Here is a 57,671-nt window from a genome sequence, read left to right as displayed (position 1 = left end):
CAATTGGTGACCGGCGATGGCGTGCAGTCCAACCAGTTCCTGATCATCGATCATGATCAGCATGCATTGCTCGATCCGGGCGGTGACCTGACCTATATGCCACTGTCCCTGGCGCTGAGCCGGCATATCGTGGTGCGCGACCTGACTTACGTGTTCGCCTCGCACCAGGACCCGGACATTATCGCTTCGTTGGACAAGTGGTTTCTCCATACCGGCTGCAAGGTCGTCTGTTCCAAATTGTGGGCACGCTTTCTGCCGCACCTGTCCGCGGCCTTTTTGGCTAAAGCGTCGGGCATGAGTACCACGGAACGCATGATCGCAGTGCCCGACCGGGGGCAGAATATTCCCCTGGGCCAATGTGTGATCAAGGCGCTGCCCGCGCACTTTCTGCATTCGGTGGGTAACCTGCAGTTCTATGACCCGGTCAGTGGCATCCTGTTTTCCGGCGACATGGGCGCATCGCTGGTGGATGACGCGGAGCCGGTCAGCGATTTCACCGCCCACATTCCCACCATGGAAAGCTTCCATCGGCGTTACATGGCCGGCAACAAGGCTTGTCGGCTCTGGGCCAACATGATCCTGCGACTGCAGCCGCAGATGATCGTGCCGCAACATGGTCGGCCGTTTATCGGGGCTGCTATGATCAGGGAGTTTCTCGATTGGATCAGCCAGCTTGAATGTGGCATGGATCTGATGGAACAGGACGACTACCAGATACCCTGAGACCTGACGCATGGCGAACCCGATCTATCCCTGGCGTGAAGGCAATACCTTCGAACTCATGATGGATGGGGACTGCTTCTTTCCGAAGATGTTGCAGGCCATGGAGCAGGCGCGCACCAGTATCGATATTCAGCTCTACCTTGTGGAATCCGGTCACAGTACCGATAAGGTGACTGAAATACTGGTACGGGCGGCGGCGCGTGGTGTGCGGGTCCGCTGCCGCTTCGACAGTCTCGGCAGCCGCGAGTTGGCGGAAGCCGATCGCGAACGGCTGATTCAGGGTGGGGTGGAGTTGCGTTTCTATAACCCGCTCAACCTGCTGGGTGGTCGATCCAATTTGCACCGTGATCATCGCAAGTTGCTCATCGTCGACCAGCGCATCGTGTTCATTGGTGGCGCCGGCTTTACCGATGAGTTCTGCATTCCCGATCCTGGAGGGCGCTGTCTCTGGCATGAGCAGATGCTGGAGGTAGGCGGCCCGGTGGTGGCCGACTGGCTGGAGGTATTCGAACAGCAATGGTTGGCAACCGAACGGCGCAGTGGTCGGCAACCGGCGCGCCTGCGCCGTGTACGCCTGCCGCCGCACCCGCCGACAGGGCAGGGGTGGGCGCGGGTGTCGCTGACCGACGGCCGCACCCACCGAGAGCTGGTGCAGGCGCTGCTGGCCAGTATCGCCCGGGCGCAGCGGCAGGTATGGCTGGCCACTCCGTATTTCGCGCCGACCCGGCGTATTCGCCGGGCCTTGATGGACGCTGCCCGACGGGGCGTGGATGTGCGTTTGCTGTTGTGCGGCGAAGTCACTGACCACCCGGCGGTGCGCTACGCCGGCCAGCGTTATTACAAGCGGCTGTTGGCTGCGGGTATCCGCATCTTTGAATATCAGCCGCGGTTTCTGCATCTCAAGACCGTGTTGGTGGACGATTGGGTCAGCCTGGGTTCGTCGAACTTTGATCACTGGACGCTGCACTGGAACCTGGAAGCCAACCAGAACATCGTCGACAGCGGCATGACTCGAGCGGTGGAAGAAAGCTTCGCCGTCGATTTCGCCGAATCGCGAGAGTGGACCCTGGCCGACTGGCAGGCGCTGCCGTGGTATCACCGATTGAAGATCCGGCTGTGGGGCACTATCAACCGCGCGGTGGCATCCGGGCTGGATGTCAGGCGCTAAATCGGTGGGCGTCAGGCATAGGCGTCCTGGTGCGTCTGTGAGCAGTTGCGACCGCCGGCTTTGGCCCGATAGAGTGCTTCGTCGGCCTGGCTGATCCGCAGTTCGAGACTGTCTTCAGGTTGAATCAGGCAGAGCCCGGCAGACAAGGTGCAATACACTTCATCAGGCAGGGAAGGAAAAGAGGTGCGCGCCAGGTTCAGACGGATGCGCTCCACGCAATGCTGCAGGGACGACAGATCGCAGTTGCTCAACAGCAGTACGAACTCCTCGCCACCAAAACGTGCCACCATATCTTCGCCCCGCAGATTGGCCCGGGCGATCCGGGCAAAGCCCTGAAGCACCTCATCCCCGGCTGAGTGGCCATACAGATCATTGATACGCTTGAAATGATCCAGATCGATCAATGCCAGCCCGAGCGTCTGGCCGTCGCGCTGCAACGTCATGCGGCGCTGCGCCTCGTCAAGAAAATGCCGGCGGTTGGGCAGGCCGGTGAGCACGTCGGTGGTCGCCAGGTTCTGTAGTTCGTCCATCATGCTGCGCAGCGATTGCTGGTGTTGCTGCAGGGTGCTGTGGCGGCGCTGCAAACGCTCGCCCAGCTCCCGGATGTAACTACCGAGAATGGTCAGCCACAACATGAAGCAGGCCAGCACGAACCATTCGAGCAGAGCAATGGACAGCGTCTGCGGATAGATATCCAACTGCTGGTTGAGAATGATCAGGCCGCCATAGCAGGCCAGGGCGAACGCCGCGTGGGCCAGATAGGCAATGCGTGACAGCTGAAACACGCCGAACAGCAGGATCAGGCAATAAGCGGCCAATATGATGCCGCGGATCGGACCGACCATCGCCAGCAGGTAGGTCTGCAGCAGCAAGGCGACGATGATCTGCGGACTGGTCAGGCTGGGGTCCTTGAAGCGCAGGTTGAAGTTTGTGCGGAACATGACGAAGAAGACCGCCTGGGTAGCTACGCCGAATCCATAATGACTCAGGGCCATGCCCAGACTGCCAATATAGGCACCGGTGGCCCAGGTCACTGCGATCACGACATAGGTGATGCCATAAACCCACTGGGCCAGAAAGAAGCGCTGCAGGCGGAGCGCCTGGTCCCGGGCCTGACGGTCAAATTCCCTTTCAATCATTGCGTCTTCTTGTATGGTGGCTTACTGATATCACTTTAGCGGCCCCCGCATCGTTTGCCTAGGGCTTGCTCCTGTTATAGCGCAAAGCTATCAGCTGAACGGCTGACCCGGATTCGCAAGCTCGGGTATACTTTGTCGCCTGCTTTCACTCAGCCGGGGGTTGTCGGCCCGGCCCAAGCATTCCGTGAATCTGGTCGCACTGCCTCGATTGGCACGTCTGCGGCCAGCAAGCCTATAGAGGAGCCTGTCCGAGAATGGCCGTAATCAAGCAAGATGATCTGATCCAGAGCGTTGCCGATGCGCTGCAATACATCTCCTATTACCACCCCGTAGACTTCATCCAGGCCGTACACGAAGCCTACCAGCGTGAAGAGTCTCCGGCGGCGCGCGATGCCATGGCGCAGATCCTGATCAACTCGCGCATGTGCGCCACCGGCCATCGGCCGATCTGCCAGGACACCGGCATCGTGACCGTGTTCGTCAAGGTGGGCATGAACGTCCGTTGGGACGGTGCCACCATGGGTATCGATGACATGATCAACGAAGGCGTGCGGCGTGCCTATCAGCTGCCGGAAAACGTGCTGCGTGCCTCGATTCTCGCCGACCCGGCGGGCAAACGCACCAACACCAAGGACAATACGCCGGCGGTAATCCACTATCAACTGGTACCCGGCGATACCGTCGAATTCCATGTTGCGGCCAAGGGCGGCGGCTCCGAGAACAAGTCGAAGATGGTCATGCTCAACCCCTCCGACTCGATCGTTGATTGGGTCGTCAACACGGTACCGACCATGGGCGCCGGCTGGTGCCCGCCAGGTATGCTCGGCATCGGTATTGGCGGTACTGCGGAAAAAGCTGCGGTGCTGGCCAAGGAATCATTGATGGACCCGATCGATATTCACGAGCTGCGCAAGCGTGGCCCGCAGAATCGCGTCGAGGAGCTGCGCCTGGAAATCATGGACAAGGTCAACGCGCTGGGCATCGGTGCCCAGGGCCTCGGCGGCCTGACCACGGTGCTGGACATCAAGATCATGGATTATCCAACGCATGCTGCCAGCCTGCCGGTGTGCATGATCCCCAACTGTGCTGCCACCCGCCATGCGCATTTCGTGCTGGACGGCAGCGGTCCGGCCGAACTCGCGCCGCCGCCCATGGACGCCTACCCGGACATCACCTGGGAAGTGGGCACCGGCGTACGCCGCGCCAATCTGGACACCCTGACCCCGGAAGAAGTACAGACCTGGAAGACCGGTGAAACCGTGCTGCTGTCGGGCAAGATGCTGACCGGTCGCGATGCCGCACACAAGCGCATGGTCGACATGCTGAACAAGGGCGAAGAGCTGCCGGTAGATCTGAAGGGCCGCTTTATCTACTACGTCGGTCCGGTAGACCCGGTACGTGATGAGGTCGTTGGACCGGCTGGCCCGACCACCGCAACGCGCATGGACAAGTTCACCCGCCAGATCCTGGAGCAGACCGGTCTGCTGGGCATGATCGGCAAGTCCGAGCGTGGCCCCATCGCCATCGAGGCGATCAGGGACAACAAGGCGGTGTATCTGATGGCCGTCGGTGGCGCTGCCTACCTGGTCTCCCAGGCGGTCAAGAAAGCCAAGGTGCTGGCCTTCCCGGAGCTGGGCATGGAAGCGATCTACGAGTTCGACGTGCAGGACATGCCGGTCACCGTAGCGGTGGACAGCAGCGGTGAGTCAGTGCATATCACCGGCCCGCAGATCTGGAAGCAGAAGATCGCCGACAGCCTGGCGGTGGAAGTGCAGTAAGCATCAGAAGTAAGTATGGTCTGCCCCCTGTGGGGCAGGCCAGTTGTAGGAGCGGCCTTGGCCGCCCCCACAGAAATCATGCCGAGAGCGCTCTGCTCTCAGCTGAAACAGCTCGTCATCAGACGAGCTGTTCTCCCACATGCAGCAGCTTCATCGAGTTGGTGCCACCGCGCGAGTTGTAGACGTCGCCCTTGGTCAGTACTACCCAATCCCCCGGTTTGACATGTCCCAGCTCCAGCAACTTGTTCACCGCATGCTGATTCACTTCAGTGGCCGGGACTTCGGCCGGGTTGAAGGCAATACTCTGCACGCCGCGCATTAGTGCCACCCGCCCCAGGGTCTGGGCGTGGGGTGACAGAGCGTAGATCGGCAGGTGCGAGCGGATCCGCGACATGATCAGCGGGGTATAGCCGCTGTCGGTCAGGGTGATCACCGCAGTGACCGCCGGGAAGTGGTTGGCTGCGTACATTGCGGCCAGGGCAATGGTTTCGTCGCAGCGGTCGAATTCCATATGCAGACGGTGACCCGACAGCTGGTTGGTCGGATTCTTCTCCGCGCCGCGGCAGATACGATCCATGGCTGCGACCGTTTCCACCGGGAAGTCGCCGGCGGCGGTCTCGCCCGACAGCATCACTGCATCGGTGTAATCCAGTGCGGCGTTGGCCACGTCGGAGACTTCCGCACGGGTCGGTAGCGGGCTGCTGATCATCGATTCCATCATCTGGGTGGCGGTGATCACGGTCTTGTTCTTGCGCCGGGCACGGGCAATGATGATCTTCTGGATACCCACCAGCTCAGCATCACCGATCTCCACACCCAGGTCACCACGGGCGACCATCACACTGTCACTGGCGTCGATCAGGCCATCCAGCGCGGCTTCGTCAGCCACCGCTTCGGCGCGTTCGATCTTGGCCACCAGCCAGGCATGGGAGCCCGCGTCGGTCAGCAATGCACGGGCCTGATCCATGTCCTTGGCATCACGGGGGAAGGAGACGGCGACGTATTCCATCTGCAGCTCGGCGGCCAGCACGATGTCGGCGCGGTCCTTGTCGGTGAGCGCGGCGGCGGACAGGCCACCACCGCGGCGGTTGATGCCCTTGTGGTTGGACAGGGCGCCACCAGCGGTCACGGTGCACTGGGCCTCGTCCGCGGTAATGCTATCCACCTGCAGAACGATACGGCCATCATCGAGCAGCAACTCGTCCCCGGCGCGGCAATCCGACACCAGTTGGGGGTAGTCGATGCCCACCACGTCCTGGTTGCCCTCATCCAGCGGATGGCTGGTGGACAGGCGGAACTTGTCGCCGACGTTCAGGTGAATCTTGCCGTCCTTGAAACGGGCAATCCGAATCTTCGGTCCCTGCAGGTCGCCCAGCAAAGCAACGTGGGTGCCCTGTTGCGCGGCGATATCGCGTACCAGTTGCGCCCGGGCGCGGTGCTCGTCATGGGTGCCGTGGGAGAAGTTCAGGCGGGCGACGTTCATGCCGGCCTTGATCAGGGCTTCGATACGTTCCGGAGTGCTGCTGGCAGGTCCGAGGGTGGCGACAATCTTGGTACGGCGCAGGGTCATGAATGTTTTCCCTTCAGTTACATTTCAGTGGCTTACAATAGATCATACGCTCTATGTATGACAGGCAGAAGCCGCTATGACACTGGTCTGACAGGAGAAATGCATGCACCCGCGAGTTATCGAGGTTACCGAGCAGCTGGTTGAACGCAGTCGGCTGTCTAGGACGGCCTATCTGCAGCAGATGGCTACTGCGGCAGCCCGACCCCGCGGGCGCCGTGATCTGTCCTGCAGCAACTTCGCCCACGGTATGGCCGGGTGTCCGGCGGGGGACAAGGACCGCCTGCGGATGGTCGACGAGGTCAATATCGGCATGGTAACGGCCTATAACGACATGCTCTCCGCCCACCAGCCCTATGAGACTTTTCCTGCGCAGATCCGCGCCGCGCTGCGCGCCTTCGGCGCCACCGGACAGGTCGCTGGTGGGGTGCCGGCCATGTGTGACGGCATCACCCAGGGCGAGCCGGGGATGGAGTTGTCTCTGGTCAGCCGCGATGTGATCGCCATGGGCACGGCTATCGCCCTGTCGCACAACATGTTCGATGCCGCCTTGTGCCTGGGCATCTGCGACAAGATAGTGCCGGGGCTGTTGATGGGCGCGCTGCGCTTTGGTCATCTGCCGATCCTGTTCGTACCCGCCGGGCCGATGCCTTCCGGGCTGCCCAACAGCGAGAAGGCCAAGGTGCGACAGCGCTATGCCGAAGGGCTGGCGACTCGCGAAGAGTTGCTGGACGCGGAAAGCAAGGCTTACCACGCGCCCGGCACCTGCACCTTCTACGGCACCGCCAATACTAATCAGATGCTGCTGGAGGCCATGGGGTTGCAGCTACCGGGCGCGTCCTTCATCAATCCCGGCACGCCGCTGCGCGACGCCCTGACGGTTCATGTGGCGGAGCAGGCGGCCCGGCTGGCGCGGGCGGGCGAGGGCAGCATGGCCTCGATTCTGGATGAGCGCGCGCTGGTCAACGCGTTGGTCATGCTGCTGGCCACCGGCGGTTCGACCAACCTGACGCTGCATCTGATTGCCATCGGCCAGTGCGCCGGGCTGCAGCTGAACTGGACCGACATGGCGCTGCTGTCGGAAGTCGTACCGACCCTGGCGCGTATTTACCCCAACGGCCAAGCCGATGTTAACCACTTCCAGGCCGCTGGTGGCAGCGCCTACCTGTTTGCCCAACTGCTCGACGGCGGCTTGCTGCATGCCGATGTAAATACTATTGCCGGCCCGGGACTGCAGCGCTATACCCGCGAGCCGGTATTGACGGACGGGCGCCTGAGCTGGCGCGACGGCCCAGCAGCCAGCCTGGATGAAAGTGTCTTGCGCAGCCGCCAGACGCCGTTCAGCGCTGACGGCGGTCTGCGACTGCTGGAAGGTAATCTGGGGCGCAGCGTGATCAAAGTCTCCGCAGTGCAACCCGAGTATTGGCGGGTCAGTGCATCGTGCCGGATCTTCGATAGCCAGGAGGCTTTCGTCGACGCTTTTCAGCGGGATGAATTCCAGAGTGATGTGATCGTGGTCGCACGTTTCCAGGGGCCGGCGGCCAATGGCATGCCGGAGCTGCACAAGCTCACGCCCTATCTGGGAGTGTTGCAGGATCGCGGCCTGCAGGTGGCGCTGGTGACCGACGGGCGTATGTCTGGTGCATCCGGCAAGGTGCCGGCGGCGATTCACCTGACGCCCGAGGCCCATAACGGTGGACCTATCGCCTACCTGCGCGACGGTGATCTGCTGGAACTTGATGCCGTCAATGGGACCCTACAAGTACAGGTTGATCAAGCCGAATGGCAGGCCCGTACGCCGGCCGTGCATGCCGAGCCGGTCCGCCGCGGCTGGGGCCGAGAGCTCTTTGCCTTCGCCCGCACAACTGCCAGCGCGGCAGAGCAGGGGGCGAGCTGCTTTACTGACAGTCTGATTCAGGCTGATGGAGGTGCAACATGACCGCAGAACAACAGGCAGTATCACGGAGCCTCGATTGGCACGCTGCCGATGGGCCCGAGCAGCAGGCCGAGGCGGTCGCCAAGCGCATCCTGGCGTTGTTAGGCGACGCCATTGAGCAGCGCGGGCAAGCCAGTCTGGCGCTGTCCGGCGGGCGTGGCCCGGAGCGCTTTCTGCGGCGCCTGGAGCAGGCCGATTTCGATTGGGAAAAGGTTACCATCACGCAGGTCGATGAGCGCTGGGTGCCCGCGGAACATGAACAGAGCAATGCGGGTCTGATCCAGCGCTGCATGCCACAGGTATTGCAGCGGGCCACCTGGCTGCCGACGTATCAGGGACAATCACTGCAAAGCGATGCGCAGTACTGTCACAATATGCTCGTTAACCTGCTGCCGCTGGATGTGATCGTGCTGGGCATGGGCCCGGACGGGCATACCGCCTCACTTTTTCCGCATATGCCAAAGCTGGGTGATTATCTGTCTGAACAGCACCCGGAGTTATGCATTGCCGTGCCGGAGGCGGGTGAACGCCTGCCGCGCCTGAGCATGACGGCGGCGGTTATCAACCGTGCGCGCAACAAGATGCTGGTGGTCAGTGGCGAGGATAAGCATCAGCAATTGGCTAGCGCGCTGGGCGCGGCAAACCCGTTGGCGCTACCGATCGCTGCCTTCCTGTCGCCACCCATGGATATTTTCTACAGCCCCTGAGGCTTCCGGAACCTTGAATGAGATTGACTGAAAACACTCAAACCCTTGAGCGGATCTTTACCGGACAACGCATCCTGCCGGTACTCAGCATCCAGCGCGAGGAGGATGTATTGCCGCTGGCTGATGCCCTTGCCGCCGGTGGCGTGACCAACCTTGAAATCACCCTGCGTACGCCCCTGGCGCTGGCCGCCATTCGCCTGCTCACGGCGCAGCGTCCGGAGTTATGCGTGGGCGCCGGTACCGTACTGGATGGGCGGCAGTTCCAGTCGGTGCTGGATGCGGGAGCGCAGTTTGTGGTCAGCCCAGGGTCGACACAGGAGCTGCTGACCCTGGGGCTCGACAGCCCCGTGCCGCTGCTGCCGGGCATTGCCACCGCGTCGGAAATCATGATGGGATACCGCCTGGGTTATCGCCATTTCAAGGTGTTTCCGGCGGCAGTCTGTGGCGGCGTCGCGTTATTGCGCGCCTTCGCCGGCCCCTTCCACGATGTGCAATTCTGCCCCACCGGCGGCATCACCCCGGCAACCCTGCCGGACTATCTGGCGTTGGGCAATGTCATGGCCACCGGCGGCACCTGGATGGCACCCGCGGAGATGGTGAAGGCGGGGGATTGGGATGGGATTACGCGATTGTGCAGGGAGTTTACCGGGGTTGCTTGAGGGGAGGTAATGAAGAGGCTGAGCGGGAAGCGTTGATCAGAGAGGATTCATGAGTTCGCGCATTCGGGTACCGCCTACAGCGGACACGCAGCAAGTACGTCCCTGTATGCTCGCGGTTGCCATCCCTGGCAACCGACGGTCCGCTGTAGGCGGTACCCGAACGCGCCTGCGAGTTTTTGCAATGATCAACGCTTCCCAGGCACCGAGTTCAAACCGGCTTTGACGGATCCACAAAACCATTCGGCTTGACGATCAGTACATCGCAGGGCACCTCATCCAACAACCGCTCGGCGGTATGCCCGACCAATGCGCTCTCTATGCGTGAACGGGAAATGGCACCCATCACCAGGAGGTCGATAGCCTGCTGAGCGATGAAGTCCGGGATCGCCTGTTCTGGATAGCCCCGCAGCAGATGCTGTTCGTTCTCACCCATGCCCGTCTGGGCGGAAAATTCGCGGAAGGCTTCCATATGGTGCTGTTGCACCTGAGTGGCGTAACCGTCGTAATCCGCGACCAACCCGGTATCGAACGCCAGGGTGTGAGGCAAGGGGTTATAACAATGGATAGCGTGTACCTGGGCGCCCGTATTCGCCGCCAGCGCCCGGCCCGTGGTCAGTAGCTTGTAATCAAGGGCGGCGGGCTTGTCGGCTTCATGCAGAGGATCGACACTGACACCAATGGCTTTCAGTCCGTTTTCCGGCTGCTTCACCAGCCACAGCGGCGCCGGGCAATGGCGGATCAGATACCAGTCGGCATTGGTCAATACCAGACGCTTGAGGAGATTGTGGTGATGGGTCGTCTTGAGCACCAGGTCCGGCTGTTGTTCGTGAATGGCGCGCAGAATGTGCCTTTCATAGCGCTTACCCCAGACCACTGTGGTGTTGACGGTACAGCCCTTGTTACGCAGGGGCTCGGCTAGCCGGGCGAGACTCTGCTCCCGGTGGCCGAGCAACGTACTGCGCGCTTTGGCCAGGGCATCGGTATCGAACAGCATGCCGCCATTCAGCGCGGGAATGTAATCACTCATGAACAGGGTGAAGCGGACCGCGGGATAGTATTCGGCCAACTGCTCGGCCCGTCGCAGACAGGGTTGGTCTGTATCACTGGTCGGGTCGATGACTACCAATATGTGCTGAATATTCATGTTGCGCACCCCTGTTGATTCTGGTGGGTTCAGCCTAAGCCACTCTTAGCAGTATAGTGCTGATTCAGATCAATCCTCCGCCGGACAGCCATGGCGTTTTCAGCCGGTGCTTGGCCTACGGTCGCGGCTGGTCTATTCTGTACTCACCTTTCCCAGGAACGAGCCGGCGCAGGAAGCCACATGACGCGCTCAACTATTCTGAACTCAGCTTTACTCTCTTCGAAATGCCTGCTCGAGCGGATATTCATCGTCCGGTTGTTGCGTGATTGGCTGCACTTCCAGTGGTCGAAGTGCATACGGGAACGCTGCAAGAGCACCAATGGGCTGAAGAACCCATTCTTGGGCTGATCAAGAACAGGAGCATTATTGACTATGCAGGGTATGTTTCAGCACGGAGCGTTGCCTGATTCATCCGACCGGTTCAACCATCGGATTGCACGGCATCAGCTGCCTGCTTATCTGAGCGTGTATAACAGCCATACCGGGAATTTCATGGGCTCGATGGGCAATCTGTCATGTAATGGCTTCATGTTGATCAGCCCCTTGCCGGTTATGCTGGGGGTGCAATATGACATGGAGCTGCATCTGCCTTCTGTCACCGGGGAAGGGCTGCAACGAGAGAGATTCCGCGCCATCAGCCGTTGGTGTCGGCCGGACCTGACGCCGGGTCACCATGATGCCGGATTCAGCATTGTTGACAACCTGCCTCTGTTCACCAGCCTGGCTGGCGCGCTGCAGCATTATTTCACGTTCATGCACGCCGAAGATGCCTGACCCGGCGGTACAGGTTACCCTGCCGGCATCAAGAGCAGGGGAGTTGCAATGAGCAAGAGCATATTCTGGTACGACTTCGAGGCAACCGGCATCGATCCACGGCGCGATCGACCGTTGCAGGTTGCGGGTGTCCGCACGGATGAAGAGCTGAACGAGATCGGCGAGCCGCTGTGCATCGATTGCCGCATCGCCGATGACATATTGCCCCATCCCATGGCCTGCCTGGTTACCGGCATCGACCCCGCCCGGGCATTGCGTGGGCTGCCGGAAGCGCAATTCATGCATCTGCTGCATGAGCAGATGGCGCAGCCGGGGACCTGCACCGCCGGTTACAACAACCTGCGTTATGACGATGAAATGACGCGGTTCTCCCTGTACCGCAACTATTTCGATCCTTACGCTCGGGAGTGGCAAGGTGGTAACAGCCGTTGGGACCTGCTGGATGCGCTGCGTACCGCCCACGCGCTGCGCCCCGAGGGTATCAATTGGCCGCAGCAGGACGGCTTCACCAGCCTGCGGCTGGAACTGCTGACCGCAGCGAATGGCATCGACCATGGCCAGGCGCATGACGCGCTGGCGGATGTGCGGGCAACCATCGCCATGGCCCGGCTGCTGAAGCAGGCGCAGCCACGGCTGTATGCCTACCTCTATGCGCTGCGCAGCAAGCACCGGGTCGGTGACTTGATTGATCTGCAGCAGCTGCGACCGCTGGTTCATGTTTCTGGCCGCTTTGGCCGGGAGCGCAGTGGTCTGGGGTTGGTCATGCCGCTGGGCTGGCATCCACGCAACCGCAATGCCTTGATTGTCTGGGACCTGGCAATGGAACCGCAGCTGCTGCAGGAGTTGTCCGCCGATGAACTGTGCCGGCGACTCTATACGCGGACTGACGAGTTGGCTGCCGGCGAACAGCGGCCCGGCCTCAAGCTGGTACATGTCAATAAGTGCCCGGTACTGGCCGATGCCAAGGTGCTTCGCGCGCAGGACGTCGAACGGCTGCAACTGGATATGGATACGCAGTGGGAGCGCGCCCGGTGGCTGGCACAATGGCGGGTGGCAGGGCAGCAGAAGCTGGCGGCGATCTATGCCGAGCGACCACAGTCGGGCAAGCCGGGAGAGACTGAAAACGATCCCGAGACGCAGCTATACGATGGTTTTACAGCGGACGATGATCGCCGGTTACTTGCGGCTATACGCGAAGCCGATGCCGCCGCACTGACTGCGGCCCAGTGGCCACTGAAAGATCAGCGTCTGGTGGATATGCTCAAACGCTATCGCGCGCGTAACTTCCCCGACTCACTGAGCGTGACTGAAACCGGAGAATGGTTGAATTTCTGTCAGCAGAAACTCAGTGGCCAGCTCGCGGGCGCACCCCTGACGTTCGAGGAGTTCATGCGGGATCTGGAGTTGGCATTGGCGCAAACGGATGATGCGGGGCGGGAGCTGCTCGGGCAATGGCGTCAACATGCCCTGACACTGGCTGAAAAACTCAAGGCTGGTTGAAATCACTCATTGAAAAGCCCCGGCACTGGAATAATGCCTGGGCTTTCTTTATCTGACACTACCTTCCGGGGGAATTAGCCCAGAATAGTAGCCCAGCTTTCCACTTTCTCTGCGCCGTACTGCTCTTTCCAGGCTTTCAGAGTTTTATGATTGCCGCCCTTGGTTTCAATGGTTTCACCCGTGTTCGGGTTCTTGTATTGCTTAACCTTGCGTGCGCGCTTGGCAACTGCCGGAGCCTTTGCCGTTTTGCTGGCTGCTGGCTTGCTCTGCGGGTTGAGAAGAGCAACAACATCTGCTGATTCCTTGCCGTACTGCTTCATCAGATCCTGCAGCTTTTTCTCGAACTCAAGTTCTTTCTTGAGTTTTTCATCGTTGGACAGCGAGTTCAGACGTGCGGTCAGGTCGCGAATGGTATCTTCAATCTGGCGGTATTCGTGAAGCATGGACATTTAGTGTCTCCCGGTGAATATTGAAAGTGAAGTAATGATAGTTTATCGCTGGCGGGATGCACAAGAAGTTGCAGGTATTAAAGACGGGTTAACGGCAACTTTTTGTTAATGGATCAAGCAAATTATTATGTATCGAGAGGAACTCATTGAATCTGATTGCGAACATGCAGAGATAAAGCGCGGTGTCGGCTGAAATTTCCGCATGTCAGGAGTAGAATGTCTCGCTTTTGGGGCCCTGCCTCGGGGTCTGCTTTCACGCCATCCTCGCCTTGTCGAGACAGTCGGAGCGACAACGCGGCGCGGAGCGCAGTGAAACAGAGCTTTATGATATCTGGAGTTGATTAGATGCGTACCTTTCGACTGGTAATCGCCTGCCCCGACCGGGTAGGGATTGTGGCCAAGGTCAGCAACCTGCTGGCGACTTATAACGGCTGGATTACCGAAGCCAATCACCATTCGGACAACCTGTCCGGCTGGTTCTTCATGCGCCATGAGATTCGCGCCGACTCATTGCCTTTCGATGTCGATGGCCTGCGTACTGTGTTCGCACCCATTGCTGCGGAATATCAGATGGAATGGCAGGTGAGTGATTCGGCTGAGCGCAAGAAAGTGGTGTTGATGGCCAGCCGCGAGTCCCATTGTCTGGCGGATCTGTTGCACCGCTTCCACAGTGGTGAGCTGGATTGTGAAATAACCAGTGTGATTTCCAATCATGACGATCTGCGCAGCATGGTCGAATGGCATGATATTCCCTTTCATCATGTTCCAGTCGATCCGAAGGACAAGAAGCCGGCATTTGATGAAGTTACCCGGTTGGTGAATGAGCAACAGGCCGACTGTATTGTATTGGCGCGTTATATGCAGATTCTTCCGGCTGAGCTCTGTGAGCAATACGCCCGGCGGGTAATCAATATCCACCACAGTTTCTTGCCTTCCTTTGTCGGCGCACGACCTTATCACCAGGCAGCGCAGCGGGGGGTGAAACTCATCGGTGCAACTTGCCACTATGTAACCGAAGAGTTGGATGCCGGTCCGATCATCGAGCAGGACGTCGTACGTATCAGTCATCGGCACAATGCGGAAGATATGGTTCGGCTCGGTAAAGACGTGGAAAAAATGGTACTTTCCCGCGGTTTGCGCTATCACTTGGAAGACCGAGTACTGGTTCACGATAACAAGACCGTGGTGTTTGGCTGATATTGATATGCCATGCACCGCGCCTCGCGGGAGTACATGGCATGCTCAAGTCAATGAAGGTACGTGACTATATGAACACCGAACCGGTGACTTTTTCACCGGATACCGATCTGTTCAAAGCCGTCGATATGTTGCTGACCTACCGGATATCCGGAGCATCTGTAGTGGATGCCCAGGGGTATCTGGTAGGAGTGCTGTCGGAAAGCGACTGTCTGCGGGCGATCCTCGGCGGCAGCTATTTCGAGGAGGCGGGCGGTACTGTCGGTTCGTTCATGAGTGAGGTGGTCGAGACCATTGATGCCGATGCGAATATCCTCAAGGCGGCGGAACACTTTATCGAGCGGAACCGGCGGCGCCTGCCGGTCATGGAACATGGTCGCTTGGTGGGACAGATCAGTCGGCGGGATTTGTTGCTGGCGTTGAAATCATTCAACGACCATGGAGTACCGAAAAAGAACTGATAAACGGGATTTTACCTTTCACATAAAAGCCGCACCTTGTAAGGGAGCGGCTTTTATCACTGCCAGTTATCTGTTGATCGCTACCTCAGGCGCTTTCAGCGACAGCCTCCGGGGCCGAGGTACGGATCAGGTGGTCAAAGGCAGCCAGTGACGCGGTGGCGCCTGCGCCCATGGAGATGACGATCTGCTTGAATGGCACGGTTGTCACGTCGCCAGCGGCAAACACGCCGGGAAGCGAAGTGGCGCCGCGTGCATCGATCTCGATCTCGCCGAAGCGGGTCAGGTTGATACCGCTGTCCTTCAGCCAGTCGGTGTTGGGCACCAAGCCGATCTGTACGAAGATACCAGCCACATCAACATCGGCGCTCTCGCCGGATACCCGGTCGGTGTAGGTCAGGCCGACGACCTTGTTACCGTCCCCACGAACTTCAGTGGTAGCGGCGTTCTTGATGATCTTCACGTTCGGCAGCGAGCGGGCCTTGCGTTGCAGAACTTCGTCGGCACGCAGGGTGTCGCTGAATTCCAGTACGGTCACATGCTCGACGATGCCGGCCAGGTCGATAGCGGCTTCGATACCGGAGTTGCCCCCGCCGATCACCGCAACACGCTTGCCCTTGAACAGCGGACCGTCACAGTGCGGGCAGTAGGCGACGCCCTTGCCGCGGTATTCCTGTTCGCCGGGAACGTTCATTTCTCTCCAGCGGGCGCCGGTGGCCAGGATGACCGAGCGGCTGGACAGGGTGGCACCGCTTTCCAGGGTGATCTCGATCATGTCGTCTGTGGTCAGCTTGGCAGCAGTCTGCTCGGTGATCACGTCGATATCGTATTCCTTGACGTGCTGCTCCAGGCTGGCAACCAGCTTCGGGCCTTCGGTGTAGGGCACGGAAATGAAGTTCTCGATACCCACGGTGTCCATCACCTGGCCACCGAAACGCTCGGCTACCAGACCGGTGCGGATGCCTTTGCGGGCAGCATAGATAGCTGCTGCTGCACCAGCCGGGCCACCACCCACGATCAGTACTTCGTAGGGCTCTTTCTCGTTCAGTTCAGCGGCCTTGCGCTTGGCGGCGCCGCTGTCGACCTTGTTGACGATCTCGGCCAGCGTCATCCGGCCCTGGCCGAAGTGTTCGCCATTCAGGAAGACGGTGGGTACGGCCATGATCTGGCGGCTCTCGACCTCGTCCTGGAACAGCGCACCGTCGATCATCACATGGCTGATGTTCGGGTTCAGGGTAGCCATCAGGTTCAGCGCTTGAACCACATCCGGGCAGTTCTGGCAGGACAGGGAGATATAGGTCTCGAAGTGATATTCGCCTTCGAGGTTGCGGATCTGGTCGAGCAGTGCCGGGTCAGCCTTGGAGGGGTGACCGCCGGCCTGCAGCAGGGCCAGAACCAGGGAAGTGAACTCGTGGCCCATCGGGATGCCGGCAAAACGTACGCGCGGGCTCTGGCCGGCTTCCGCCACGCCCATGCTCGGGGTACGTTTGTTGTCCACGGCAACCAGCCCGATCTTGCTGGACACTTCAGCAATCTCGACCGCGAGTTCATGCAATTCTTTGCCCTTGGGGCTGTCATCTACGGACACGCTGATTTCAATCGGCTTGGCGATGTTCTGCAGGTACGTGTCCAGTTGCTTCTTCAGATTGGCGTCCAACATAGGTGCGTGTCCTGTAAAAGTGGTGAATTTTGGGTAAAGAAAACCCGGCCCACCAACCGCGCGCAGTGCGCCGCGGTGGGCCGGGTTGTCAGTCAGCTATTAGATCTTGCCAACCAGGTCCAGCGAGGGAGCCAGAGTGGCATCGCCTTCTTCCCACTTGGCCGGGCAGACTTCGCCGGGGTGGGCGGCAACGTACTGGGCAGCCTTGACCTTGCGCAGCAGGTCGGCAGCGTTACGGCCGATACCTTCAGCAGTGATTTCAACAGCCTGGATGATGCCTTCCGGGTCGATAATGAAAGTACCGCGGTCGGCCAGACCCATGTCTTCACGCATGTTTTCGAAGTTGCGAGTCACTACGCCAGTCGGGTCGCCGATCATGGTGTACTTGATCTTGCCGATGGTTTCGGAGCTGTCGTGCCATGCTTTGTGGGTGAAGTGGGTGTCGGTGGAGACGGAGTAGACTTCCACGCCCAGCTTCTGCAGCTCTTCATAATGGTCGGCAACGTCACCCAGCTCAGTCGGGCAAACGAAGGTGAAGTCAGCCGGATAGAAGAAGAATACAGCCCACTTGCCTTTCACGTCAGTGTCGGAAACGGTGATGAATTCGCCGTTCTTGAACGCCTGAGCGGTAAACGGCTTGATTTCGGTATTGATAACGGACATTGAAGACTCCTTGTTGAGCTTTTGTCGATGGGTTGGAAACGATGTCTATAGTAGGGCTGTTCGACGGATACTTAAAATAAATTCAATCTAAGCACCGGATAGCTTTTCTCTATGTGGGGATAGGGTGACGCTATTTCAACGTAGATCAATTAAATTGATCTAGATCAATTAATAGAATTCACCGCATGAATCATGGTGATTCAGCCCCTGATACAAGATAGCCAGAATTTCATCCAACTCCTAGCCTTGAGAGTAAGCCCCTCGCATGTCGGTTCAATGAATGCGGGATTCACTTCACGAGGAGATAACGGGATGGATTTTGCCTACAGCGCTGAAACCGAAGCGCTTCGCCAACAGGTTCGTGGTTTTCTGGACCAGCACATTGTACCGCGTCTTGCGCAGTGGCACAGGGATGTTGCTGCCGGACAGTTTCCGGTGTCCTTCATGGCGGATCTGAAGGCCCTGGCCAGGGAAGAGGGCCTGTGGAATCTGTTTCTCCCGTCGCTGCACGCTGACGAGCCCGGCAGGGGCCTGAGCAATCTCGAATACGCACCTCTGGCGGAAATCATGGGCCGGGTCAGTTGGGCCTCGGAGGTGTTCAACTGCAATGCTCCGGATACCGGCAACATGGAGCTGTTGCATATGTTTGCCACGCCCGAGCAGAACGAGCGCTGGTTGCAGCCGCTGCTCAATGGCGAAATCCGCTCGGCCTTTGCCATGACCGAGCCGGATGTGGCCTCGTCCGACGCCAGCAATATCCAGACGCTGATTCGCCGCGAGGGCGACGAATATGTGATCAACGGCCGCAAGTGGTTCATTACCAATGCCTCGCATCCTGACTGTGCCTTCCTCATTGTCATGGGCAAGACTGACCCGGAGGGCGAGCCGCGACGCCAACAGAGCATGGTCATCGTGCCGTTCGATACCCCCGGTGTGGAGCTGGTGCGCAACATCCCGGTCATGCATCACCTCGCGCCGGAGGGGCACAGTGAGTTGGTGTTCCGTAATGTGCGGGTGCCGGTGACAAACCTGCTGGGCGGCGAGGGTGACGGTTTCATGATGGCCCAGGCACGCCTCGGGCCGGGCCGGGTGCATCACTGCATGCGTGCCATCGGCATGGCCGAACTCGCATTGGAGTTAATGGTGGACCGTGCCCAGGAGCGCAAGACTTTCGGCCGTTACCTGCACCAGCATGGCAGCATTTCCGAATGGATCGCCCGCTCGCGGATGGAAATCGAACAGGCGCGGCTCCTGGTATTGAAGACTGCCTGGATGATCGACAATGTCGGCGCCCGGGGCGCACGCAAGGAAATCGCCATGATCAAGGCGGTGGTGCCCGGCATGCTGAACCAGGTGGTGGACCGTGCCATGCAGGTTTTCGGCGCCATGGGGCTGACGCCGGACACGCCGCTGGCCGATCTGTGGATCAGCTCGCGCTGCCTGCGCATTGCCGATGGCCCTGATGAGGTGCATTTGCGCAGCATCGCCCGCCTGGAAATCGACGACGGGCAGGACCGTCGGGGTAGCAGCAGTGATTATCTGACGCCGGCGGATGTGCTGCGGGCCAGATAAGCCGTCGCATCGAGCTCCTGGGAACGTCAAGCACCAGCTTGATGAGCGGAGTTAGCCGTCACCCAAAGTACTCCGGTTGGCCTCGCATGGACGAGCTGGTGCTCGTCCCTCCCAGAGAGCCGTTGCCTTGACCTTGATCAAAGACCTTTAACGCCATCCGGCGCACAGTCTCGGGCTGACTTTGATCACAGGGAGTTCCCATGCAACTGGTCTGTCCCGCAGGCAGCCTGCCCGCCCTCAAAGCGGCGGTGCGACAGGGTGCCGATGCTGTCTATACCGGGTTTCGCGATGATACCAACGCCCGCCACTTCGCCGGTCTCAACTTCACCGACAAGCAACTGCAACAGGGGCTTGAACTGGTTCGCAAGGAAGGCCGGCAGCTCTACATCGCAGTCAATACCTATGCGCTGCCGGATGGCTGGCGGCGTTGGCAACGGGCGGTGGACCAGGCCGCAGATCTGGGCGTCGATGCGCTGATCGTCGGCGATCCCGGCGTCATGGCCTATGCCAGCAAGCATTACCCCAAGCTGAACTTGCATCTGTCGGTGCAGGGTTCGGCTACCAATGCCGGAGCGCTGAGCTTTTATCACGAGCAGTACGGGATTCGCCGTACGGTTCTGCCGCGGGTGCTTTCACTGAATCAGGTGAAGCAGGTAGCGGCCTCCAGCCCGGTGCCGGTGGAAGTCTTCGCCTTCGGCAGTTTGTGCATCATGGCCGAGGGGCGCTGTCATCTGTCGTCCTATGTCACTGGCGAGTCGCCGAACCTGTGCGGGGTCTGCTCACCTGCCAGTGCGGTGCGCTGGCAGGAGGAGCCCGACGGGCTCACATCTCGGCTCAGCGGAGTACTGATCGACCGTTATCAGCCGGAGGACGCTGCCGGTTACCCGACGCTGTGCAAGGGCCGCTTCATGGTTCATGGCAAGCGTTTCCATGCGCTGGAAGAGCCGACCAGCCTGAACACCATGGATCTGATTCCCGAGTTGGCCGCCATCGGCGTCACGGCGGTCAAGATCGAAGGTCGCCAGCGCAGCCCTGCCTATGTGGAGCAGGTGGCCGGCGTCTGGCGCAAGGCACTGGACAGCTATCAGGCCAACCCGCAGCGTTTTGCCGTGGAAGCCAGCTGGCGCCGGGTACTCGATGGCGTATCCGAAGGTAGCCAGACCACCCTGGGCGCCTATCACCGCGCCTGGCAGTAGGAGTGAACAACATGAAACTGACCCTGGGACCGATCCTGTTCTACTGGACGCGCCAGCAGATCATGGATTTCTACGCCGATATGAGCGAGCAACCGCTGGATGTGATCTATCTGGGCGAAACCGTCTGTTCCAAGCGCCGGGCCTTGTCGCTGGATGACTGGATCGGTCTGGCCCGCGATGTGCGCGAGGCCAGTGGCGCCGAGGTGGTGCTGTCGGGACTGGCACTGATCGAGGCGGCGTCCGAACTGTCGAGCCTGCGCCGGTTGTGCGACAACGGCGAGATCAAGGTCGAGGCCAACGATATGGCCGCGGTGCATTATCTGAGCCGCAAGGGCGCCGAGTTCGTCGGCGGTCCGTCGCTGAACGTATATAACGCCTTCGCCCTGGAAGAACTGACCCGTAACGGCCTGACCCGCTGGGTGCCGCCGGTGGAGTGTTCCGCGGACCTGCTGGCGGCCCTGATGCAGCAGGCGCAGCAGAATCAACTGGCGTTGCCGGAAATCGAAGTGTTCGCCTGGGGGCATCTGCCGCTGGCCTATTCCGCGCGCTGCTTCACTGCCCGGGCCGAGAATCTGCCCAAGGATGATTGCGGTTTCATCTGCCAGAACTACCCCGAAGGCGTGCCGCTGACCAGTCAGGAAGGGCAGCTGGTATTTACCCTCAATGGTATCCAGACCATGTCCGCGACCCCGACCAATCTGCTGGCCGAGTACCCGCGCATGCAGCGCATGGGCATTGAGGCCTTGCGTCTGAGCCCCCGCGCCCAGGACATGGCGCAGGTGGTGGAGATGTTCGATGCGGTGCGCCAGGGTGTTCAACCACCCTTGGCATTGGATGGTTGCAATGGTTACTGGCATGGCCAGGCAGGTATGTTACGGGTTGAGGAGGTGGGGTTATGTTGAACGCTGCACAATTGTTGTTGCGCGCCGGTGAGCCAGTGTTGCCCTTGAGTCGGCATGTGCCGTTCTTCATGCAGCGACTGGTGATCGAGAAAGCCATGGCGCGGCTGTTCTCCCAGCCGCTGGCGGTGGGGGAGTTCGATGTGCTGCAGGGCCGCTGGATGCGTATCGAGGTCACTGATCTGGGGTTGGCCTGGAGCCTGACACGGGCCGGGAAGGGGTTGCGCCTGGCACAACACTCACCGGTGGATGTGTGCATCCGCGGCAACTGGAAGGAGTTTCTGCTGCTGGCCAGCCGGCAGGAAGATCCGGATACCCTGTTCTTCCGCCGCCGGTTGATCATCGAGGGCGATACCGACCTGGGGCTGGCGATCAAGAACCTGGTCGACAGCCTGGACTCGGACCTGATGCCGCCCCGGTTGTGGCAGTTGATTGGCTGGTTGGGGGCAGCAGCGAAGGCGGAGCAGGACGGCCTCCATACCTCTGTCAGTCGGGCCTAGAAGCCCGGCGTTGCGAAGGTGGCTCATCGCTCGGCGCAATATATGCCCGAGCTGCTTGTCGAAATGCAGCGCCCTGATCCACCAGGCGCTACGCCTTCGAGATCACCGCCTCCCCACCCTTGTCGTCGAGCAGGTGCTCGCCAACCCGAAAGGCCGTTGCGCGGGCTCAGATATTGAATAGCGCCGCAGCACCCAGCACCAACACCAACCAACCACTGACCGTCCAGCGGAGCCACTGCGGCGCAGTGCGCAAGTCCATGAACTGATCGATCAGCCACTGGCCCTTGACCAAGGTCAGTGCCAGCACGCAGACGACCACCCAGGTGCCATCGAAGCTGTGACCGAGCCACCAGCCGATCAGGGTGAGCAGCAACAGGCCGGCGAGGGCGAATTTCAGCAGGTGTTTCATGACGTACCTCATCAGGGCAGGACGTACAGCAGGGGAAACAGCACCAGCCAGACCAGGTCGACCATATGCCAGTAGCTGGCCGCCGACTCGCCGGCCATGCGCACTTTCTCCTGGTTGGCATAGTGGCCTGCGCGGCTGCGCTGGGCGACCACCAGCAGGATGGCCATGCCGATCAACACATGGGCCATATGAAAGAAGGTGGTGAAGAAATAGAAGAAGTAGAAGGTATCGGTGCGCAGGTTGTAGCCGTCGCCGAACAGGATGCCGTATTCGGTGATCTTGATAGCCACATAGGCCAGCCCGCAGAGCGCCGCCAACACGAACCCCCGACTCAGCGCGCGCTGGTCGCCAGCTGCGGTGCGCTTGACCGCGTTGGCGGCGAAGTAGCTGCCGGTCAACAGGATCAGCGTATTCACCAGCCCGGCCTCCGGGTGCAGGGTGGCGATGCCGGCGCTGAACATCTCGCTCCAGTGGCCACGGGCGAAGGCCATGCTGCCCAGTAACAACAGGAATGCCAGCAGCTCGGCGAGAATGAAGCACCACATTGCCAGGTCCCCCGGCAGGTGGCGGGTTTGTACCTGCTTGTCGGCTTCAATGACAGTGGATTCGGCACTGGACATCAGTTGGCCCTCCCGGTCAGCAAGAGATAGAGTTTCGGCAGCAGGCTCGGCAGTTCCGCAGCCTGGTGAATCAACTGGTAGCGCTGCTGGCCGAACAGGTAGGGCAGGTAGTCGGCGGCCTGCTGGTCGATGGTCACGCAGAAGGGCTGGATGCCGGCCTGCCGTGCTTCCAGCAAGGCCTGCCGGGTATCTTCCATGCCGTAGCGCCCCTCATATACATCCAGATCATTGGGTTTGCCATCGGTCAGCAGCAACAACAACCGCTGCTCGGCAGGCTTGTCCTTGAGGATGTCGGTGGCCTGGCGGATAGCCGCCCCCATACGGGTGTAATAGCCCGGTTTCAGCGCCTTGATGCGGCCATGAATGGCCTCGCTCCAGGGCTCGGCAAAGTTCTTGATCAGGTTGAAGCGCACGTGATCGCGGCGGCGGGATGAGAAGCCGTACATGGCAAAATCATCCTGGCCGGCGTCCAGCGCCTCACCCAGCAGATGCAGGCTGTCGCGAATCACTTCGATCACCTGATGGGTATTGTCTGCCCAGGCTTCGGTGGACAGCGAAAGGTCGGCCAGCACCAGGCAGGACAGGTCGCGATGACGGGCGGTTTCCCGACGCCACAGCGCCGGGTGTGAACTGGCCCGGCCACGGCGCACTTGCGCTGCGTGATGCAGACAGGCGTCCAGGTCGAGCAGGGCGCCGCTGGGCTGGCGCTTTTCCCAGACGCGCTGGGGCCGCAGCCCTTCGAAGCGTTGCCGCAGGCTGTTGGCCAGCGCGCCCAGGCGTTCCGGCATGGGCGCGGGCTCGGCGTTACGGGGCAACATGGGAATCACCCGGCAATGATTGTCCTTGAGCTGCTGCTGCTTCCAGTCCCATTCGGGAAACAGACAGCCGTCGGTCAGCGGAATGTCATCTTCCGAGGCGGACGGGAGGTCCATGTCGAGCTTGATGCGCGAGGCGCTGGTGCTGGGGTTGCGCGACAGGGTCAGATAATCCAGGTCCTCGGCAATGCGCTCGGCATCGTCATCATCCTGGTCATCCTCGCAGCGATCGACGGGCACGAACTCGGACCAGGAAAACAGACTTTCCAGACGGAAGATCATCAAGCCATTGCGCTTGTTCGGATCGTCGATATAACGGCCCTGCTTGCGCTGTTTGCTCTGACGGACCTTGCCGTTGCCGTTGGATTCGCCGTCCTTGCCGTCATCGTTTGCGGCGGACGGAATCGATCGGACTTCTTCGGCGCGTGGATAAAGCCACAAGGGTACCGGCCAGGGTTCGCCCGGGGCGGCGGGCAGCCGGGACAGATTGTCCGGCGTCAGCAATGCTGCCTGCAGCACGGCTTCCCGCGCAGCCTGGATGGCGGGTAGCTTGCGCTGGGCACGGCGGATATCGACCAGGCATTCGGCGAGGCGCTGGTACAGACCGGTCAGTCCGGGGTAGGCAGCCAGCGTCTTGAGAACCAGCTGCTGGTTGGCCTGCAGCCAGTCGTCGCTGGTATCGCTTTCGGCCAGACTGGCCATGGCGGTCAGCCACAGATAGAGGTCGCGGTTCATGCGCTTGTCGGGGAATACCGCCAGGCTTTCCGGTACGCGCAAGGCGTCGGCTTCACGCCAGGCCAGCGCATGGCGGCGGCCGGTACCGGCCAATCGATGGGCCAGGGGGCGCCAGGTATTGATACTGCGTTCGGTGCTGGCCTTGATGGTCAGCCCCGGGTCGCCACTGAGAGCGCGAAAGACCATGGCCAGGCGCGGACCCTCGTCATCGAGGTGGATCTGCGCGGCGGGAAAGCCATTGCCGGCCAATCGGGTGATCAGCTTGTGCCAGCGGATACCTACGGCTTCTTCCATTGCATTTCTCCCTGTGGTCGAAGTCGATCCCGGCCGTGGCCGGTATCGAAGAATGGGGCGCTGCGGTGAGCAGCGCGGTACTGCAGCCGGCATCGGGCGGGTGCCCGACGCCGGTATTTCAGATCAGGCGGCGCTCATCAGTGCAGGGGCATCCTCACGGGTGGAGCGGGCCACGAGGAAGCTGTACAGGTACATGCCCAGGCCGACGGCAAAGCCGAGGCCAGCGAACAGGCGTAGCCAGTACACGGTCATGATGGCGTCCTGGGTCTGCATGTAACCGAGGGCTCCAGCTGATTCGGGCAGGCGCTGCAGTTCGATCTGGATCCAGCCGGCCCAGGTCAGCAGCAGGGTGATGGCCAGCATGCTCAGACTCATTACCCAGCAAGACATGATCTCCAGACGCTGGGCCTGCGGGCTGCTGCATTCATTGCCGTGCAGTTTCGGCCAGGCGTAGGAGATGATGGCCATGGCAATCATCGCGTAGGCGCCGAAGAAAGCCAGGTGACCGTGGGCTGCCGTGAGCTGGGTACCGTGGGTGTAGTAGTTGACCGGAGCCAGAGTATGCAGGAAGCCCCATACGCCGGCGCCGAGGAACGCCATGATGGTGCAGCCGACAGCCCAGGTGACCGCGGCCTTGTTCGGATGCTCGCGACGACGCTGTTTCAGCATGCTGAAGGCGAACACCATCATCATGAAGAAGGGCAGCGGTTCGATGGCGGAGAAGATCGAGCCGATCCACAGCCAGTACGCTGGCGCACCGATGAAGAAGTAGTGGTGACCGGTCCCCAAGATGCCGGAGATCAGGGCCATGGCGATGATCAGGTACAGCCATTTTTCCACGACTTCACGGTCGACACCGGTGGTCTTGATCAGAATGAAGGCCAGGATCGCACCCAGGATCAGTTCCCAGACGCCTTCCACCCACAGGTGCACGACCCACCACCAGAAATACTTGTCCATCACCAGCGAGGTCGGGTTGTAGAAGGAGAACATCCAGAACACCGCCAGACCGATCAGCCCGGTGAGCAACACCATGTTCACTACGGTTTTGCGGCCCTTGAGCACGGTCATCAGGATATTGATGATGAAACCCACGCAGACCACCGCGATGCCGATCTTGGTAATGGTCGGTTGTTCGAGGAACTCGCGTCCCATGGTCGGGAAGTATTTGTTCCCGGTGATTTCCGCCAGGGTCGAGTAGGGCACCAGCAGATAGCCGAGAATGGTCAGCACCCCGGCCGCGGCGAAGATCCAGAACAGCGCGTAGCCGAGCTTGGGACTCCAGAGTTCAGTCTGGGTTTCCTCCGGTACCAGATAGTAGGTGGCACCCATGAAGGCGAACAGCAACCAGACGATCAGCAGGTTGGTGTGCACCATGCGGGCCACGTTGAAGGGGATTTCCGGAAACAGGAAATCGCCGATGATGTACTGCGTGCCGAGGATCAAGCCGAACACGATCTGACCGACGAACAAGAGCATGGCAAAGGCAAAATAGGGTTTTGCCACCGCCTGTGAAGCGTATTTCATGATGTGATTCCTTATGCTGTCAGAGTGTGGTCAGGGGTGTCAGCCTTCCTTGTTCGGCGGCCAGCCGTTGGTATCGATGCGCGATGACCAGATCAGGAACTCGGCCATGGCATTGAGCTCCTCATCGCTGAGATGGAACTGGGGCATCTGCCGACGGCCTTCCACACCGGTGGGCATGGCCTTCATCCAGGCACCGAAGTAGGCCTTGAACGCTGCCTCGTTATCCATGCCGCGCCGCTGGAACACGTTGCCCAGCTCCGGCGCGAAGTACGCTCCTTCGCCCATCAACGAGTGGCAACCGACGCAGTTGTTCTGCTCCCACAGCTCCTTGCCATGGGCGACTTCGGCGGTCAGTTGGTCACGGTTCTCCCGTTCCGGGATCGCCGTGACGGTATCTACCGTCAGGCCAATGAACAGCAGCATGAAAAACATGCCGCCACCGTAGTAGATGTTGCGGGCCATGCCCTTGGTAAAGCGCTCCGACATGTTGATCTCCTCGGGTTATGCGGATTGCATGCTCGCCGGTCAGGCGGTTCTTCTGGTTGGTTGTTGTCCGGTTTCGGCAAAGTGCACGCGGACGATGTCCATGATCGCCGCCTGGGCGGTGGGCTCATCGGTGAGCGGCTGTGCCATGCAGGCCTCACAGGCCTGGCGCGGGTCCATGCCGGCGGCGATCAGGCGGCCGGTATGGATCAGCAAACGGGTCGAGGGGGCTTCCTCCAGATCATGCTGGCCGAGGTGGCGCAGGGCATTGCCCAGGGCGACCAACTGATTGGCCTGGGCCGGATCGAGGCCGGACTCGTGCTGCAGGATGCGGCTTTCCGCCACCGCCTCGGGGTAATCGAAGGCCATCGCCACGAAGCGCTGTCGGGTACTGGGCTTGAGACCCTTGAGCAGGTTGCGGTAGCCGGGGTTGTAGGAGACCACCAACATGAAGCCGGGTGCGGCCTGCAGTTCTTCACCGGTGGCTTCCAGCGGCAGGATGCGCCGGTCATCTGCCAGCGGATGCAGTACTACGGTGATGTCCTTGCGCGCCTCGATGACTTCATCCAGATAGCAGATGGCGCCTTCGCGCACGGCGCGGGTGAGCGGGCCGTCCTGCCAGAAAGTGCCGTTGGCGCCGATCAGGTGGCGCCCGACCAGGTCGGCGGTAGTCAGGTCGTCATGGCAGGCAACGGTATACAGCTTGCGGCCCAGGCGGTCGGCCATATGTTGGATGAAGCGGGTCTTGCCACAGCCGGTCGGGCCTTTTATCAGCACCGGCATGCCGAAACGGTCGGCCTGCTCAAAGAGCTCAACCTCTGCACCACTGGCGTGGTAGTACAGCCCCGACTGCTGCTGCGGATGGAGGTCTAACCGGGTTGCGTCCATTGATGAGTCCTTGGATAGATGCGTTCGCTATTACTCCATCAAGGATCATGCCAGTGTCTAACATGCTGAAAATGCTGGGTTATTTTTATTTGTGGTTTTTATAACCTAGATTGAATTGGGTTTGATAAACCATTTGTGGTTTAAATTACCTGATTTTGCCTGCGATGGTATGTCGCACCCTGTTGTGTGCGTCAGCTTGACGCATAAACACTTGACAGAGGTCAAACGTTCCGTTTCACGGATCCTCCATGATGCACTCACGTCGACACTGACCAACCGCTGTACCTGATTAGCCAACTATGTTTTCCAGGAAAGGACTGCACATGAGAATGACCAAACCGTTGACCACTGCAATCAGTGTATTGGCACTGACGATAACCGCCGCTGCATTCGCCCAGGGCTCGGACCCGGAAAAGGCAGCTGCAGCCTACCAGGGCGAAGCTTCCGCCGTTGATCCGGCCCTGGCCAGAGTGGTACATACCCCTGGGGCGCCGGATCTGAGCGAAGCCGATTTCGACATGGCCAAGGAGATCTACTTCCAGCGCTGCGCCGGTTGCCATGGCGTACTGCGCAAAGGCGCCACCGGCAAGCCGCTGACCCCGGATATCACCCAGCAGCGCGGCCAGGCCTACCTTGAGGCGCTGATCTCCTACGGCTCACCCGCCGGCATGCCAAACTGGGGCACCTCCGGCGAGTTGACCCCCGAAGAGATCACCCTGATGGCCAACTACATCCAGCACGAGCCGCCGACTCCGCCGGAGTGGGGTATGGCCGCCATGCGTGACAGCTGGAAGGTGCTGGTCAAGCCGGAAGATCGCCCGACCAGGCAGCTGAACAAGCTGGACCTGCCGAACCTGTTCTCGGTGACCCTGCGTGACGACGGCAAGATTGCCCTGATCGACGGTAACAGCAAGAAAATCGTCAAGACCATCGACACCGGTTACGCGGTCCACATCTCGCGCATGTCCGCCTCGGGGCGCTACCTGCTGGTGATCGGCCGCGACGCCAAGATCGACATGATCGACCTCTGGGCCAAGGAGCCGACCAAGGTGGCGGAAATCAAGGTGGGCATCGAGGCCCGCTCGGTGGAAACCTCCAAGTTCGAGGGCTTCGAGGACAAGTACGTGATCGCCGGTGATTACTGGCCGCCGCAATTCACCATCATGGACGGTGAAACCCTGGAACCGCTGAAAATCGTCTCCACCCGTGGCATGACGGTGGACACCCAGGAATACCACCCGGAACCGCGCGTGGCAGCGATCATCGCTTCCCATGAGCATCCCGAGTTCATCGTCAACGTCAAGGAGACCGGGCAGGTCATGCTGGTCAACTACGAAGACCTGGACAACATGAGCATCACCAATATCGGCACCGCGCAGTTCCTGCATGATGGCGGTTGGGACAGCAGCCACCGCTACTTCATGACCGCAGCGAACAACTCCGACAAGGTGGTGGTGATCGACTCCAAGGACCGCAAGCTGGCAGCCATCGTGGACGTGGGCAAGATCCCGCACCCCGGCCGGGGGGCCAACTTCGTGCATCCGGAATTCGGTCCGGTGTGGGGCACCAGTCACCTGGGTGATGACACCATCTCGCTGATCGGCACCGATCCCGAGAACCACCCCGAGCAGGCCTGGAAGGTGGTGGATACGCTGAAGGGGCAGGGTGGTGGTTCGTTGTTCATCAAGACTCACCCGAAATCCACCAACCTGTACGTGGATACCACCTTCAACCCGACCGCGGCGGTTGCGCAGTCGGCTGCGGTATTCGACATCAATAACCTCGAAGCTGGCTTCAAGGTGCTGCCGATTGCCGAATGGTCGGGTATCGAAAGCGGCTCGCGCCGTGTGGTGCAGCCCGAATACAACGAGGCAGGGGATGAGGTCTGGTTCTCGGTGTGGAGCGGCCAGGATGAGGAGTCGGCTATCGTGGTGGTCGACGACAAGACCCTGGAGTTGAAGAAGGTGATCCGTGACAAGCGGTTGATCACGCCGACCGGCAAGTTCAACGTGCACAACACTCAGCACGACGTGTACTGAGCCCTATGCCCTGGCCGGGTTCCCCGGCCAGGGCATGTCATGTACGCGGCAATTTCAACTCTCCCGCCGCGTCCATAACCACAAAGCCACACAAGGCAGAAACAGGCTGAGAAACCAGCGCAGAATCATCGGTGCTGGCAACAGCCAGATCATCAGGATACTGCTGAGCATCAATCCGCTGGCCAACCATTTGGCCCGGCGGGGCACAGCGCGGTGATCCCGCCAATTGCGAATCAGCGGTCCGTACTTCTCATGCTTGAGCAAACGTGCTTCCAGCTCCGGCCAGCCCCGCGAGCCGGCCCAGGCCGCCACCAGCAGAAAGGGCGTGGTCGGCAAACCCGGCAGCAACACCCCCAGAGCACCGAGTCCCAGCGCCAGCGAAGCGACACTGCGCCATAGCAATTTCATCAGCATCTAGTTGTTGTCGGTTGCGATTAAACCTGCCTTGTACTCGATATGCTGCTGGCCGCCGGCAAACTCATTCAGCAGATTGGTAATGCTGGGGATGCTGATATGCCGGGCGCGGCTGTCAATCAGCCCCCGCTCGCGCAGATTGGCGATGGCACGGGAAAAGGTCTCTGGCTTGATCGACAATCGCGCGGCGATCAGGCTCTTGGGCAGCACCAGCTCGATCTCGGCACTGTCCTTGGCGCGATCGCGGACCTGGCTGACCAGATACAACGCCAGCCGCTGGGTGGCGTTCTGCAAGGTCAGGTTTTCCAGCTCATCCAGACGCTGATGCAGGCGCACGCTCATGTGGCCGAGCAGGTGCAGGCAGGTGTGCGGGTTCTGTTCCAGATGCCGGAGCATCAGGCGATTGGAGAAGCCGATCAGCTTCACCGGCTCCAGTGCCTCGGCGCACACCGGGAATACCGATTTCTGCATGAACATCACCGCCTCGGCAAAGGTGTTGCCGGGGGTAATGATCTCGACCACCTTCTCCTTGCCGTCGGCGGAAATGCGGAACAGTTTCACCTTGCCGGAGTGCACCAGATAGAAGCGCTCGGCGGGATCACCCTGGCGCTGGATCAACGCTTGCGGGGCGTGGTCGCGTACCTGGGCGTCGGCCAACAGCTCTTCCTGAGCCTGGGGGTTGAAATGAGAAAACAGCGAATGATTCAGAATCATCTGCCGTTGTTCCTGAGTCAGAGCCATATCTGCCGCCTTTGAGTGATTTGTTGCAGGTTAAGCATTTCCGATTGTACAGGCCAGACCTCCCGGAAGTATTTTCCTGCAAAGATTGATCCCCGGTCTTCTTGATATGCGTCAACGTGGCGCACCCCGGAAGGGCGTAGTCTCGCGGCCATAAAGAAAGCCTCGCACCGGAGCACCCATCCATGTCCGATTCAGTCAGTTGGGACGCCGGCCTGATCCGCCGTTATGACAAGGCAGGCTCGCGTTATACCGCCTATCCCTCGCCTGTCCATTATGCCGAAGGCGTGCTGCCGGCTGATCTGATTGCAGCGTTGCAGGAGAGCCGTACTGCCGGCCGACCGCTGTCGTTGTATGTGCACATCCCGTTCTGCGCCAATATTTGCTATTACTGCGCCTGCACCAAGATCATCACCAAGGACCGCAGCCGGGCGCAACCTTACCTGCAATCCCTGGAGCGCGAGATCAGACTGACCAGCCGCCATCTGAGTCCTGGCCAGCGGGTTGAGCGGCTGCATGTGGGCGGCGGTACGCCGACCTTTCTCGGTCATGACGACCTGCGCCGGCTGATGGAGTGTCTGCGTAATGCCTTCACGCTGCATGAAGACGATACTGCTGACTACAGTATCGAGATCGACCCGCGGGAGGCGGACTGGGCAACCATCGGCCTGCTGCGGGAGTTGGGCTTCAACCGCATCAGTTTTGGGGTGCAGGATCTTGATCCGGATGTGCAGCGAGCGATCAACCGCCTGCAAAGTCTGGAGCAGACCCAGGCCGTGGTGGACGCAGCGCGGGCATTGGCCTTCCGCTCGGTCAACATCGACCTGATCTACGGCCTGCCGGGTCAGACGCCCGACTCCTTTGCCCGTACCGTGACCAAGGTCATCGAGATGCATCCGGACCGGCTGACCTTGTATAACTATGCCCACCTGCCGGACCTGTTTCTGCCCCAGCGCAAGATCAGCCTGGCGGAGTTGCCCGATTCGGACAGTCGGCTGGAGATCTGCCGCAGAAGCTTCGCCCAGTTACTTGCGGCGGGCTATCGGCATATCGGTATGGGTCAGTTCGCGCTGCCGGATGACAGTCTCAGCAACGCCCAGGAGATCGGCCGGCTGGCGCGCGGCCTGCAGGGTTATATGTCGGGAGAGCAGGGCGACCTGATCGGGCTGGGCGTCTCGGCCATCAGTCAGGTGGGAGATCTTCACTGTCGCAATACCGGCGACATCAAGCTGTACCAGGAAAGCCTGGGGCAACACCGGTTGGCATTGCACCGCGGCCTGAAGTGTTCCGCCGATGATCGGCTACGGCGGGTAGTGATCAACCGCCTGCTCTGCACTTATCAGTTGCGCTATGCGGATATCGAACAGCGCTTCGGCATCGACTTCGCGACCTATTTCGCCGATTGCCAGGGGATGCTGGGGCAACTGCACCGCGACGGCGTCATTCGCCTGGACGTGACGGGTATCGAGGTCTTGCCGGCAGGCCGGCCATTGATAGCCAGCGTATGCATGGTGTTCGATGCCTATCAGCATGTCACTGATCGGAGTCGGTACGCCCAGATAATCTGAGCAAACGGAGTGTTGCGTCACCCTTCGGCACCTCTTGCGTTTACAATCCGGACATCAGCCCCGGACGAGGAGAGGACATGCCCCGCTTTCTGCATACCGCCGACTGGCAGATCGGCCGCCAGTACGACCGCTTCGGCCCGGAAGACGGCCCCGCGCTGGCCCAGGCGCGGTTGACCACTGTGGAGAGGATTGCCGCCCTGGCCACCGAGCTGGCCGTGGATGCGGTATTGGTGGCAGGCGATGTGTTCGATGCCCAGACCATCTCCGACCGAACGGTACGGCGCCTGTTCATGGCGCTGCAGGGGTTTGGCGGGCCCTGGGTCATGCTGCCCGGCAACCATGATGCCGCGTTGGCGGAAAGCATCTGGAGCCGCGCCCGGCGACTGAATGCCATTCCCGATAATGTCCATGTGCTGCTGACCGCCGAGCCGCTGCTGCTGGCCGAGCAGGGGTTGGCGATTCTCCCGGCACCGCTGACCCAGCGCCAGACCTTCAGTGATCTGACCGATTGGTTCGACCATGCGCCGACACCGCTGCATTTGCTGCGAATCGGCCTGGCCCACGGCAGCGTGCAGGGCATTCTCGCCGAGGATATCGACTCGCCCAACCCCATCGACCCGCAGCGCGCCGCGCACGCACGCCTGGATTATCTGGCCCTGGGTGATTGGCATGGCTGCCGGCAGATCGACGATCGCACCTGGTACAGCGGCACGCCGGAGCAGGACCGCTTCAAGAGCAATGGCGCCGGGCAGGTGCTGGATGTGCAGATCGATGCACCCGGCGCCGCACCGCAGGTAAAACCTGTCGCCATGGGCGAGTTCACCTGGCTGCAATGGCAGCGGCGGCTACAGGTGGCCTCGGACCTGGATGCCTTGATCGAGGAGCTGGAGCAGATCGAGCGCAGCAGTGTTATCAGCCTGACCCTGGAAGGGGAGCTGGATCTGGCGGGCGAGCAGCGGCTGCAAGCGGCCCTGGGCCGCGCAGAAGCGCGGCACCGGGTGCTGGAATGCCAGCTGGATGGCATGCGCCTGCTGCCTACCGAGGCGGATATCGCGGCGCTGCAGGTCGATGGCTACCTGGACGAGGTAGTCGGTCAGTTGCGCGATATGCAGCAGGCCGACGAGCCGGAAGTCGCCCGGGAGGCGCTCGCGATCCTGGCGGGGCTGCTGCGCGAACGGCAGGCCGGAGGGGCAGCGGTATGAAGCTGGAACAGTTGCGTATCAGTCAGTTCCGGCAGTTTCGCGAGCCGCTGGTCATCGACGGTTTCGGCCCGGGGCTGAACCTGATCTGCGGACCCAATGAATCCGGCAAGAGCACCCTGGTGCGTGCCATCCGCGCGGCGTTCTTCGAGCGGCACAGCTCCGGCACGCTTACCGACCTGCGGCCCTGGGGCGATTCCGGCGCGGCGCCCGAGGTGGAGCTGCGCTTTTCCCACGCCGACCGGCAATGGCAACTGAGCAAGCGTTTCCTGCAGCGCAAGCGCTGTGACCTGACCATCGATGGCCAGCGGTTCAATGGTGATGAGGCGGAAGAACAGCTCGCCGCCATGCTTGGTTTCAACGTCGCGAGCCGCGGCGCGAGCAAGGCCGAGCACTGGGGCATCCCCGGGCTGCTGTGGATCGAGCAGGGCATGGGTCAGGAGCTGGACGAGGCAGTCAGCCATGCGGGTGATCATCTTAAATCGGTATTGGGCGCGAGCCTTGGGGAAGTCACCAGCAGCGGAGGCGACGAGGTTATCAGGCAGGCCCGCGTCCAACTGGATGAACTGCTCACCGGCACCGGCAAACCCCGTGGCGATTACAAACTCAGCGGTGAGCGCATCGCGGTGCTGGATGAAGAGTTGCAGGCGCTGGATCAGCGCATCGGCGCCTATCGCCAGCAGGTCGACCGCCTGGGTGAACTGCGCCAGCAACAAGCCGGTGATGAAGCTGACAAGCCCTGGGAGGCGCTGCGCGTGCAGCAGCAGGAGGCTGAGCGCAAGTATGCCGAAGTCCAGCGCCAGACCGAGGAACAGCAGCGCGACTTGCAAGCCTTGGAGCAGGTACGCGGCCATCGGCAGATAGTGCTGGAGCAACTGCGCAGCCATGAGGAGCAGGCCAAGGACCTGCAGCAACGCCAGGGCAAATGCCAGCAGCTGCAGCAACAACTGGAACAACTCGCCGGACAGCAGGCCGAGTTGGTGGCTGCGCAGGATGCTGCGCTGGCCGCCTATCAGCAGGCCCAGCAGCAGGAGCGTCAGGCGCGCCAGTGGGCCCGCCGGGAGACCCTGGAGCGGGAGCGGCAGCGGTTGCTGAAGCAACAGCAACAGTTGCAGCTCAGTCTGGAGCAGGCGCGCCTGTTGCAGAACGAATTGGTTACTCAGCAGCAGGCGCTGGCCGCGGTGCGGATCAATGACCAGCAGTTGGCCCAACTGGAACAATTGCATAACCAACTGCGGGAGCTGGATATTCGCCAGCAGAGCATTGCCACGCGGCTGCGCTATGAACTGCTGCCCGGTCAGCAGCTCAGCCTGGATCAGCAGCAGCTCAGTGGCAGCGATGAGTTGTTGCTGCTGCAGGAAACCCAACTGGACATTGCCGGTATCGGCAAGCTGATCATCACGCCCGGCGGCCAAGATCTGGCTACCCTGGCCCGCAAGACCGAACACGCCCGGGACCAGCTCCAAGTCTTGCTGGAGCAGTTGCGCGTCAGCTCGCTGGATGAGGCGCGGGAGCAACTGCAGCTTGCCAAGGCCCAGAACGCCGCTATCCATGCCAACCGCAAACTACTGGCCAGTCATGCGCCCGCCGGTATCGAGGCGCTGGAGCAGGACGCGGCCGGTGTTGTTGCGCGTCTGGCCGAACTGGAGCAGGAGCTGGGTGCCCTTGAGATGCCGGTGGGCGAGGCGGCCGTCGCTACGGCGGCCGTCGATACCGGCCTGGCCGAGCAGATACTGCAGCAGGCCGCCGCACAGTTGCAGCAGCGTGAAGCAGCCACCGGCAAGCACAATGAACAACTTATCGGTCTGCGCCAGAATCTGGCCAGCGCCGAAGAAGAATGTCGCCTGCTGCAGACGCGGCTGGATGATCCCCAGCATATGCAACAGCAGCGCAAGCTCAATGACAACCTGCTGACGCTGCGCGCCGAAGAGGCGCGGCTGGAACAGCAAAGCAATGAGCGCGCCGCGCGTATTGCCAGCGCCCGACCGGACATCCTGCAGCAGGACATCCAGCGCTACCGCAGCAGCGCCGCACAACTGGAACAGGGTTTCAACCAGCGCCGCGAAGAGCTGCTTGCGCTGCAGGGCAGGCTGCAGGGGGAGGGCGCCGATGGCCTGGAAGAGCACCGTGCCTCCCTGGCCGCCGAGCTGGAAAGCGAGCATCGCCGCTACCATCAGCTCGACCGCCGCGCGCGGGCGCTGGCGCTGCTGCACAACCTGCTCAGCGAGAAACGTCAGCAACTGACCCGGCGCCTGCAAGCGCCGCTGCAGAAGCATCTGGATCATTACCTGCAACTGCTGTTTCCCCAGGCAACGCTGGAGGTCGATGAAAACCTGATGCCCGGCCGCCTGCTGCGCCATGGTCAGGACGCCAGCGAATTCGCGACGTTGAGTTTCGGCGCCCGGGAGCAGATGGGGCTGATCAGCCGGCTGGCCTATGCCGATCTGCTGCGTGAAGCCGGCCGCCCGACACTGATCATTCTGGATGATGCCCTGGTGCACAGCGATCAACCCCGGCTGGGGCAGATGAAACGCATCCTGTTCGATGCGGCCCAGCGGCATCAGGTGCTGCTGTTCAGCTGCCATCCGGACAAGTGGCGGGATATGGGTGTGCCGGTGCGCGAGCTGGAAGGGCTCAAGACCGCTGCCATCGAGGGTTGAGGCGGCGTACTGGCCGTCAGGGCCGAAAACGCCGTCACAGTCTGTATAATTCGCGCTTTACCCCGCATGACTCAGGGCGGGGTTGGCACACAGAGAAAGGGTCAGGTCTTCATATGCAGCGCAAAATCAGAATCGGCATCGCCGGCTACGGCAACCTCGGCAAGGGCGTGGAAATGGCCATCGCCCAGAGCCCGGACATGGAACTGGTCGGCGTTTTCAGCCGCCGTAATCCGGCCGACGTGCAACTGCTCGACAGCAACATCCCGGTGCATGCCCAGAACGATATCGCCCAGTTTCGTGACCAGATCGATGTGCTGATCCTGTGCGGCGGCTCGAAGAACGACCTGCCCGAACAGGGTCCGGCCCTGGCCGCCATGTTCAACATCGTCGACAGCTTCGACACCCACGCCACCATCCCCGAATACCACGCTGCAATGGATAGTGCCGCCAAGCCAGCGGGTTACACCGCGATGATCTCGGTGGGCTGGGATCCGGGACTGTTCTCCCTGAACCGCCTGTACGGTGAAGCCATCCTGCCGGTTGGCGCCACTTACACCTTCTGGGGCAAGGGTCTGAGCCAGGGGCATTCCGATGCCGTGCGCCGGGTACCAGGCGTCAAGGCGGGCGTGCAGTACACCCTGCCTGCCGAAGCCGCGATCGAGCGCGTGCGCAACGGCGAACTACCGGAGTTGGCTACCCGCGAGAAGCACAAGCGTGAATGCTACGTGGTGCTGGCGGACGGCGCCGATGCGAAGGAAGTCGAGCAGAACATCGTCAGCATGCCGCACTACTTCGCCGACTACGACACCACCGTCAACTTCATCAGCGAGCAGGAGCTGCGTCGCGACCATGCCGCCATGCCCCACGGCGGCGTCGTGATCCGCAGCGGTACCTCGGACGCCGGTACTACCCAGGTCATGGAATACACCCTCAAACTGGGCAGCAACCCCGAATTCACCGCAGCGGTATTGGTTGCCTACGCCCGGGCAACCTGGCGTTTGAATCAGAGCGGCGTGATTGGTGCGCAGACAGTACTGGACGTAGCGCCGGGGCTGCTGTCGCCCAAGTCAGGCGCGGAGTTGCGTAAGGAATTGCTGTAAGCCGGGCCCCTCTCCCCGCAGGCTAGCGAATCCGTTTCGAGCCGCACGGCTTACTCTCTCCCCCTCGCGGGAGAGAGCTGGGGAGAGGGGCAAACAACCCCAGCCTATCCCGGCCGCCCATCCGGCCGCGGCGCCAGCAGAATCGGCGCGTAGTACCAGACGAACAAACCAAACGCCGCCGCCCAGCACAGACTCGCCAGCCAGAACCCGGTCTGGGGCAGGGCAATGGTCAGCCATACCCGCAGCGGTACCGCCAGATTGATCAGGATAAAGGCCAGACTCATGGCCCTGGCTGGCTGCAAAGGCCGGCCGGTATGGCCGAGGCTGACGCGCGAGATCATCGCCAGGATCATTCCGGCCATGCCGCCAATAGCCAGCAAATGGGTGGCCTGGCTGAAGCCGCCGAACCAGCCGCCATGCCACAGCGCCATGGCAATCAATGCCAGCGCCAGCCAGGCGTAGGACAGATGCAGCGACCAGAGCAGCGGCACGGTCCAGATCTTCGGATGATGCCAGCGCAGCAGGCGGACGATATGCCCCAGGCCCAGTAGCAGATAGAGGGGCGCCTGCCATAGCGAGGGCCGCAGGCCGATACCGCTCAGCATGAGCAGGGCGATGAAGATACTGCCGGCCATCAGCAGGTTATCCAGCCGGGGCCAGGCCTCGACCGGTTCCTGAAGGCCCAGCCCGCGCTGGGTAAAGAAAGGAATGACCCGACCACCGATCAGGCCCATCAGCCCGGCAATCAACCAGAGGGCCGCGACGGCGCCGTGGCGCTGCAGGGCGAACTCATTGCGCTCCAGGCCAATCAGCGCCAACAGATTGCAGAAGGTCAGCAACCCCAGCATGAGGATGATCGGGTAGTTGCGCACCTGCTTCACCTTCCACAGTGAACGGCCTATGGCCACCGCGACCAGCGGCAGAAACGCTACGTCCAGCGGGATCAGCAGCCACAGCGGCGCGCCGAACAACCAGAGCACGCGGGCGAGCAACCACAGCGCCGCCAGCAACAGCACCGGCATACCGGTCAAGGCCGGTACCCCGGTCCAGGCCTGGATTGCGGTCAGCAGAAAGCCGGCGACGATCGCCACGCCGAAACCGAAGACCATTTCATGGCGATGCCAGGCCAGCCAGCCGCCAGCGGGTGTCAGATCGATGTGCCCGAAGTAAGCGGCGATCCACAGCGGCACGGCGAGAACGGCAAACAGGCTGCCCGCGAGAAACAAAGGGCGAAAACCCAATGCAAACAGCGCGGGTAGATGGGTACGACTGTTCGGCATGAAAATCTCCTGATTGCTTGTTATGCTCGTTGCGCGCCGTGTCAGGCTACGCCTTTCTTTCTGGAACAACTGTATGACATATCTGTTGATTAAAACGCTGCATCTGCTCGCTGCGATGGCTTTTGTCGGCACGCTGTTCTTTCAGGTACTGATTCTGGCGCCGGCAGGTCGGCGTCTGGACGCGTCGGTTCGTGGCCCCATGAGCCAAGCCCTGGGGCAGCAGGCGCGGCGAGTGATTCATGTGGTTGCCATCGTGCTCTACGGGGCTGGGCTGACGTTGGCGTGGCGTTATCGCGGTGTGCTGGCCGATCCCTTTGCCAGCCATTTCGCCACGCTGCTCAGCCTGAAGATCCTGCTGGCGCTGTTGATCATAGGGCATTATGCCGCGCTGATCTTTCTGCGCCGCGGCCAGCACATCGGCGAGCGGGGCATGCACCTGATCAATGTGAGCCTGCTGGTACATGCCGTGCTGCTGGTCATCTGCGCCAAGAGCATGTTTGTCCTATAGCGTCTTCCCGGCCGCCGGGCCATCGAACAGTACTTCGTTTTCCAGCTGGATATGCTGGGCCAGGTCCCGGCAGAACTCGTCCAACCCCCGGTAAAGCGTCTGCCAGGTATTACAAGCGTGGGGTGGAGCGGTGATGTCGTTGGTCAATGCGTACAGCTGGTCCAGCGCCTGATCGTGTTGGTCATGCTCGAAACGCATCACGCTGATCGGCCCGCGCGATAGGCTGTGTTCGCCGCGCAGCAGCATGGGGAACAGGATCTGTTCCTCCTTGGACATATGACTTTCCAGTGCCTGCTGAATATCTGAGAGATGGTCAGTCAGCCCGTTCGGGCATTCCGCGTGATCCCCATGCACCTGTTCAACACGGCGAGCGAGGCGAATCAGTTCCGGCAACTGCTCACGGTGGCGCTGATGATAGCGGATCAGGATATGGTGAATCAGGTCATCCGTTGGCGCTTGCGCCCAGATTTGCTGGTCATCGCCCACCGCCGAGCCGGTGATTGCGGTGGAAATGTCAGGTGAATGGTGGGACATGCTGATTACTCCGATAGGGGAATGAACAACCGCAGCTTCTATCGATTAACCCAGCAAGACATATGCCATACGCAATTGATTGAATTTTAAAGGAAATTATTTTTATTGGTTGTTTATACCCTGCTGCGTTATGGTTCTCCAAACCATATGGGGTGCATCTGACCATGATTGAAGATTTTCTCTTGCCTGATCTGGTGGCAGAGTTGCCGGCTGCGGTCCGTCTGCAACGCCTGGTGCAGGTATTGCGCGAAAGCTTTACCTGCGGTGCGGTAGTGCTGTTGCAGCGCGAGGATGATTGCCTGCGGCCGGTGGCTGCGGTCGGGCTGGTGCAGGACGCCCTGGGCCGGCGTTTTGACCTGGCACGGCATCCACGCCTGGCGGCGTTGCTGTCGCGCCGGGAAATCACCAGGTTCGAGTCCGACAGCACCTTGCCTGACCCCTACGATGGGCTGCTCGATGAGTCACCGGGCGAACCGCTGCCGGTGCACGACTGCATGGGAGTGAGCCTATATGTGGAGGGCGAGCTCTGGGGTGCTTTGACCCTCGATGCGCTCAAGGCCGGCACCTTTGACGAGCGCGCCCGGATCAAGTTGCTACGCCTGCTGCCGTTGGTCGAGGCGTTGTTGCGGGTAACCCGGCTGGAGCAGGAGAACCGCGCGCTGCGCATGGTTCGCGCCGATGATCACCGGGCGCTGCCGGGCGTTCAACAGCATGGCATCGTCGGTCACAGCCCGGCGGTAACACGCTTGCTGGACGAGTTGGCGGTGGTGGCAGATTCAGACCTGACCGTGCTGATCACCGGTGAAACCGGGGTCGGCAAGGAACTGTTCGCCCACTGGCTGCACCGCCACTCACCACGGGCGAACAAACCGCTGGTGCAGGTCAACTGCGCTGCGCTGCCGGAGTCTCTGGCGGAAAGCGAGCTGTTCGGTCACGTTAAAGGTGCCTTCTCGGGCGCCAGCAGTGATCGGGGCGGGCGCTTCGACGCGGCCAACGGCGGCACGCTGTTTCTCGATGAAGTCGGTGAGCTGCCGCTGCATGTGCAAGCCAAACTGCTGCGTACCCTGCAGAACGGCGAGATTCAGCGCCTGGGTGCTGACCAGCCGCTGCGGGTGGATGTGCGGATCATCGCTGCCACCAACCGCAACCTGGCCGATTCAGTAGCCAAGGGCGACTTCCGCGCTGACCTTTATCATCGCCTCTCGGTCTACCCGGTACCGGTCCCGCCATTACGAGATCGGGACAATGATGTGTTGCTGTTGGCAGGTCATTTCCTCGAACTCAACCGCGCCCGCCTCGGGGTGCGCAGTCTGCGCCTGTCTCCGGATGCCGAGCAGGCGCTGTTGACCTATGACTGGCCGGGTAACGTACGCGAGCTGGAACACGTCATCAGCCGAGCGGCGATCAAGGCATTGGGGCGTAACGGGTCCCGCCAGTCCATGTTGTCGCTGGATGCGGCGCTGCTGGATATTCCCATCGGCGGTGGCAATGCCAGCACGAGTAGTCCTGATGTTCAGGCCACAGCTGATACTGGAAACATCCAACCGTTGCGCATTAGCGTGGAAGCCTGCCAGCGCGAGCAGATCCGCCAGGCTCTGCTCGCCGTTGATGACAATTGGAGCGCCGCAGCGCGCCTGCTGGAATTGGATGCCAGCAACCTGCACAAGCTGGCGCGGCGGCTGGGGCTGAAGTAACTCGCCTGAAACGTTCGCGCCGGCGTGGACCTGTCTTCCAGGCCATCGGCGCGGATGTTCTCCAAACTCGTAGCCTGACGCGATCGCGAGCTTCGTATCACCCATTTGAGTGGTGCCTTTTTAGGGTGATATCAGCGTAGTTTATGGAGCGGCAGATCATGCCGCCTCGACTAAGCTCATGAATGCGCTTGGGCTGTCTGCGCCCAGCTAGTTATTACAAAAACAATGGAGGTTTACCTTGCGCATCACACCTTTCCCCCTGGCTGCTTTACCCCTCACCTTGAGTGCCTTATTGCTGACCGGTTGTCTCGGTGGAGGCGGCGGAAGCAGCAGCGGTGGTGATTCTGATGATGATATCGCACCGCCAGAAATGACCAGAGAGCATGATGATCGTTCCTTTACGGCCACTTCGGCAGAGTTCGATGCGCTGCCGGGTGCGATGATCTATTTCGGTAAGTATGACGGCCTACAAGGGGAGGCGCTTTACGCATTGGAAGTACCGAACGGCTGGGATGGCGATGGCCTTGTCATGTGGACGCGAGGATATGGGGGTGAAGGTGAGGTAGTGAGTACCTCGAAGCCGCCAGAGGCATGGCGCCAAGCCGTATTGCAACAAGGGTATGCCTGGGCTTCTTCCTCCTATTCTGCGAATTATTACGATGCACGTGCGGGTATTGAAGATACCAATAAGTTAGCGCTGAACGTAATGGAGTATGTCGAGCGTGACTATAGTCATGGCCTATCCACACCAGACCAGTACCTCATCTCAGGCGTGTCTATGGGAGGACATATCGCTGCTGCTGCGGTAGATCGCGAAAACATGGAGCGCACCCAGTACAAGGTGCCCTACGAGGGAGCTGCGCCTCTCTGTCAGGCCGAACAGAATCAATTCCAATGGCTGGGGGATTACCCCAGGGTGATGATGGAACTGGCCGGTTACGGCAATGAGGATTATTCGAGATTCCCTGAGTTGGTCGGCACGTTCCATCCCACAGGCTTGTTGGTAGTCCCCGGACCGATAGTGAATGCGCTCTTCAATCAGAAAGCTGGCGGGCTGCCGGACTGGTCATCGCCCAAGGGTATAGAGGGGACGCGTCTGATGGCTATCGCCGAGAATCTGACGGGAGGCGAACGTCCCATTTTTGAATTCGGTTATGACAGCGTGCTTCAGAGCATTGTGTTGGGTACCGGTGGTTCTGGTGGCGATATCAACGGGATTTTGGCCCTTAATGGCTACGGTAACGAGGACCAGATGTACCGCTGGACCACGGACCCGGAGCCAACTGCCGAGGAAGTTGAATTCAACGAGCGCATCGCCCGCATGGCGGCCGACCCCGACGCCAATCCGTTGCGTGACGATGGGGTACGCTGGATCCCGTTGGTCAATGGTGAATTCGATGTTCCGGTGTTGACCATGCACACGCTGGGTGATTTCTATGTGCCGTTCCGTCATCAGCAGCTGTATCGCGAGCGTGCCGAAGAGCATGGTAATGAGCATTTGTTAGTGCAGCGTGCTATCCGTGCGCCGAGCCATTGTGATTTTGCGGATGCGGAATACCAAGCGGCGATCACTGATTGGCTGCTCTGGGTCAATGGTGCGCCCAAGCCCGCCGGCGATGAGGTGCTTGATCCGACTGTGGTAGCTGATGCGGATTACGGTTGTACCTTCACCAACCCTCAGCGGCCTGGCTTGCCTGCCTGCGGAGCGAACTGAGCTGAACCAGCCATGGCGAAAAGTCGCCATGGCTGGCCGCGCATCACCTGATCGTGCAGCATTCTGCCGTAACAGCTACAATCTGCCGTTTTTCCACTCGACGGTTCTGCCATGCCCCTTCCCAAGCACCATCTCGAATTGCTCAGCCCAGCCCGGGATGTCGCCATCGCCCGTGAGGCCATCCTGCATGGTGCCGATGCCATCTATATCGGCGGCCCGAGTTTTGGCGCGCGGCATAACGCCGAGAACAGCGTGGCTGATATCGCCGAGCTGGTGCGCTTTGCCCGGCTGTTCCATGTACGCATCTTCGTCACGCTCAACACCATTCTGCATGACGACGAGCTGGAAGGGGCCCGGCTGCTGATCCATCAGCTCTACGACGCCGGTGTCGACGCACTGATTGTGCAGGACATGGGCGTCATGGAACTGGACCTTCCGCCGATCGAAATCCACGCCAGCACCCAGTGCGATATCCGCACCCTGGACAAGGCCCGGTTCCTCGATCAGGCCGGTTTCTCCCAGTTGGTGCTGGCCCGCGAGCTGAACCTGCAGCAGATCAAGGCGATCCATGCGGAGGTCGACTCGACCATCGAGTTCTTCATCCACGGTGCCCTATGCGTGGCCTTCTCCGGGCAGTGCAACATTTCCCATGCCCAGACCGGCCGCAGCGCCAACCGTGGCGATTGCTCTCAGGCTTGCCGACTGCCGTATACCCTCAAGGACGAGCATGGCGGCGTGGTCGCCTATGAGAAGCATCTGCTGTCGATGAAGGATAACAATCAGAGCGCCAACCTGCGCGCGTTGGTCGATGCGGGTGTGCGCTCGTTCAAGATCGAAGGGCGTTACAAGGACATGGGCTATGTGAAGAACATCACCGCCTATTACCGCCAGCGGCTGGACGATATTCTGGAGGACCGCCCCGATCTGGCGCGCGCTTCCAGCGGTCGTACCGCCCATTTCTTCGTGCCCGACCCGGACAAGACCTTCCACCGGGGCAGCACCGATTACTTCGTCACCGACCGCAAGATCGATATCGGTGCCTTCGATTCACCGACCTTCACCGGCCTGGTGGTGGGCGAGCTGCAGCAGGTGCGCAAGCATGATCTGCTGGCGGTGACCCACGAGCCCCTGTCCAATGGGGACGGCCTCAACGTCCTGGTCAAGCGCGAGGTAGTAGGGTTTCGAGCTAACGTTGCCCAGGAGCTGGCCCGTTATGAGGAAGAGGGCGAGCCGCGCTGGCAGTACCGTATCGAGCCCAACGAGCTGCCCGAGCAACTGCGCCGCGCGCGCCTGCCGCAAACGCTCAGCCGCAACCTGGACCATAACTGGCAGCAGGCCTTGCAAAAGATGTCCGCAGAGCGTCGTATCGGGCTGCGCTGGCATGCCGAGCTGAGTGCCGACAGCCTCAAGCTCACCGCGATCAGCGAAGAGGGCATCGAGGTCAGCCATCAGTTGAGCGGTCCGTTCGAGCCGGCGAAAAAGCCCGAGCAGGCGCTGGAGCAACTGCGCGACCTGCTGGGTCAGTTGGGCACCACCCAGTATCACGCTGAGCAGGTGGAAATCGACGCGCCGTTCGTACCGTTCGTGCCCAACTCGCAACTCAAGAGTCTGCGGCGGGAACTGATCGAGCAACTGAGCGAGGCGCGTATCGCTGCTTTCCCACACGGCAATCGCAAACCGGTCAGCATACCGCCACCGGTATATCCGCAATCACACCTGACCTTCCTGGCCAACGTTTATAACGAAAAGGCTCGGGCGTTCTACCAGCGCTACGGCGTGGAACTGATCGACGCCGCCTACGAGGCGCATGAGGAAACCGGCGATGTGCCGGTGATGATCACCAAGCACTGCCTGCGCTTCTCCTTCAATTTGTGCCCCAAGCAGGCCAAGGGCGTCACTGGCGTGCGCACCAAGGTTGCGCCCATGCAACTGGTCCACGGCGATGAGGTACTGACGCTGAAATTCGATTGCAAACCCTGTGAAATGCACGTCATCGGCAAGATCAAGGGCAACATCCTCAACCTGCCGCAGCCCGGCAGCGGCGCCAATATCGTCGGCTCGATCACACCCGAGGATCTGCTCAAGACCATTCGCCGGACGCCGCGGCAGAACGCCTGATACCACTGGCTGATCGGGCTCATGCTCGATCAGCCGGTGGCGCCCACCCCGGCGTCAGTGTCTGAAGGCATTCTCGGCATGACAATATACCCGGCGTAACTGTAGGCTCTTGCTTCGGCCGGCGCGGCACTCGTCGCGCAAGTAGGTCTTCGCTTCTCGTCTACAAGCTCTGTATTCGATGGAGCCCTTCTTTGGGTAATTGCTGCTACGGCACAGATCATCGTAGTTGATGATGCTGTTATTCCAGCGGTATGTCCCCTGCCACCAGCTCCTATTACCCCATGTCAGTCTTGCGGTATGACTGCCGTTCAGTCCTTGGGGTTGCCTGCTCGGCCTCGGTTGGCTTCTCGCTTGGGCATATTGTGGGGGTGGCATGCTGTTAATGGTTGTGCTCGGACGATAGTTGCTATCGTTGAAGCTGGTTTGCTTTGTGGCTGGGACGGTTTCAGCTGCTTTCTGCGGGACTGCTTCAGCTTTTGGAGCGGCCGGCTGCAGTGTGGCTGGTGGTTTTTCTGTTCGTGGAGATGTCGCTGCTATTTGAGACTCGCTAGGCGATGGTGGGTTCACACTGTGCTTTGCATAGTCCATCCATCCATTGCGATCGGCCATGAACAGAATGCCGGCAATTAATCCTGCCGCTGCAATACCAGCTCTACCGATGGGGGACTTTCGCTTGTGCTTAACGTGCTCGGGCGCATCATCCCTGTCTGCTTTCACCTTCAACTTTCCCTGTCATGCCTGATGCACCAGAGTCGGTCGATTGCTATCCGCGCCGTGATTGGACAAGTTGGCTTCGTCGCACTCGGGGTTGGATTGCTCAACTGCTGGCGCTATTTCGCTGTAAGCCACAGCGCATAGTCAGGATGTAGCTTAGTGGAGCGGGTGAAGGGAATCGAACCCTCGTCGTAAGCTTGGGAAGCTTCTGCTCTACCATTGAGCTACACCCGCAGCGCGAGGCATTCTACGCCGGTTGTCACGGCTTCGGCAATCTATTCTGGGCTGACGCCGCGCACCTCGGTGAGGATCAGACGGCTCTGTACCATGGCCGGCATGCGCGACAGGCGAATGCTCAGATCCTGGTGGGGGATCTGGTAGGTCATGCGGGTGGTGAGCATTCTCAATGCGGCCTTGATCACCTCAATCGTCAGCCATTCCCCGGCGCAGCGATGCCCATGCGAGTATTCCCCGCCGCCTTGGGGGATGAAGTTGTAGGGGCTGTGATCCCAATCTTTGAAGCGCTCCGGATAGAAGCGCTCCGGTTGCTGCCAGATGCGCGGATCGTGGTTGGTACCGTGGAGGTCGAGCAACATCCAGTCGCCTTTGTGGAAAGAGTGGCCGCGCCATTCGAAGTTTTCCAGGGCGATGCCGCCGACCGCAGGGAAGAAGGGGTAGAAGCGCCGCACTTCGTTGGCGAACAGCTCTGCCAGGCCTTCCTCTCCTTGCTGCAGCCGGTCGCGGTACTCGGGGTGATGATGCAAGGCCAGCGCCGAATAGGTGATATACCGGGCGATGGCAGCGGTGGGGCGCAGCAGGTTGAGCAGCTCCACCGCGGCAGTGCGGTGATCCATCCCATGGCCGTGCAGTGCGGTGTGATGGGCGATGATATCGAGGGGTGTGGCCGGATCGGCACGCGGATGGTTGCGGGCCTGGCGGATCAGTTCCTGAGCCCAGTGTTCGGTGCGCTGGCGCAGCAGCTGCGCCTTCCAGTTGCGCGGGCCGATGCTGCCGGCGCCTTCGACCATGGCAGCCAGTTCCGTCGCACGTTGTGTTGCCTGGCCCTCATGCAGCGTAATGCCGACCCAGCGGCAGGCGCTGCGGCAGAGAATATATTCGGCTTCGGTCTGCAGTACCACCGCGGGCATGCTTTGCCAGCGGGCCAGTCGCGCCTGCCATTCTTCCTCGAAGATCGCCACCAGTTGCTCCAGCCGGGCCGGGCCCATCAGCGCCATGAACATTTCCTTGCGCCGGGCATGGGCTTCGCCTGTCAGCGTCAGGCTGCTGCCCTTGTCCTGCAATAGCGACAGCGTGGTCGGTGGCATCGCATGGTTGCGAGTGAAGCGACCAGGCACATAGAACATGCGCGCGGCGTCTTCGCCGGTGATGCAATACACCGGTCGCAGCATGATGCGGGTCTGGAAGATGTCGCTGCCAAGGTCCTGGCAGCGATTGGCAATGAAGTTGTAACCGTTGCGCAGAAAGCCTGCGCTGCTATCAAACTGGGTGTCCCGGGGGATGCGGCTCATGGTGGGCTCTCGACTTTTCCGGACGGGGGTACCGTTTTGGAAAGGCCTGCGCCGCCAAAGTTCGAGTCATGTTGCCGCGCTGGTCAAAGCCGTGCGGCTGCTTCCATCAGGCGCCGGTAGCTGTCGTGACGCTTGTCCTGGTCATAGATCGGGCTGTTGACGATCAGTTCATTCGCACCGGTGCGTTCCAGCAGGTCCGCCATCTGCTGGGCGACGGTCTGCTCGTCACCGATCAGGGTGCCGGCCAGGGTCGAGAGTACCTGATGGCGCTCATGGGGCTGCCAGAGCGCGTCCATATCCTCTACGGGAGGCCGTAGCTGGCCGCGCTCGCCGCGAATCATGTTGAGGAAAGATTGCTGGTGCGAACTGGCCAGATAATGTGCTTCGTCTCGGGTTTCGGCGACAAAGGCATTGATGCCGAGCATCGCCTGGGGCTTTTCCAGCGTGGCCGACGGCACAAAATTATCCTGGTAGGCACGCATTGCCGCCATCAGATAGTCGGGTGAGAACTGGCCGGCAAAGGCGAAGGGCAGGCCGAGGCTGGCGGCCAGCTGGGCGCTGAAGGTGCTGGAGCCGAGCAGCCAGATGGGCACGTCCAGACCGGCGCCGGGCACCGCAACCAACCGTTGACCGGGCTCGGGCTCGGCGAAGTAGTGTCGCAGCTCGTCGAGCATCTGCGGAAAGTCCTCACCATCGGTGCGGCCACGGCGCAGCGCGCGGGCGGTGGCCATATCGGTGCCGGGTGCACGCCCGAGACCCAGGTCGATGCGACCGGGATACAGCGATTCAAGGGTGCCGAACTGTTCGGCAATCTGCAGCGGCGAGTGATTCGGCAGCATGATGCCGCCCGAGCCGATGCGGATACGCTCGGTACCGGCGGCCAGGTAGCTGATGACCACCGAGGTGGCCGCGCTGGCGATCCCGGTCATGTTGTGATGCTCGGCGACCCAGAAGCGCTGATAGCCCAGTTGCTCGGCATGCCTGGCCAGTTGCAGGCTGTTGCGCAGGGCCTGGGCCGGGGTCGAATTCAGGGTGACGGGACAGAGGTCCAGAATCGAGAGCGGTACGGCTGGGGTGGTCATGTTGGCTCCGGAACAGCAGGGATGTATGGCCCATGCTAACCCTGGATGTCATCAAGGCATAGCCCTGCGGGCAGTTCGGGGGCGGGCATGCCGATTCGGGCGCCCTGGGCGAAGTCGATGCCCAGCGCGCGCACCTGCTGCAGAATTGCCTCGTTGTGCACGAACTCGGCGACCGTCTGCATGCCCAGTTCCTGGGCGAAACGTACGATGCCCTGGGTAACCGCCCGGGCATCCGCGTCGCTGTCCAGCTGGCGGATAAGGCTGCCGTCGATCTTGATCAGGTCCACATCGAGCCGTAGCAGATGTTCGAAGTTGGAATAGCCCGTGCCGAAGTCGTCGATGGCGATACGGCAACCCAGGGCCTTGGCCTTGTCAATAAACTGGCGCACCGCCTGGTAGTTCTCAATACCCTCTGACTCAAGAATCTCGAAGATCAGCCGCCGGGCCAGCGCCGGATTCTGTAGCCGTTGCAACAGGTGCTCGCTCAGTTCGCTGTCCAGCAGGTCGTCGCAGGAGAGATTCAGCGAGAATTGCAGGTCGGTCTCGGCGAAACGCGCAAGGCATTGGTCGACCATGCGCCGGGTGATCTGCCGGTACAGGCGAATCTTGCGGGCGACCGGCAGAAAGTGGGCCGGACTGATGGGCGTATCGTCACCATCGAGCATGCGCACCAGGCATTCGAACTTGTCGATGCGGCCGGTATGCAGGTTCATGATCGGCTGAAACCACGGCACGATGCGGTTCTGTTCCAGTGCCGTGCGCAGCCGGTTGGCCCAGACCAGATTCTGTTCATAGGTTTCGCGCATGCGGTGCGCGGGATCGTGAACCAGATAGTTCAGTTTGCTCAACCGGGCCAGCTTGAGTGCGATATTGGCCGAGGGCAGGAGCTGCTCGCTGGCCAGTGGCGAGCCGTCTGGCTGCACACTGGCTGCCAGGCCCAGGGTCGCCTGGAGCGGAACCTGCTCTTCCTGCCAACGGATGGTCAGCCCCTTGATGAAAGTCCGCAGATTCTCCAGCCGCTGTTCAAGCACCTCCTGCCCGGGGCTATCGGGAAACAGCAGGGCCATTTCGTCACCGGGCATGCGATAGACCCGCACCGCCTTCCATGCAGGCGTGTCATGCACATGGCGGCGCAGCCCGTCTGCCAGCTCGCGAATGACATGATCGCCGCACTGGCTACCGTAGAAATCATTGATCTCCTTGAACGAGTCAATATTGAGCAGAACCAGCGTCAGGGGCCGGCCCTTTTGCAGATCAAGCAGCAGCCGCTCGCGGTTGGGCAGACCGGTCAGCGCGTCGGTGTAGAGGCTATTCAACTGTTTCAGGGTAGTGGCGACCAGGTAAAGGATCAGTCCCGAGAGCAACAACAGAATACTGACGATGATTGCCACGATGCGAAAATTGCTGGCCCGCATGGGTGCCAGTACCGCGTCAATTTCCGCCTGGGGAATGCCTATGCCGAAGATCATGCCCGCTTCGGTGGGCGCATGGAACAGGGCATATTCGGCCTCGCCGACGAACAGCCTGTGGCTCTGCATGGGTGAGGCGGGGTAACGACTGCCGAGACTGGCCGGCACCTGTTGCGCTGGAGATTGCCGTGGTAGCTGCAGGGCGGTGATGGCTTCCATCAGTTGCTGGGCCTGTTGTACGTCGGCGGCTTCGGCCAGGCTCGACAGGTTGCGATTCTCCCGGTCGAGCAAAAAAGAGAAGGTGCCCGGAGTAATGCGCACCCGGCTGACGAGACGGATGACCTCGTCGGCCTGCCAGTCGGTGGCCGCCAGACCGATGACCTGGCCGGTGCTGTCGTGCAGCGGGGTGCTGACGCTGATGACCACGGTGTCGAACTGTGGGCGGTAGTAGGCCGCAGTCCAGTGGTACAGCTCATTGGGCTTTCCCGGCAGGGAAGATGGTTGCAGCCGCCGGTACCAATCCTTGTTCTCGAAACCGGTTTCCCGATAAGTGATATGGGTTGCGGTGCTGTTCCTGTGGCCGTAGATGCCGACATCGGACAGCCGATAGGCGCCCGGATGGAACAGGATGCCGCCTCCGTACAGGTCATGCAGGCTACGTAGGGTTGTGCCCACGCTGCGCTCCAGTTCGGCCAGGTTATCGCGGCCGGAAATCTGCTTCTGCCGGGCGAAAAGTTCGCCCATGCGGGCCAGGGCGCCGGTATTCTGTTCCATCAGAAAGTGATGGGCATTGATGCGATCCAGATTGGAATGGAAGGTGTCGGCAATCTGCTGTTGGCGCTGCTCCGACATGGCGCGCTGGGCAAAGTTGAGGTTCAGACTCGACATCAGCCACATGCCGGCGATGAACAGGCCGATCAGCAGTAGCAGGACCAGCATGATGGAGCTTTTGCGTCGGTTCATGGGGGCAAGCTCAGGGCAGTCGACCACTGAACCCGGCGGCGATACGCTGGCGTGCAGTGTGGAGCTGATCGGCCGTCAACTGCCCGGTCAGGGCCTGTATTCGGGGCTTGGCGCGCGGTTCACCGTTACGTAACGCGTGACTCAGCCAGATATAGGCTTCGGTGTAATCGGGGGGGCCACCGGTGCCGTCCATGTAGCTGGCGCCCAGGCGGTACTGGGCGGTGGTCGATCCCTGAGAGGCGGCGCGCAGCAACCATTGGCGCGCGTAGGCCTGTTCGGCGCCAGAATCATTGAAGTGCAGGTCGGCCAGCTGCAGCTGCGCAGGGAGATGATCCTGCCCGGCGGCGCGCTCCAGCCAGCGCTGCGCTGCGCCTCGATCAGCCGCTTTGCCGGATCCATGCAGATAGGCCACACCGGCCTCGTACTGCGCTGCGGCTAAACCACTCTCCGCCGCGTCCTCTAACAGCGTCAGTGCTTTGACCTCATCAATGGGCGTGCCTTGACCTTGCTGGTACAACTGCGCCAGTAGTAACTGTCCGGGCGCGTGTTGCTGTGCGGCGGAGTGACGGGCCCAGTGATATGCCTGATCCGGATCGTCGTTAACCTGCAGAATGATGGCCAAGTGATGTTGCGCCTTGGCATCGCCACGCTCGGCGGTTTCAATACAGGACGGCAGCGCCTGCTGGTAGTTCTTGATGGTGAACAATAGATAGCAGCTGTTCGCCTGCCCCTGCTGCCGTGCTGACACTGGGCCGGTTGCGATAGTTTCGGCGGGCGACGCTGTGGCCGGGGGAGTGAGCGCTAGGCGTTGGGCGAAGGCATCGACCTGATCCGGGCAAGAGTACTGGTAACCGCTGCGGAACAAAGCCAGATTCTCGTCGGTGAGTGCCTGCTGCGAAAAACGCGTACCAATGGCGCGGCAGCGGCTGTTGCGCTCGCGGAGGATGTACTGATAGCTGCGGTCATTGGCATCCTGCGCGGCATGTTGCTCGAGAAACCGGGTCAGCGGGTCGATCCGCGGCTGGTCCAGCAGTTGTGCGACCTGAGCATGCATCGCCTGGTCTGCCGCCCGGCTGTCGTTCGAGCCGCTGCCGACCGCGCCCATCAACCGTTGCCCCAGCTCACCGGCACCTGACCATAGACTGGACTCTTCCGGCGAGGCAGCGCAGCCAGCCAGGCAGCACGATAACAACAGTACGGATAATGCGCGCATGAGCTCTCTCGTTTGCGGAACCATCACCCCGTGGACACGGATTATGCATGGTGCCGAGCGATGGCGGTAAGGCAATTTCTTTTGCGCGCTGGGTTTTTTCTGAATTTGTGGAACAGTTCTTGCCTGAGACAGATCAGGAAAGCTTTCACGTCAAATTTTTGATCGGAGTATCTGAGGGGAATGGCTGCCAACCGCGGTGAGATGATCAGTTCCATGCGCAGCAATCTGGCGGGCCTGCGGCACGGTAGCCTGGGCGTGCCGATCCTGTTGCTGGCGATGCTGGGCATGATGATGCTGCCGGTGCCGCCATTTCTGCTGGACGTCTTCTTCACCTTCAATATCGCGCTGTCGCTAGTGGTCTTGCTGGTCTGCGCCTATGCGTTGCGACCGCTGGATTTTGCCGCCTTCCCAACCATTCTGCTGGTCGCCACGCTGCTGCGCCTGGCGCTTAACGTGGCCTCGACCCGGGTGGTACTGCTGAACGGCCATGAGGGCGGCGACGCGGCCGGCAAGGTGATCCAGGCCTTCGGCGAGGTGGTGATCGGCGGCAACTTCGTGGTGGGTCTGGTCGTGTTCATTATCCTCATGATCATCAACTTCGTGGTGGTGACCAAGGGGGCCGGGCGTATTTCCGAGGTGAGTGCGCGCTTCACCCTGGACGCCATGCCCGGCAAACAAATGGCCATTGACGCGGACCTCAACGCCGGCCTGATCGATCAGACGGAAGCCAAGACCCGGCGCCTGGAAGTCGCCCAGGAAGCGGACTTCTACGGCTCCATGGACGGTGCCAGCAAGTTCGTCCGGGGGGATGCGGTCGCCGGTCTGCTGATCCTGTTCATCAACGTCATTGGCGGTCTGGCCATTGGCATGGCGCAGCATGGACTGGGGTTTACCGACGCCGGCGAAATCTATGTGCTGTTGACCATCGGCGACGGTCTGGTGGCGCAGATTCCCTCGCTGCTGCTATCCACCGCAGCGGCCATCATGGTCACCCGGGTGTCCACCTCCGAGGACATGGGTGGTCAGGTCAAGCGGCAGATGTTCGCGTCGCCCAAGGCGTTGGGCATCGCCGCAGCCATCATGATCGTCATGGGCTTGATCCCGGGTATGCCGCACCTGTCGTTCCTCGGTCTGGGTGTGCTTGCTGCCGGTGGAGCTTATTACATTGCCCGACAGCAGAAGATCAAGGCCGAGGCCGAGCAGGTGGCAGAGCAGAAGGCGCAACTGCCGGCAGTGCCGTCGCCGGAAACCCGCGAGCTGGGCTGGGACGACGTGACGCCGGTGGACATGGTTGGTCTGGAGGTCGGCTATCGATTGATCCCGCTGGTTGATCGCAGCCAGGGCGGGCAATTGCTGGCGCGGATCAAGGGGATCCGCAAGAAGCTGTCCCAGGACCTGGGTTTTCTGATGCCCTCGGTACATATTCGCGACAACCTGGATTTGGCGCCCAACGTCTATCGCATCACGCTGATGGGTGTCGGGGTGGCCGAGGCGGAGGTCCACGCCGACCGCGAACTGGCAATCAACCCCGGGCAGGTATTCGGCGAGATCAAGGGCATTCCCGGCAAGGACCCGGCATTCGGTCTGGATGCGGTATGGATCGAGCCGGCGCAGAAGGATCAGGCCCAATCGCTGGGTTATACGGTGGTGGATGTCAGTACGGTGGTCGCCACCCATCTCAACCAGATTCTCTACAAGCATTCCCATGAACTGCTGGGTCATGAGGAGGTTCAGCAACTGCTCAAGGTGCTGGCCAAGGCCTCACCGAAACTGGCCGAGGAACTGGTGCCGGGCATAATTTCCCTGTCGGGTTTGCTCAAGGTGCTGCAGGGGCTCCTGCAAGAGCAGGTGCCGGTGCGGGACATTCGGACTATTGCCGAGGCCATCGCCAACCAGTCAGGCAAGAGTCAAGATACCGGCGCGTTGATCAGTGCGGTGCGCATCGCTCTGTCTCGCTCTATCGTGCAAAGCATTGTCGGGCTTGAGTCCGAGCTGCCTGTAATCACGCTGGAACCGAGGTTGGAACAGATATTGCTTCAGAGTCTGCAGAAGGCCGGGCAAGGCAATGATGACGGCATTCTGTTGGAACCGGGTATGGCGGAGAAGCTGCAACGTTCGCTGGCGGACATGGTGCAGCGCCAGGAGATACAGGGCAAACCGGCGATATTGCTGGTGGCCGGTCCGGTTCGCAACATGATGGCCCGGTTCGTCCGCTACGCGGCGCCTGGCGCGCATGTGCTGTCCTACCAGGAGATTCCGGACAGCAAGCAGGTCACCATCGTTGCCACCGTCGGACAGAATTGATTACACAGGGTGAGATCAGGCCATGAGAGTCAAACGTTTTTTTGCGGCAGACATGCGCACGGCAATGAAGCTGGTACGGGACGAGATGGGCGCGGATGCGTCCATCATCGCCAACCGGCGCGTAGCGGGTGGTGTCGAACTGACGGCGGCGCTGGATTACGAAGCGCCGCAGCTGACGCCGCCTACGCCTGGCCTGGATCTGGAGCTGAAGAAGACCCAGGAGCGCATTATCAGCGCCCGGGCCAGCCTGGAAGAGGGTGAGCGTCCTGCCGATGGCCCCAGCGTCAACCGTCAATTGTTTGGTGACAGCATGCGCCAGGCTGCCGAGCAGGGCTCGCCGGTCGCACAGGGGTTGCTGGAGCGCCTGAACAGCGAGCGTGCCGCGCCGGCAGCCGAGGTGACCTCCAAGCCCCCGGCAATAGATGATCTCGACGCCATGCGCTCGGAAATTGCCGGTCTGCGAGGCATGCTCGAATCCCAGCTGGGTGGCCTGGCCTGGGGCCAGGTCAATCAGCATCAGCCGCGCCAGGCCAGCCTGTGGCGCAAGCTGATTCATCTTGGCCTGCCCGCCGAGCTGTGCAAGCAGCTGCTGGCCAAGGTTGCCGACGTGACCGATGTACGCCAGGCCTGGCGCCTGCTGCTGGCCCACCTGGCCCAGGGCCTGCCGGTGATGCGCGAGGAGCTGATCGACCGGGGCGGGGTGATTGCCCTGGTTGGCCCGACCGGCGCCGGCAAAACCACCACTCTGGGCAAGCTGGCGGCACGCTATGTGCTCAAGCACGGCAGCCAGAATGTGGCGCTGGTCACCATGGACACCTACCGTATTGGTGCCCATGAACAGCTGCGTACCCTGGGCCGCATTCTCAACGTACCGGTGCGGGTGGTCGATGAACAGAACAGCCTGAGCGAGGTACTGGAGGAGTTCGGCAACAAGCGACTGGTATTGGTCGATACCGCCGGCCTGCAAGCCCAGGACCCGCAACTGCGTGGCCAACTGAGCGAACTCGCGGCCCAGGGTGCGCGCATCAGCACTCTGCTGGTGCTGGCGGCGACCAGCCAGTATCGGGTGCTTCAGGCCGCCTGGCACAATTATCGCTGCTGTCATCCGGTCGGCTGCATTCTGACCAAGGTCGACGAAGCTGCTACGCTGGGCGAAGCATTGGGGCTGGCCATGGAACAGCGTCTCCCGGTAGCCTATGTGGCCGATGGCCAGCGCATCCCGGATGATTTGTCTCGTGGTGTTGGTCACCAATTGGTCAGTCGCGCGGTTGGTCTGGCCGGTAACGAGATGGCCGAGGACCAGACCATGGCCGATGTGTTTGCCGGTATACTCCACAACCAGTGCGCAAGTTAACGAATTGAGAAAGGCGACAGCACAGATGGGCAATCATCCGGTTCAGGTAATTGCAATCACTGGCGGCAAGGGCGGCGTGGGCAAGACCAATGTGTCGGTCAACCTCGCCCTGGCGCTGGCAGAGCTCGGCCGTCGAGTGGTGTTGATGGACGCAGACCTGGGGCTGGCCAATGTCGATGTACAGCTGGGTCTGCGGCCCAAGGCGACCCTGGCGGACGTTCTGGCCGGCAACTGCGATCTGCGTGAGGTGATGATCAACGGGCCGGGTGGTATTCGTATCGTCCCGGCGGCGTCCGGCGCGGCGGAGATGGTCAACCTGGGGCCGCGTGAACATGCTGGCCTGATCCAAGCCTTCAGCGATATCGGTGATGACATGGATGTCCTGCTGGTCGATACCGCCGCTGGTATCGGCGATTCGGTGGTCAGTTTTGTGCGCGCTGCCCAGGAAGTGATCGTGGTGGTATGCGATGAACCTACTTCGATCACCGACGCCTACGCGCTGATCAAGCTGCTCAACCGCGACCACGGTGTTTCCCGCTTCCGCATCCTGGCGAGCATGGTGCACAGCCCCCAGGAAGGTCACAACGTATTCAACAAACTGCTGCAGGTGACCGACCGCTTCCTGGAAGTGGCGCTGCAGTATGTCGGCGCTGTGCCTTACGACGAGACAGTGCGCAAGGCGGCACAGAAACAGCGCGCCACCTATGAAGCTTTTCCGCACAGCAAGGCTTCGCTGGCATTTCGCGCCATCGCACGCAACGTGGACGGCTGGCCGTTGCCATCCAGCCCCCGTGGGCACCTGGAATTCTTCGTCGAACGCCTGGTGCAGCGGACCGGAACCGGAACCCCTTCATGAGCGTGGGGGGAGGTGGCGTCAATATGTATGCGCGCACCATGGGCGTGGCCAATGAGCAGGACCGCCTGGTGCAGCAGTTCGCGCCGCTGGTCAAGCGGATTGCCTACCATATGCTGGCGCGCCTGCCAGCCAGCGTGCAGGTGGAAGACCTGATACAGGCCGGCATGCTGGGCCTGCTGGAGGCTGCACGCAAATTCGATCATGGCAAGGGTGCCAGCTTCGAGACCTATGCTGGTATCCGGATCCGTGGCGCCATGCTGGATGATGTGCGCAAGGGTGATTGGGCCCCCCGCTCGGTCCACCGTAACACCCGCCTGGTCAGCAGCGCGATCCGCGCCGTTGAAGCAAAAGTAGGTCGTGACGCTAAAGATCACGAGGTTGCTGCCGAATTGGATATGAGCCTCGAAGATTACTATGCGATTCTCAACGACACGGCCGGCAGTCGGCTGTTCAGCTTCGAAGATCTGCTGGAGGCGGGGGCGCCGGCCGAAGTCGGCTCTGACCATGAAGCCCTCGACGGAGTGGAGGATGAACGTTTTCGCAAGGCGCTGGCCGAGGCGATAGGTCGGTTGCCCGAGCGCGAGCAACTGGTGCTGTCGCTGTATTACGATGAGGAACTGAACCTCAAGGAGATCGGTGCGGTGCTCGGCGTCAGCGAGTCCAGGGTCAGTCAGTTGCACAGCCAATGTGCCGCCCGCCTGCGCGCACGGATGGCCGATTGGCGCGACGATTGATCCGGCTTTCCCAGCGTTTCGCCTGGTCAGTAGCAACAGTTTCGCGAGGCGCACGCAAGTGCGCTTCTTCTGGTTTGTATGGAGGTCGACTTGGACAAGAACATGAAAATTCTCATCGTCGATGATTTTTCGACGATGCGACGTATTATCAAGAATCTGTTGCGGGATCTGGGCTTTACCAATACCGCCGAAGCGGACGATGGCACCACCGCGCTGCCGATGCTGCAGAGCGGCAGTTTCGATTTTCTGGTAACCGACTGGAATATGCCCGGCATGAGCGGTATCGACCTGCTGCGCGCGGTGCGCGCCGACGAGCGCCTGAAACACCTGCCGGTGCTGATGGTGACTGCCGAAGCCAAGCGTGACCAGATCATCGAAGCAGCTCAGGCCGGGGTGAACGGCTATGTGGTCAAACCTTTCACTGCCCAGGCACTGAAGGAAAAGATCGAAAAGGTTTTCGAGCGAATCGAGGCCAGATAGGCACCGG

General features: G+C 61.0%; 48 protein-coding genes and 1 tRNA gene (1 of these 49 running past the window's edge). 28 read left to right on the top strand and 21 right to left on the bottom strand.

The features are described 5' to 3' along the window. Both BM267_RS02065 and BM267_RS02060 read left to right on the top strand, forming a co-directional pair. Positions 1–723, top strand: partial view of an oxygen-binding di-iron domain-containing protein gene (locus BM267_RS02065; RefSeq protein ID WP_036988853.1) — the 3' portion only. Its footprint begins 60 nt before the window's first position; only the last 723 of its 783 coding nucleotides appear in the window; its start codon lies off the left edge, out of view; it ends in the stop codon at positions 721–723. A 10-nt stretch (positions 724–733) separates the two neighbouring features. Next, a complete protein-coding gene (locus tag BM267_RS02060) occupies positions 734–1,891 on the top strand; it encodes a phospholipase D-like domain-containing protein (RefSeq protein WP_074778141.1) in 1,158 nt (385 codons plus the stop codon). A gap of 11 nt (positions 1,892–1,902) precedes the next feature. On the opposite strand, the gene BM267_RS02055 is transcribed toward BM267_RS02060, so the two are convergent. Then, positions 1,903–3,030: a GGDEF domain-containing protein gene (locus BM267_RS02055; RefSeq protein ID WP_074778143.1), complete on the bottom strand. Its 1,128-nt coding sequence runs from the start codon at positions 3,028–3,030 to the stop codon at positions 1,903–1,905. A gap of 254 nt (positions 3,031–3,284) precedes the next feature. On the opposite strand from BM267_RS02055, the gene BM267_RS02050 reads away from it, so the two are divergent. After that, entirely contained in the window at positions 3,285–4,808 is a 1,524-nt protein-coding gene (locus BM267_RS02050) for a fumarate hydratase (protein WP_074778145.1), read from the top strand. A 118-nt stretch (positions 4,809–4,926) separates the two neighbouring features. Here BM267_RS02050 and pyk read toward each other — a convergent pair whose 3' ends face one another. Next, positions 4,927–6,378: a pyruvate kinase gene (gene pyk, locus BM267_RS02045; RefSeq protein WP_074778147.1), complete on the bottom strand. Its 1,452-nt coding sequence runs from the start codon at positions 6,376–6,378 to the stop codon at positions 4,927–4,929. A gap of 103 nt (positions 6,379–6,481) precedes the next feature. Between pyk and edd the strand changes: the two genes are divergently transcribed. Genes edd through BM267_RS02030 form a run of 3 tightly spaced genes read left to right on the top strand, consistent with a single transcriptional unit; the run spans position 6,482 to position 9,677 of the window. Next, positions 6,482–8,314: a phosphogluconate dehydratase gene (edd, locus tag BM267_RS02040; protein ID WP_074778149.1), complete on the top strand. Its 1,833-nt coding sequence runs from the start codon at positions 6,482–6,484 to the stop codon at positions 8,312–8,314. Further along, complete coding sequence (gene pgl, locus BM267_RS02035) at positions 8,311–9,018, top strand: 6-phosphogluconolactonase (RefSeq protein ID WP_074778151.1); 708 nt, start codon at positions 8,311–8,313, stop codon at positions 9,016–9,018. The genes edd and pgl overlap by 4 nt, the downstream gene beginning before the upstream one ends. Before the next feature lie 17 nt (positions 9,019–9,035). Continuing rightward, complete coding sequence (locus tag BM267_RS02030; protein ID WP_074778153.1) at positions 9,036–9,677, top strand: bifunctional 4-hydroxy-2-oxoglutarate aldolase/2-dehydro-3-deoxy-phosphogluconate aldolase; 642 nt, start codon at positions 9,036–9,038, stop codon at positions 9,675–9,677. Positions 9,678–9,885: 208 nt separating this feature from the next. On the opposite strand, the gene BM267_RS02025 is transcribed toward BM267_RS02030, so the two are convergent. Continuing rightward, positions 9,886–10,821 carry a universal stress protein gene (locus BM267_RS02025; protein ID WP_074778156.1) on the bottom strand — a complete coding sequence of 312 codons (936 nt, stop codon included), beginning with the start codon at positions 10,819–10,821 and terminating at the stop codon, positions 9,886–9,888. Positions 10,822–11,193: 372 nt separating this feature from the next. Between BM267_RS02025 and BM267_RS02020 the strand changes: the two genes are divergently transcribed. Together BM267_RS02020 and sbcB are read left to right on the top strand one after the other, a co-directional pair. Then, the gene (locus BM267_RS02020) at positions 11,194–11,595 is read left to right on the top strand and encodes a hypothetical protein (protein WP_083392387.1); all 402 of its coding nucleotides are present in this window, start codon (positions 11,194–11,196) and stop codon (positions 11,593–11,595) included. 48 nt (positions 11,596–11,643) lie between these two features. After that, positions 11,644–13,095, top strand: coding sequence for an exodeoxyribonuclease I (gene sbcB / locus BM267_RS02015; protein ID WP_074778158.1), 1,452 nt, complete (start codon positions 11,644–11,646; stop codon positions 13,093–13,095). A 74-nt stretch (positions 13,096–13,169) separates the two neighbouring features. Here the strand turns inward: sbcB and mvaT are convergent, their stop codons facing one another. Beyond that, positions 13,170–13,544 carry a histone-like nucleoid-structuring protein MvaT gene (gene mvaT / locus BM267_RS02010; protein WP_036988870.1) on the bottom strand — a complete coding sequence of 125 codons (375 nt, stop codon included), beginning with the start codon at positions 13,542–13,544 and terminating at the stop codon, positions 13,170–13,172. A 345-nt stretch (positions 13,545–13,889) separates the two neighbouring features. Here mvaT and purU point away from each other — a divergent pair, with 345 nt between their 5' ends. Beyond that, positions 13,890–14,741 (top strand): formyltetrahydrofolate deformylase, encoded by an 852-nt coding sequence (gene purU / locus BM267_RS02005; protein ID WP_074778160.1) that lies wholly within the window; start codon positions 13,890–13,892, stop codon positions 14,739–14,741. Positions 14,742–14,782: 41 nt separating this feature from the next. Beyond that, the gene (locus tag BM267_RS02000) at positions 14,783–15,202 is read left to right on the top strand and encodes a CBS domain-containing protein (RefSeq protein ID WP_036988872.1); all 420 of its coding nucleotides are present in this window, start codon (positions 14,783–14,785) and stop codon (positions 15,200–15,202) included. Positions 15,203–15,287: 85 nt separating this feature from the next. On the opposite strand, the gene ahpF is transcribed toward BM267_RS02000, so the two are convergent. Next, the gene (gene ahpF / locus BM267_RS01995) at positions 15,288–16,859 is read right to left on the bottom strand and encodes an alkyl hydroperoxide reductase subunit F (protein WP_074778162.1); all 1,572 of its coding nucleotides are present in this window, start codon (positions 16,857–16,859) and stop codon (positions 15,288–15,290) included. A 99-nt stretch (positions 16,860–16,958) separates the two neighbouring features. Further along, positions 16,959–17,522: an alkyl hydroperoxide reductase subunit C gene (gene ahpC / locus BM267_RS01990; RefSeq protein ID WP_036988874.1), complete on the bottom strand. Its 564-nt coding sequence runs from the start codon at positions 17,520–17,522 to the stop codon at positions 16,959–16,961. A 312-nt stretch (positions 17,523–17,834) separates the two neighbouring features. Here ahpC and BM267_RS01985 point away from each other — a divergent pair, with 312 nt between their 5' ends. The 4 genes from BM267_RS01985 (at position 17,835) to ubiT (ending at position 21,689) form a co-directional block, all read left to right on the top strand. Beyond that, positions 17,835–19,094: an acyl-CoA dehydrogenase family protein gene (locus tag BM267_RS01985; RefSeq protein WP_074778164.1), complete on the top strand. Its 1,260-nt coding sequence runs from the start codon at positions 17,835–17,837 to the stop codon at positions 19,092–19,094. A gap of 200 nt (positions 19,095–19,294) precedes the next feature. Beyond that, the gene (ubiU, locus tag BM267_RS01980) at positions 19,295–20,290 is read left to right on the top strand and encodes a ubiquinone anaerobic biosynthesis protein UbiU (RefSeq protein ID WP_074778165.1); all 996 of its coding nucleotides are present in this window, start codon (positions 19,295–19,297) and stop codon (positions 20,288–20,290) included. 11 nt (positions 20,291–20,301) lie between these two features. Continuing rightward, complete coding sequence (locus tag BM267_RS01975) at positions 20,302–21,192, top strand: U32 family peptidase (RefSeq protein ID WP_074778167.1); 891 nt, start codon at positions 20,302–20,304, stop codon at positions 21,190–21,192. Further along, positions 21,186–21,689, top strand: a complete 504-nt coding sequence (gene ubiT, locus BM267_RS01970) for a ubiquinone anaerobic biosynthesis accessory factor UbiT (RefSeq protein ID WP_074778169.1) — start codon at positions 21,186–21,188, stop codon at positions 21,687–21,689. The genes BM267_RS01975 and ubiT overlap by 7 nt, the downstream gene beginning before the upstream one ends. Positions 21,690–21,855: 166 nt before the next feature. Here the strand turns inward: ubiT and BM267_RS01965 are convergent, their stop codons facing one another. From BM267_RS01965 to BM267_RS01940, 6 genes are all read right to left on the bottom strand, one after another. Continuing rightward, on the bottom strand, positions 21,856–22,098 hold the full coding sequence (locus tag BM267_RS01965) for a cytochrome C oxidase subunit IV family protein (RefSeq protein WP_074778170.1): 243 nt from the start codon (positions 22,096–22,098) through the stop codon (positions 21,856–21,858). Positions 22,099–22,109: 11 nt separating this feature from the next. Beyond that, entirely contained in the window at positions 22,110–22,718 is a 609-nt protein-coding gene (locus tag BM267_RS01960; protein ID WP_074778173.1) for a cytochrome c oxidase subunit 3, read from the bottom strand. Next, on the bottom strand, positions 22,718–24,562 hold the full coding sequence (locus BM267_RS01955) for a nitric oxide reductase activation protein NorD (RefSeq protein ID WP_074778174.1): 1,845 nt from the start codon (positions 24,560–24,562) through the stop codon (positions 22,718–22,720). The genes BM267_RS01960 and BM267_RS01955 overlap by 1 nt, the downstream gene beginning before the upstream one ends. 123 nt (positions 24,563–24,685) lie before the next feature. After that, a complete protein-coding gene (locus BM267_RS01950) occupies positions 24,686–26,089 on the bottom strand; it encodes a cbb3-type cytochrome c oxidase subunit I (protein WP_036988880.1) in 1,404 nt (467 codons plus the stop codon). Positions 26,090–26,128: 39 nt separating this feature from the next. Beyond that, positions 26,129–26,575: a c-type cytochrome gene (locus tag BM267_RS01945; RefSeq protein WP_036988881.1), complete on the bottom strand. Its 447-nt coding sequence runs from the start codon at positions 26,573–26,575 to the stop codon at positions 26,129–26,131. A gap of 39 nt (positions 26,576–26,614) precedes the next feature. Then, positions 26,615–27,460, bottom strand: coding sequence for a CbbQ/NirQ/NorQ/GpvN family protein (locus BM267_RS01940; protein ID WP_051610740.1), 846 nt, complete (start codon positions 27,458–27,460; stop codon positions 26,615–26,617). Between the two features lie 323 nt (positions 27,461–27,783). On the opposite strand from BM267_RS01940, the gene BM267_RS01935 reads away from it, so the two are divergent. Next, positions 27,784–29,499, top strand: coding sequence for a nitrite reductase (locus BM267_RS01935; RefSeq protein WP_143063008.1), 1,716 nt, complete (start codon positions 27,784–27,786; stop codon positions 29,497–29,499). 54 nt (positions 29,500–29,553) lie between these two features. Here BM267_RS01935 and BM267_RS01930 read toward each other — a convergent pair whose 3' ends face one another. Then, positions 29,554–29,907, bottom strand: coding sequence for a YbaN family protein (locus BM267_RS01930; protein ID WP_235818233.1), 354 nt, complete (start codon positions 29,905–29,907; stop codon positions 29,554–29,556). 6 nt (positions 29,908–29,913) lie between these two features. Then, entirely contained in the window at positions 29,914–30,654 is a 741-nt protein-coding gene (locus tag BM267_RS01925) for a Crp/Fnr family transcriptional regulator (protein ID WP_074778178.1), read from the bottom strand. A 182-nt stretch (positions 30,655–30,836) separates the two neighbouring features. Between BM267_RS01925 and hemN the strand changes: the two genes are divergently transcribed. The 4 genes from hemN (at position 30,837) to BM267_RS01905 (ending at position 37,178) form a co-directional block, all read left to right on the top strand. Beyond that, the gene (hemN, locus tag BM267_RS01920) at positions 30,837–32,219 is read left to right on the top strand and encodes an oxygen-independent coproporphyrinogen III oxidase (protein WP_074778180.1); all 1,383 of its coding nucleotides are present in this window, start codon (positions 30,837–30,839) and stop codon (positions 32,217–32,219) included. Between the two features lie 77 nt (positions 32,220–32,296). Continuing rightward, complete coding sequence (locus BM267_RS01915; protein ID WP_074778182.1) at positions 32,297–33,421, top strand: metallophosphoesterase family protein; 1,125 nt, start codon at positions 32,297–32,299, stop codon at positions 33,419–33,421. Then, complete coding sequence (locus tag BM267_RS01910) at positions 33,418–36,078, top strand: AAA family ATPase (protein WP_074778184.1); 2,661 nt, start codon at positions 33,418–33,420, stop codon at positions 36,076–36,078. The genes BM267_RS01915 and BM267_RS01910 overlap by 4 nt, the downstream gene beginning before the upstream one ends. Before the next feature lie 113 nt (positions 36,079–36,191). After that, a complete protein-coding gene (locus BM267_RS01905) occupies positions 36,192–37,178 on the top strand; it encodes a diaminopimelate dehydrogenase (RefSeq protein WP_036988888.1) in 987 nt (328 codons plus the stop codon). 104 nt (positions 37,179–37,282) lie between these two features. Here the strand turns inward: BM267_RS01905 and BM267_RS01900 are convergent, their stop codons facing one another. After that, on the bottom strand, positions 37,283–38,458 hold the full coding sequence (locus tag BM267_RS01900; protein WP_074778186.1) for an NnrS family protein: 1,176 nt from the start codon (positions 38,456–38,458) through the stop codon (positions 37,283–37,285). A 73-nt stretch (positions 38,459–38,531) separates the two neighbouring features. Between BM267_RS01900 and BM267_RS01895 the strand changes: the two genes are divergently transcribed. Next, on the top strand, positions 38,532–38,966 hold the full coding sequence (locus tag BM267_RS01895; protein WP_036988890.1) for a hypothetical protein: 435 nt from the start codon (positions 38,532–38,534) through the stop codon (positions 38,964–38,966). Here the strand turns inward: BM267_RS01895 and BM267_RS01890 are convergent. Beyond that, entirely contained in the window at positions 38,961–39,500 is a 540-nt protein-coding gene (locus tag BM267_RS01890; RefSeq protein WP_083392389.1) for a hemerythrin domain-containing protein, read from the bottom strand. The genes BM267_RS01895 and BM267_RS01890 overlap by 6 nt on opposite strands. Positions 39,501–39,664: 164 nt before the next feature. On the opposite strand from BM267_RS01890, the gene norR reads away from it, so the two are divergent. The 3 genes from norR to BM267_RS01875 all read left to right on the top strand — a co-directional run bounded on the left by norR (position 39,665) and on the right by BM267_RS01875 (position 45,026). Further along, entirely contained in the window at positions 39,665–41,194 is a 1,530-nt protein-coding gene (norR, locus tag BM267_RS01885; RefSeq protein WP_036990100.1) for a nitric oxide reductase transcriptional regulator NorR, read from the top strand. A gap of 238 nt (positions 41,195–41,432) precedes the next feature. After that, positions 41,433–42,908, top strand: a complete 1,476-nt coding sequence (locus BM267_RS01880; protein ID WP_074778188.1) for a hypothetical protein — start codon at positions 41,433–41,435, stop codon at positions 42,906–42,908. A 111-nt stretch (positions 42,909–43,019) separates the two neighbouring features. Then, positions 43,020–45,026: a peptidase U32 family protein gene (locus tag BM267_RS01875; RefSeq protein WP_074778190.1), complete on the top strand. Its 2,007-nt coding sequence runs from the start codon at positions 43,020–43,022 to the stop codon at positions 45,024–45,026. A gap of 874 nt (positions 45,027–45,900) precedes the next feature. Here BM267_RS01875 and BM267_RS01870 read toward each other — a convergent pair. From BM267_RS01870 to BM267_RS01850, 5 genes are all read right to left on the bottom strand, one after another. Further along, positions 45,901–45,974: transfer RNA gene (locus tag BM267_RS01870), tRNA-Gly, on the bottom strand. Between the two features lie 41 nt (positions 45,975–46,015). Next, positions 46,016–47,269, bottom strand: a complete 1,254-nt coding sequence (locus BM267_RS01865) for a cytochrome P450 (RefSeq protein WP_074778192.1) — start codon at positions 47,267–47,269, stop codon at positions 46,016–46,018. Positions 47,270–47,352: 83 nt separating this feature from the next. Further along, positions 47,353–48,351: an LLM class flavin-dependent oxidoreductase gene (locus BM267_RS01860; protein ID WP_074778194.1), complete on the bottom strand. Its 999-nt coding sequence runs from the start codon at positions 48,349–48,351 to the stop codon at positions 47,353–47,355. Between the two features lie 35 nt (positions 48,352–48,386). Then, entirely contained in the window at positions 48,387–50,723 is a 2,337-nt protein-coding gene (locus BM267_RS01855; RefSeq protein ID WP_074778196.1) for an EAL domain-containing protein, read from the bottom strand. Positions 50,724–50,733: 10 nt separating this feature from the next. Further along, on the bottom strand, positions 50,734–51,936 hold the full coding sequence (locus tag BM267_RS01850) for a tetratricopeptide repeat protein (RefSeq protein WP_177173375.1): 1,203 nt from the start codon (positions 51,934–51,936) through the stop codon (positions 50,734–50,736). 201 nt (positions 51,937–52,137) lie between these two features. Here BM267_RS01850 and flhA point away from each other — a divergent pair, with 201 nt between their 5' ends. The 5 genes from flhA to BM267_RS01825 all read left to right on the top strand — a co-directional run bounded on the left by flhA (position 52,138) and on the right by BM267_RS01825 (position 57,664). Further along, positions 52,138–54,240: a flagellar biosynthesis protein FlhA gene (gene flhA, locus BM267_RS01845; protein WP_407920268.1), complete on the top strand. Its 2,103-nt coding sequence runs from the start codon at positions 52,138–52,140 to the stop codon at positions 54,238–54,240. 22 nt (positions 54,241–54,262) lie between these two features. After that, positions 54,263–55,594 (top strand): flagellar biosynthesis protein FlhF, encoded by a 1,332-nt coding sequence (gene flhF, locus BM267_RS01840; protein WP_074778203.1) that lies wholly within the window; start codon positions 54,263–54,265, stop codon positions 55,592–55,594. Positions 55,595–55,619: 25 nt separating this feature from the next. Then, a complete protein-coding gene (locus tag BM267_RS01835; protein ID WP_074778205.1) occupies positions 55,620–56,450 on the top strand; it encodes a MinD/ParA family protein in 831 nt (276 codons plus the stop codon). Continuing rightward, entirely contained in the window at positions 56,447–57,184 is a 738-nt protein-coding gene (locus BM267_RS01830; protein WP_407920265.1) for an RNA polymerase sigma factor FliA, read from the top strand. Before BM267_RS01835 ends, BM267_RS01830 begins: the two co-directional genes overlap by 4 nt. Before the next feature lie 102 nt (positions 57,185–57,286). After that, the gene (locus BM267_RS01825) at positions 57,287–57,664 is read left to right on the top strand and encodes a chemotaxis response regulator CheY (protein WP_177173376.1); all 378 of its coding nucleotides are present in this window, start codon (positions 57,287–57,289) and stop codon (positions 57,662–57,664) included. Positions 57,665–57,671: the final 7 nt, after the last annotated feature.

Source organism: Halopseudomonas bauzanensis (assembly GCF_900114735.1).
Lineage (GTDB): Bacteria > Pseudomonadota > Gammaproteobacteria > Pseudomonadales > Pseudomonadaceae > Halopseudomonas > Halopseudomonas bauzanensis.
Note: the sequence above shows the minus strand (reverse complement) of the source record. Positions and strands in the feature narration are given on the sequence as shown.

What these genes read in the sequence shown, in the direction of transcription:
- BM267_RS02060 (WP_074778141.1), top strand. Translation starts at nt 734, where the DNA reads ATGGCGAACCCGATCTATCCCTGGCGTGAAGGCAATACCTTCGAACTC.
- BM267_RS02055 (WP_074778143.1), bottom strand. Translation starts at nt 3,030, where the DNA reads ATGATTGAAAGGGAATTTGACCGTCAGGCCCGGGACCAGGCGCTCCGC.
- BM267_RS02050 (WP_074778145.1), top strand. Translation starts at nt 3,285, where the DNA reads ATGGCCGTAATCAAGCAAGATGATCTGATCCAGAGCGTTGCCGATGCG.
- pyk (WP_074778147.1), bottom strand. Translation starts at nt 6,378, where the DNA reads ATGACCCTGCGCCGTACCAAGATTGTCGCCACCCTCGGACCTGCCAGC.
- edd (WP_074778149.1), top strand. Translation starts at nt 6,482, where the DNA reads ATGCACCCGCGAGTTATCGAGGTTACCGAGCAGCTGGTTGAACGCAGT.
- pgl (WP_074778151.1), top strand. Translation starts at nt 8,311, where the DNA reads ATGACCGCAGAACAACAGGCAGTATCACGGAGCCTCGATTGGCACGCT.
- BM267_RS02030 (WP_074778153.1), top strand. Translation starts at nt 9,036, where the DNA reads ATGAGATTGACTGAAAACACTCAAACCCTTGAGCGGATCTTTACCGGA.
- BM267_RS02025 (WP_074778156.1), bottom strand. Translation starts at nt 10,821, where the DNA reads ATGAATATTCAGCACATATTGGTAGTCATCGACCCGACCAGTGATACA.
- BM267_RS02020 (WP_083392387.1), top strand. Translation starts at nt 11,194, where the DNA reads ATGCAGGGTATGTTTCAGCACGGAGCGTTGCCTGATTCATCCGACCGG.
- sbcB (WP_074778158.1), top strand. Translation starts at nt 11,644, where the DNA reads ATGAGCAAGAGCATATTCTGGTACGACTTCGAGGCAACCGGCATCGAT.
- mvaT (WP_036988870.1), bottom strand. Translation starts at nt 13,544, where the DNA reads ATGTCCATGCTTCACGAATACCGCCAGATTGAAGATACCATTCGCGAC.
- purU (WP_074778160.1), top strand. Translation starts at nt 13,890, where the DNA reads ATGCGTACCTTTCGACTGGTAATCGCCTGCCCCGACCGGGTAGGGATT.
- BM267_RS02000 (WP_036988872.1), top strand. Translation starts at nt 14,783, where the DNA reads ATGCTCAAGTCAATGAAGGTACGTGACTATATGAACACCGAACCGGTG.
- ahpF (WP_074778162.1), bottom strand. Translation starts at nt 16,859, where the DNA reads ATGTTGGACGCCAATCTGAAGAAGCAACTGGACACGTACCTGCAGAAC.
- ahpC (WP_036988874.1), bottom strand. Translation starts at nt 17,522, where the DNA reads ATGTCCGTTATCAATACCGAAATCAAGCCGTTTACCGCTCAGGCGTTC.
- BM267_RS01985 (WP_074778164.1), top strand. Translation starts at nt 17,835, where the DNA reads ATGGATTTTGCCTACAGCGCTGAAACCGAAGCGCTTCGCCAACAGGTT.
- ubiU (WP_074778165.1), top strand. Translation starts at nt 19,295, where the DNA reads ATGCAACTGGTCTGTCCCGCAGGCAGCCTGCCCGCCCTCAAAGCGGCG.
- BM267_RS01975 (WP_074778167.1), top strand. Translation starts at nt 20,302, where the DNA reads ATGAAACTGACCCTGGGACCGATCCTGTTCTACTGGACGCGCCAGCAG.
- ubiT (WP_074778169.1), top strand. Translation starts at nt 21,186, where the DNA reads ATGTTGAACGCTGCACAATTGTTGTTGCGCGCCGGTGAGCCAGTGTTG.
- BM267_RS01965 (WP_074778170.1), bottom strand. Translation starts at nt 22,098, where the DNA reads ATGAAACACCTGCTGAAATTCGCCCTCGCCGGCCTGTTGCTGCTCACC.
- BM267_RS01960 (WP_074778173.1), bottom strand. Translation starts at nt 22,718, where the DNA reads ATGTCCAGTGCCGAATCCACTGTCATTGAAGCCGACAAGCAGGTACAA.
- BM267_RS01955 (WP_074778174.1), bottom strand. Translation starts at nt 24,562, where the DNA reads ATGGAAGAAGCCGTAGGTATCCGCTGGCACAAGCTGATCACCCGATTG.
- BM267_RS01950 (WP_036988880.1), bottom strand. Translation starts at nt 26,089, where the DNA reads ATGAAATACGCTTCACAGGCGGTGGCAAAACCCTATTTTGCCTTTGCC.
- BM267_RS01945 (WP_036988881.1), bottom strand. Translation starts at nt 26,575, where the DNA reads ATGTCGGAGCGCTTTACCAAGGGCATGGCCCGCAACATCTACTACGGT.
- BM267_RS01940 (WP_051610740.1), bottom strand. Translation starts at nt 27,460, where the DNA reads ATGGACGCAACCCGGTTAGACCTCCATCCGCAGCAGCAGTCGGGGCTG.
- BM267_RS01935 (WP_143063008.1), top strand. Translation starts at nt 27,784, where the DNA reads ATGAGAATGACCAAACCGTTGACCACTGCAATCAGTGTATTGGCACTG.
- BM267_RS01930 (WP_235818233.1), bottom strand. Translation starts at nt 29,907, where the DNA reads ATGAAATTGCTATGGCGCAGTGTCGCTTCGCTGGCGCTGGGACTCGGT.
- BM267_RS01925 (WP_074778178.1), bottom strand. Translation starts at nt 30,654, where the DNA reads ATGGCTCTGACTCAGGAACAACGGCAGATGATTCTGAATCATTCGCTG.
- hemN (WP_074778180.1), top strand. Translation starts at nt 30,837, where the DNA reads ATGTCCGATTCAGTCAGTTGGGACGCCGGCCTGATCCGCCGTTATGAC.
- BM267_RS01915 (WP_074778182.1), top strand. Translation starts at nt 32,297, where the DNA reads ATGCCCCGCTTTCTGCATACCGCCGACTGGCAGATCGGCCGCCAGTAC.
- BM267_RS01910 (WP_074778184.1), top strand. Translation starts at nt 33,418, where the DNA reads ATGAAGCTGGAACAGTTGCGTATCAGTCAGTTCCGGCAGTTTCGCGAG.
- BM267_RS01905 (WP_036988888.1), top strand. Translation starts at nt 36,192, where the DNA reads ATGCAGCGCAAAATCAGAATCGGCATCGCCGGCTACGGCAACCTCGGC.
- BM267_RS01900 (WP_074778186.1), bottom strand. Translation starts at nt 38,458, where the DNA reads ATGCCGAACAGTCGTACCCATCTACCCGCGCTGTTTGCATTGGGTTTT.
- BM267_RS01895 (WP_036988890.1), top strand. Translation starts at nt 38,532, where the DNA reads ATGACATATCTGTTGATTAAAACGCTGCATCTGCTCGCTGCGATGGCT.
- BM267_RS01890 (WP_083392389.1), bottom strand. Translation starts at nt 39,500, where the DNA reads ATGTCCCACCATTCACCTGACATTTCCACCGCAATCACCGGCTCGGCG.
- norR (WP_036990100.1), top strand. Translation starts at nt 39,665, where the DNA reads ATGATTGAAGATTTTCTCTTGCCTGATCTGGTGGCAGAGTTGCCGGCT.
- BM267_RS01875 (WP_074778190.1), top strand. Translation starts at nt 43,020, where the DNA reads ATGCCCCTTCCCAAGCACCATCTCGAATTGCTCAGCCCAGCCCGGGAT.
- BM267_RS01865 (WP_074778192.1), bottom strand. Translation starts at nt 47,269, where the DNA reads ATGAGCCGCATCCCCCGGGACACCCAGTTTGATAGCAGCGCAGGCTTT.
- BM267_RS01860 (WP_074778194.1), bottom strand. Translation starts at nt 48,351, where the DNA reads ATGACCACCCCAGCCGTACCGCTCTCGATTCTGGACCTCTGTCCCGTC.
- BM267_RS01855 (WP_074778196.1), bottom strand. Translation starts at nt 50,723, where the DNA reads ATGAACCGACGCAAAAGCTCCATCATGCTGGTCCTGCTACTGCTGATC.
- BM267_RS01850 (WP_177173375.1), bottom strand. Translation starts at nt 51,936, where the DNA reads ATGCGCGCATTATCCGTACTGTTGTTATCGTGCTGCCTGGCTGGCTGC.
- flhA (WP_407920268.1), top strand. Translation starts at nt 52,138, where the DNA reads ATGATCAGTTCCATGCGCAGCAATCTGGCGGGCCTGCGGCACGGTAGC.
- flhF (WP_074778203.1), top strand. Translation starts at nt 54,263, where the DNA reads ATGAGAGTCAAACGTTTTTTTGCGGCAGACATGCGCACGGCAATGAAG.
- BM267_RS01835 (WP_074778205.1), top strand. Translation starts at nt 55,620, where the DNA reads ATGGGCAATCATCCGGTTCAGGTAATTGCAATCACTGGCGGCAAGGGC.
- BM267_RS01830 (WP_407920265.1), top strand. Translation starts at nt 56,447, where the DNA reads ATGAGCGTGGGGGGAGGTGGCGTCAATATGTATGCGCGCACCATGGGC.
- BM267_RS01825 (WP_177173376.1), top strand. Translation starts at nt 57,287, where the DNA reads ATGAAAATTCTCATCGTCGATGATTTTTCGACGATGCGACGTATTATC.